Origin of the sequence: Acinetobacter sp. UBA801 (assembly GCA_002296655.1) — a bacterium.
In the GTDB taxonomy this organism is placed as follows: Bacteria; Pseudomonadota; Gammaproteobacteria; order Pseudomonadales; family Moraxellaceae; genus Acinetobacter.
Genome location: DBIN01000017.1, coordinates 1 through 57,671, shown reverse-complemented (window position 1 = coordinate 57,671; position 57,671 = coordinate 1). Strand labels below are relative to the sequence as shown.

Sequence of the window (57,671 nt, the reverse complement as noted above, 5' to 3'; positions counted from 1 at the left end):
TCCCTGAGCAAGAAAGCAGGCGAGGAGGAATTTTCTACTTTTCCCCTTAATCACCTTTAAGATTCAATCTTTAACTCTTGAATCAAGGCTTTAAAATCATCCCCTAATTTTGGATGATCCACCCCATAATGCAACACTGCTTTTAAGTAACCCAATTTGCTGCCACAGTCAAAAGTCTGACCTTGCATACGGTAAGCTTCCACCACACTATTTTGCTGCAACATGGCAATCGCATCGGTCAATTGAATTTCATTGCCTGCCCCTTTAGGGGTGTTTTCAAGTAAAGTCATAATTTCTGCAGGCAAGACATAACGCCCCACTACCGATAAATTAGAAGGTGCCGTGCCTACTGCAGGCTTTTCTACAATGCCCTGCATCACGGTACTTTCACCTTCTGCGGGTGTAGTCGCAACATCCACAATACCGTATTGATCGACCAGATGATTTGGCACTGCTTCGACCATAATCTGAGCGGCATGGCTCTGCTCAAAACGCTGAATCATGCGTGCCAAGTCATTTTGTGCAGCATCATCTTTAACCAATACATCGGGTAGCAATACCGCAAAGGCTTCATTGCCCACCACAGATTTAGCACATAAAACCGCATGCCCTAAGCCTAAAGGTTGTGGCTGACGTACACTCACCACACTGACATGCGCAGGTAAAATTTCGGTAATGTCTTTGAGCAAATCCAGTTTTTGTTTTTGTGCTAATGTGGTTTCTAACTCAAAGTTACGGTCAAAGTAGTTTTCAATGGAGGCTTTAGAGGAATGGGTCACCAAAATAATTTGCTCAATCCCTGCTGCAACTGCCTCGCGCACTACATATTCAATCGCTGGGCGGTCAACCACGGTGACCATTTCTTTGGGAATGGCTTTACTGGCAGGCAGAAAACGGGTGCCTAAACCTGCAACGGGTAAAATCGCTTTCTTAATCATATGTCTTAACCTGATCTCGATATTTTAATTTACTTTGACTTCTTTACCACGTTGATAACCATCCACATAGTGTTCAAGCTGTGCCAAAGCCCAGTCAATATCGCTTTGAATTGCTGTTAAGTCATGCATACGCTCAAACACCATCAGCAATTCATCCAACGGATACATTTTTTCATAAGAACGCAAAATCCGGCTGTGTTGTGTCACTTCGGTATTATCGGCATCAATCAACAATTCTTCGTAGAGTTTTTCGCCTGGGCGTAAGCCTGAATATTGAATTTCAATATCCCCTTCCTGACTGCCTGTTTCTCGTACTTTTAAACCACTCAGTGCAATCATTTGACGGGCCAAGTCCTGAATGCGTACAGGTTCCCCCATATCCAGCAGGAATACATCGCCTCCCTGACCCAAAGCACCCGCCTGAATCACCAATTGCGAAGCTTCTGGAATGGTCATAAAGTAACGGGTTACTTCAGGATGGGTCACGGTAATTGGCCCACCTTTGGCAATTTGCTGTTTAAACAACGGCACCACCGAACCCGATGAACCTAAAACATTCCCAAAGCGGACAATGCTAATTTGGGTCTGATCTTGCGCTTCTGCCATCGCCTGACAATACAATTCTGCCATACGTTTAGACGCCCCCATGATATTGGTCGGACGCACGGCTTTATCGGTAGAAATAAGTACAAAGGTTTCTACACCTGTTTTGACCGCTGCATTTAAGCTAAATGACGTCCCAATCGCATTGTTTTTCAGACCTGCCAATGGGTTACATTCTACCAAAGGCACGTGTTTGTAGGCAGCGGCATGGTACACGGTTTGAATCGCATACTGTTCCATCACCCGCTCTAGTTTAGCCTGATCTAGCACTGAACCTAAAATCGGGATAATCGTGACATCGCTATTTAAGCGTAATTCTTTGTCAATGCTATACAACGCAAATTCGGTCAGTTCATAAATCACCAAGGCTTTGGGTTTATTTTTAACAATTTGGCGACACAGTTCAGAACCAATGGAACCACCCGCGCCTGTGACCAAGACCATTTTGTCTTGAATATTTTTAGCCAACAGTTCGGGTACAGGCGGCACAGGGTCACGCCCGAGCAAGTCAATAATATCGACTTCCTGAATATCCGATACGCGAATTTCACCATCGACCAGTTTGGTCAGTCCTGGAATTTCGGTAATTTTAATATGTGCAGGTTCTAAAAATTTGACGATCTCGCTTTTACGCATGCGTCCAACTGAAGGCAGCGCAATCAGAATTTCATCAATATGCTTTTTCGGCATGACTTTTAATGCTGTTTCTGCATCATAGACTTTTAAACGGCCCAACTGTTGCCCAGTGAGGGACGGATCATCATCAATAAACAACACAGGTAAGTGCTCATCTGAACTATATAAAGCCGCCGCAATTTGCTGCCCTGCATTGCCCGCGCCATAAATCGCGATGCGTTTTTTTTGTATATCGGCCTGTAAATAAGAACGTACGATAAAGCGGATAAAGCCACGGCTAAACCAGACCCAAGCGAACATGAGAAAGCCGAACATGAGTGGAATAGAGGTGGGAATAAAGGCTTCGGTAAAGTAAGCCAAGCCATATAGCCCTGCCACAGTCAAAGCAGTACCCAATCCCAATTTGACCATAAACAGTTCGCTGTAGGTGCGCACAATAAAGCGATACACCCCAAAAATAAACAGCGATACAACGGCTATGACACTTGTCCATACCGAACCAAAAGCCAAGTTGGGCACCACTTCTGCGCCTAGGTCAAACTGGCGGATGGCGTAACATAGCCACAGCAAGACAGGAAATACACAAAAGTCCAGCACTATTAAAAATGCGAGTTTGACTAAGCGGGGGGATTCTACAGCAGGTTCGATAATGGATTTCATAAATATACAATTATTAATATTTGAATTTTAAAACACCGTATTACTTTAATGCAGAATACAGGTTCCAACCTCTAAAAATGAATGTGCAGTGATGGTTTGACCACCTGCGACTTTTACCCCCACGCTTAAATGGGCAAATTCCTGAATGACAACATCATGATCTAATAATGTACCAATATTTAAAATTACACCATCGTTGATCACAGTTTTACGACTAATTACACACCCTGCCATCACACTCACCCCTAGACCTATGTCAGCTGTTGGACTCACAACTGTTTTAGGATGAATCACCGAAGTCAATTCTATACCCAAGGCTCGCAAGGTCTGTTGCCATTGCTGCCGTAATGTATTATTGCCTACTGCCACAATCGCTTGAAGCTGCGTATTCTTCAACTGATTTAAATTGGCAATATTTGTCACAATGTTATAGTCCGCCACATGCTGTATTGCAGGCCAACGGTCATCAGCAAACATAATCTCTTGCCATTGTCCACTCAGTTCTGCAGCTTCTGCAACAGCCAAACCGTATCCTCCTGCACCTAAAATTAACAAGCCGGGTTTAAGCATCTGGATGACCTGCCTTGAATTTTATAGCCACAATTAACAATGGTATATAGGCAATTAATACCGCCAATTCAGGGTACGCCCATGCTTGTGTTACCGTCATATAAGCGATAGGAAATAACCAGAGTAGGTTAATTGCGGCAACCGCCAACGTCACGGGGGTATGACTCCCGCATTTACGCGATAAAACTTGATAGCTATGGCTTCGATGTGCATCATACATTTTATAGCCACTCAACACGCGTTTTATCAGGGTATAAGTCGCATCGACCACAAATACACCTAGACAAATGATCCACGCACAAAACAGTGCCAAGTTTTCTTTTAGAGCGATAAGCGCCAAAATACCCAAAGTGAGACCGAGAAATCCGCTACAGGCATCGCCCATAAAAATTTTAGCCTTGGGAAAGTTCCACAGTAAAAAGCCAAATACACAGGCTGCCAATAACCACAATATGTCGGAGTTTAATGTGGTATTCAGTACATAATACAAAATGCCCATACTAACGAGAGTAGTAATGGCTTCGACACTGGCAATGCCGTTAATGCCATCCATAAAGTTGTATAGATTCAACAACCATACCAAAAATAATACTGCAATAATATTGGCGATAAAGCCAAGTTGCAGACCATTAAAAGCGGTAACTTCGCTAAAGCCACCCAAGCTGATCACCACGCCAATGGCCACCAAAAAATGTATGGCTAAACGCAGCATGGAGTTAATATGTCCATGGTCATCTAAAAAACCAAGTAAAGCGATGACAAAACCCGCTGCTATCAGGGTGAAACCAATATGTACAGTCAATTGTTGGCTGTATATCAGCACAGCCAGCGCCAACAAATAGGTACCCACCACCGCAACACCACCTCCACGTGGCGTAGGTACATTATGGGAACTACGTTCATTGGGGTTGTCTATTATATTTTTCTTGATGGCATAATGACGCATGTAGCCTGTGAATAGTAATGTCAGTATAAAAAATACGATGCTCAGTGCAAAAATTGACATGCTTAAATTACTCTTTCATTTTTAAATAATTTTGACCCACTTGCAGCATCGCTTGCTGTGTACTCAATGGTGCTGTCCAACCCAACAACTTCTGAGCTTTGGTCGTATCGACCTCTAGTGACTCAAATAACTGCTCATAGAGTTTGGATTTGCCAATACATATTGCCCCTAGTTTCATAAGCGATTGCGGAATATAAATAAAACGTACAGATTTTCCCATGCCCTGTTTTAAATATTGCACTAGCTCACGTGTAGAAATAGGAGTTTGATCTGCGACTAGAAATGTTTGATTGGCTGCATTTGGATGTTGGATACAGGTTTGAATAAAGTCTACCAAATTTTCAAGCGCAACAAAGCTACGTTTATTGTTTGTTCCTGCAAAAGGTAAAGGTAAATTGCTCGCAACTAGTTTGAGTAACCGAGCAAAGTTACCAGGCGCATGAGCGGCATAAACTAAAGGTGGACGAATAATAACTAATTCTGTGTCTGATCCCGCAAATAGTTTTTTAAGTTCATATTCGGCTTCGAGTTTAGAAACCGCATAATCTGCATGAGGTTGTGGTATAGCATCTTCTGTAAATGGCTGCTGTAATGTTACTGAACCATTCACACCTATAGAGCTCATAAATATAAAGCGTTTTACTTTTTTTTCTAAAGCCTGGCGCGCTAATTGCAAAGTACCTTCTACATTCACTTTGCGAAATTCGCTCAATGGATCTGTTGTTTGTTCATTTAGAATATGGGCGCGGCCTGCTAAATGAATAATGACGTCTATATTTTCAGGTAAGTCTGCTGCAAAAATATTAGCAGCGATGAGTTGTTCAACAAATTTCTGATCCTCTTGGAATGATCTGACCAAAGAAATAATTTGATAAGAATTTTTTTTTAATAGATTAAGAGTCAAAGCCTGACCTACAAAGCCACTACCACCTGTGATTAATATCCTACTCATTATCTAATCTCAGAATATTTACGAACTTCTCAAGTAAAACATCTTGATGATAATATTTTTCTAAAATAATTCGTGATGAAACTACATTTTTCAATAATGCCTGCGCACAAATATCATCTATTAATTGTGCCAATAGTTGTGGCTGATTTGATGAATCCACCCAACCAATTTGATGCTCTTTCACCATGCATGCAACTTCTGTATTTTTATCCATAATCGCCAAAATAGGTCGATTTGCAGCCATACTAAAATAAGCTTTACTTGGCACACCTAACCCAAACATACCATCAGCTAAAGTCACTATAGCAATATCACAAGAACTCAAACCTAGACTACGTTTATTGCTTGGTAGTTCATTTATATAAGCAACATTATTGAGTTTTTTATCACTCTCAATATAGGATTTTACTAATTCAACAGCACTCCCTCCCCCAACGAATAAAAACTTTGCTTGAGGATGTCTGACTAACTGGATTGCTTTGATCAAATGATCAATTCCTTGTACACGCCCAATATTTCCAAAAAATTGAAATACGATATCATTTTCCCAGTTTAGCTGCTTTATCAGCTCTGAATCATTTTTATCCCGTAATTCTATTTCTCTAAAATCAACCCAATTAGGAATAACCGTAATGTCTTTTTTATATTTCTTTTGACGTAATACCATTTCCATATCACGACCAATCACAATAATCTGATCTGCTTGAGCATAGATAAGATTAAAAGTCATATCTAAAAATTTAAAAAAAATAGATTGTTTATTTAAGATTCCTGCAGGCACAAGATTCTGAGGAAAAACATCATGTACCAAAAGACACCATTTAAAAGGTTTAAATATTTTTAATAAAGCAATCAATACCATTAAAAATAATGGATTTGTACCAGAAACAACCTGTGTATTACTCTCCAAATTACCTTTAATTTTTTTATAGAAAGCATGTGTTTGTTTTATTTGCCCCCAAACTCTAGAGATCAGACTATTTTTGTTGTAAGTAGGTGAATCAAATAGATTCAATTCAACCTTCTTATCAAAATGATCTGGAATATATTGCTCATCCGCTGGTGCAATTACAGATATATGATCTGTAATTGCACTTTGCGCCATTTTTTGAATAATCTTATGCCAGAAGTAACCTGTCGAGTTTTGTTCAGGCAAAATAAATTCAGAAACGATGATAATTTTTTTCACGATATGAGCCTTAATACTTCTTCCATACCACACGGTTAACATAGTCGGTATAGCTTAAAATTATACGCGCCACCTTTTCACTCACGTTTGGCATACTGTAGTCAGCAACTAAGCGCAATAATCGTTCTTCGCCACGTGGTTGATGATCTAAAATCTCTAAACCTTGTAAAATCCGCTCTGCAGTTAAACCCACCATCATCACCGCAGCTTCTTCCATACCTTCAGGACGTTCATGCGCCTGACGCAAGTTCAAAGCAGGAAAATTCAGAATAGAAGATTCTTCATTAATGGTGCCACTGTCCGACAATGTTGCTTTTGCAGAAAGCTGCAACTTGTTGTAATCACTAAAACCAAGAGGTTTTAATAACTGAATAAGTGGATGAAATTCAATATTTAGCTCTTCAATACGCTTACGGGTACGAGGGTGCGTTGAAACAATCACAGGATATTGATATTTCTCAGCCACTGCATTCAGCATCTTAACCAGATCTAAAAAGTTTTGATCAGAGTTAATATTTTCTTCACGATGCGCACTGACAATAAAATATTGATGTTCGTTTAAGCCTAAACGCTCTAATACATCTGATGCTTCAATTTTAGCCTTATAGTGATTTAACACTTCAAACATTGGGCTACCTGTTTTAATCACCTGATCTGCAGGTAGGCCTTCTGCTAACAAGTAATCTCGTGCAATCGTACTATAAGTTAAATTAATGTCAGCAGTATGATCGACAATGCGACGATTAATTTCTTCTGGCACTCGCATATCAAAACAACGGTTCCCAGCTTCCATATGGAAAGTTGGAATCTTACGACGCTTAGCAGGAATAACCGCCATACAGCTATTAGTATCGCCCAACACAAGTAATGCTTCTGGTTGCACTTCTTCTAATACTTTATCTACAGCAATAATCACATTACCAATCGTTTCTGCACCTGTTGCACCAGCAGCATTTAAAAAATGGTCAGGTTTACGAATACCCAAATCGGTAAAGAAAATTTCATTGAGTTCATAATCATAGTTTTGGCCTGTATGTACCAGAACATGATCAAAATATTGATCACACGCAGACATAATACGTGATAAACGAATAATTTCAGGACGCGTTCCAACAACGGTCATTAATTTTAATTTCTTCACAATCTTAACTCTTAATGTGTTAGTGGCATGGCATAAGTATCTGGTTTTTCACGGTCAAATATTTCATTTGCCCAAAGCATCACTACCATTTCATCTTCACCAATATTGGTAATATCATGGGTCCAGCCTGGTACAGTTTCTACAATTCGTGGTTCATCACCACAAGTTTCAAGCTCATAGAACTCACCTGTAACCACATGCTTAAACTTAAATAATGCCTTACCTTTAATCACCAAAAATTTTTCTGTTTTGGTGTGATGATAATGTCCACCACGCGTAATTCCCGGATGTGCAGTAAAGTAGGAGAACTGCCCTGCATCCGGTGTTTTCAGCATTTCAACAAATACTCCACGCTGGTCCCCATACTTAGGTACGCTATAGTCAAACTGTTCGGGCTTTAAAAAACTTAAATAGGTTGAATACAATGCACGGGTTAAACCAGTACCCACTCGATCTGTAATCAAGCTTTCACGTGACTGTTTAAAACCTGCCAGCATTTTAGCCAACTCACCTACGCTGATTTGATATTCAGGTTGTATGACAAAAACTTGTTCTACTTGTTGTGTACCCTGAATAATATTCCAAAATGATTCCACCACATCATCTACATAAACTAGACGAATCATTGCATTTTCATCATGAATTTGAATAGGCAAATCATGTGCCGTGTTGTAACAGAAGGTTGCCACAGCTGAGTTATAATTTGGGCGTGACCACTTACCAAATACATTCGCTAAACGGCAAATATATACAAGGTTGCCTTGCTGTTGATGAAGGTCTAATAAAGCCTGTTCACCACCCAATTTACTCTTTCCATAAACATTGTCATGCTCCGCCTGAATAGACGAAGAAAGAATAATAGGAGTCTGCTTTTTTGCTCGCTTAAGAATATTTGCAATTTTTTGCGTCAGCGTAATATTTCCCTCAATAAACTCTTGCTCATTTAAAGGGCGGTTTATTCCCGCTAAATGTACAATCCAGTCCGCAGCAAGTACAGATTGCTCTAACTCTTCTAAACTAGAATCTCGGTTAAATTTTAAAACTTCGATTTCTGATTCTTCAGACAGGAATTGAATGAAATTTTTTGCAATAAAACCGTTGGAACCTGTGACTAAAATTTTCATGTTTAAGCCTCTGGATCTATATATTGACCTTGAGTTAAAGCACGCACAAATTCAAGTTTTAACAATAACTTTTTCATACCTTCAACATCTAAACGCTCGGTATTATGTGAATTATAATCTTCGTATTGAGTAATTTTTAAATCACCATCTTCTACATATTTTTCATAGTTCAGGTCGCGTTGATCTGCCGGTACTCGGAAGTAATATCCTTGGTCTATTGCAACTACCATTTCTTCACGGCTAAGTAAGGCTTCATATGCTTTTTCACCATGACGCGTGCCCATAATTGAAACAGGATGATCTTCTACATTGAGCAATTCTTTTAATGCTTGAGCTAACACTTCAATCGTTGCTGCTGGAGCCTTTTGTACGAAAATATCTCCATTTTCACCATGTTCGAAAGCATACAAAACCAGATCAACTGCATCCTCTAATGTCATCATGAAACGGGTCATGTTTGGGTCAGTAATGGTAAGTGGTTTACCTTGACGCATCTGATCTACAAATAATGGAATCACAGAGCCACGAGAGGCCATAACATTACCGTAGCGCGTACCACAAATTACCGTTTCCAATTCTTCTAAGTTACGTGACTTCGCCACCATGACTTTTTCCATCATGGCTTTAGAAATACCCATAGCATTGATTGGATAAACTGCTTTGTCAGTACTTAAACATACCACACGTTTTACACGGTTCTGAATAGCCGCCTCTAAAACATTTTCGGTGCCCAGCACATTAGTTTTAACTGCTTCCATTGGGTGGAATTCACATGAAGGTACTTGTTTAAGTGCAGCCGCATGATAAATATAATCTACGCCACGCGTGGCATTTAAAACACTATTATAGTCACGTACATCACCGATATAAAATTTCAGTTTAGATGAATGGTATTTTTTACGCATATCATCTTGCTTTTTTTCATCGCGGCTAAAAATACGAATTTCTTTAATATCTGTTTCTAAAAAGCGTTTTAGAACTGCATTACCAAATGAGCCTGTGCCGCCTGTGATCAATAATGTTTTTTCTTTAAACATATTATTTATCTACCTTATTCAAACAATTTTCAATAATCTGTGTATATTTAACTGCACGCTGTCGTGCTGTCGAGAAATTTTCAGCATGTTTTTGTGCAGCTGTTAATTGAATATCTAATTCATTATTATTTTTGTTTTCGATAAAATCATTAATCATAGCTGCAGCAGAGTCTGGATTCATTGGCTCAAAATAAAATGCGAAGTTTAAGCAAACATCTTTTATAAAACCCCTATCTGAAGCAAATAACGGTTTTTTCATTATCATAGCTTCTAAAGGAGTTGCCGAAAAACATTCTAGAAGACTAGGAAATATAATCGCATCCATTTCTTTATAAAAACTTGGACACTCATTTACTTTTAATGGACCTATATTAATAATGTTCTCCCGAAAATAAGAAGATTTATCAACCCATTCCTGTTCATTAAAAGTTACATAAAAATCAACATCTTTTTGATATTTGGTTTTCAGAAGTTCTTTTACTTTGGGCAAAATATTAGTATTTTTATGAAAATAATCTCGACTAATTAAACCAATCTTCATTTTATTAGAAGGCATAATCTTAATTTTTTCCCACTTTTGAGGAGAAAAATAAACATTTGAGACAGTATTATAAACAACCTCAACATGACTATCTTTAAAAATATTTAGTTCAATTAGGCGTTGCTTGACATGTTCTAGCTCAACAACACAGAAATCTGAATTTTTGAAGAACTTTTTCTGCAAGAAGAACTTTAGTTTAAACTTTAATTTTTCTACACTTGATAGCATGCTATAGCATTCATTACTAGGATAAATAATCCATGGCTGAGCAAAACCAACTAAATTTATTCCTTTGATTGGATGATAGCAAGGACCAAATATTGTAAAAACGAGATCATAAGCATCAAATAAATTTATATTATTTTTATAATTTTTTAAACCAAAGATATTATGAACTTTATAATTTTTAAAAAAACTTTTAGCAGATTGATTAATATTTTTATCTACTTCAGATGAAACAATAATATCAAAGTATTGAGTAATATTATTTGAGACAAATGGCAACTCATTAATAAATGAGCTAGCCACCTGTACTCCACCACCACTATGCAAATTTGCCGCATTAATCAATATTTTCAAAACAAAATACCTCAATTATTTCTATTACATAATATTTAACTTAACAATGTAAGAATTATCTAATACGAATAAAATCATATATAAATAACAATAACAGCATAAGGACAAAGCTACCAGAGTTAAAAACATAGCCATTATGTGCCATCATAAAAAAATAGTGTGATAAATAAAATAAAAAAGCAATAAAAAAACTATTTTTATAATCTTTCATTAAACCTAGAATAAAAGAAAACATAAAGAAAATAAACCCCACTAATATAGCACCACCATCAGCATAAATTGGCATAAGCGCAGTATAAACATTAAATGTAGGATTTATTAAGGAGTTATTATCATATACAAACTGACAATTGGAATTTAATAGAGGAACCGAATGTAAACACTGTGCAGTATAAACAGGTGCAATACGTACAAAATTCTCAAAACCATAGAAAAAATAATTAAATAGCTCTTCAAAACTAATACTATATATTCCGGAACGAAGAGCATTAATTCCAAAAAAGATTACCAGAAAAGAAAAAAAAGCTTTTAATAGAATTGATATATTTATTTTACCATATAGAATAAAAAAACTAGAGAAAATGAATATATAATTTAAAAGTGTACTTTTCCAACCTGTTAATACAGTTAGAATAAATAAAACAAAAATCATTAACTTAATAAAAAAACTTAGCTTTTCCTTTAAAACAAAGTAAACATAACTACTCAAAAAAAGAGATAACATCGATGAAAAGGTAAAAATATTCCACAAAATTCCTTGCTGAATATCAGCCCTTAAACTATTATTTAAAAGAGGGATTCCGTGTTTAAGTAATTGAAAAAAAATACTTAATATAGCAACAGAAAGCAATATATTAATAATAAAAAAATATTTTTTAGAAGAAAAATCAATAAGTTTAAATTTGATCTTTTTTGATAAGAAAATACCAAGAATAAATCCAAAAAAAGTAAAAAATAAAGAAACTTGTATTGCGAAAAAAGAAGATTCATAAAATCTTATTTTAGACAAATTAGTTAAATATAAATAAATTAGAGCAGGAAGCACATATAAAGATATTGCAACAATATTAAATCTTATCTTCATAGAGATAATTCCTTAATAGATATTTTTTTTATAAAAAAAATAAAAAGTATATATCCCAAAAAAACCAGCCAGCCAGTCGCTAATTTTGCGTAAAGATAGTACTTAAGAGTAAGATTCTGACTGACAAGTATTGGATATAAATAATACACTAGCAACAATAAACAAACTAAAAAATTTGTTATTGTTAGCGCTCTCCTAAGATCAAGCCCATTCATTACATGATGATATATTGCAGTCAACGCAAAAGGGAGAACAGCCCAAGTAACTAACTGCATTTCCTCCACTAAAAACCCATAGGAAGTAAAATTTTCCACAAAGTATGACATTACTAAGTTCGTAAATATAATACCTAAGATTGTGATCCCTAAAAGTATACTAACCTCTTTTATAAAAATAACTTTTCCAGACTCACAGCTTTCACTAATTACTTTTACAAACAACAATTCAGCACAAGTCGCTGGTATTATCATTAAGGCAGTAAAAGCAAATATAATTATACTATAATAGCCGAGTTGTTCACGGCCTAAAGAATAATCTATAAAAAATCGATCCATCACTAAATAAGCAAATACAAAAATTGAATTCATAAACAACCAAAGTGAAGGTTTTAGTATGCCTCTAAAAATTTGCTTAAACTTATTCCAACTAAAAAATTTAAAAAGCTCTAACTCTTTATATAGCAAATTAATTATAAAAAACAAATAACTTATAAGTAGAGCTACCAAGTATAACCTAAAATTATACGACCATATATAAATTAATAGTGAGATCAATAAGGGCAATACCTGATTATAAAAAACCAGCTTTAACATCTTGTTAATGGCATTGGTAGCTCTATAATATGCTTTTAAAATATTAGAGATTGCAATAAAAACTCCAGAAACAGTAAGTATAGTAATAACTATATCTACTTGATTTACTAGAATTGCAATCAAACATACTATAATAGAGCTAATAATAGTTGAAATAAGAACAGTTACTACTAAATATTTTTTTTCTATTTCTTCTGCGGTAGGAATATAGCGATCCAGTGAAAACCTCGTACCCAGATGAGAGTAATCTACAAATTGCTGCCAAACACGAGCAAGCGTAAGACTACCCAACTGACTCGCACTCAGATATTTCATAAAGACTAAGTTAAGTACAATATTCAGAAATTGAATTGAATAATTTAGAATAATATACAAGAATCCTTTTTTAAGCATGACTATTCACAATATCTCGTTTTATTTCTTCATAGAACTCATCTTTCATAGGCACGCCGTTTTCTAAATTATCTATAACTTCTTTATATTTATCTAAATAAACCTCAGAGTAAATTTCACCTGGCATGATATGGCTTTTTGGTAAGATTTTAGAATGACGTCTACTTTGGGCAACCATATAAAGCAAGACTAATGCTCTATTTATCGTTTCGCTATCTAGTTTATTAATTTTGGTAATATTATCTAATATACTATAATACTCTTCTACGGTATCTGGTTCTTTAGTAATACCAAATCCATAATAATAGCCTTTACCAGCAGTTACTGCAGGTATACCAAGACAACTAAACTCTAAACCGGCTGTGCCTTTTGCGGTAACAATATAATCTGCAAAACTGACAATTGAATTCGTATTTAAGTTGTTTGGTAAAATATAAATATTATCCAATTGATGCTTTTCTAAAAGCTCTTCTACTGCTCCCTTTTCGTTCCACATATATGAACTAGGGTGAGCTTTGATAAAAGTGTTGACTTCTTTATTTTCATTTAAATGAATTAGAGTTTTAACTAAAAAATCATAATAATCGTTAAACAATAAACCCTCTCCGACATGCGGCGCATCAGAAAAAGCATGAGACATTACTACAATATTTTTTTTATTCTTATCTACTTTTGGAAATATCTCTTTTAACTCATCTAAGCTATAAGTTTTTTTATTTAAAAATGCATTTTTGACATCTATTTGGTCAATATTTCCATTAAATCTATTTTCAACATAAGCTCTAGCTTCTTCCAAATATTCAGGTGATGATAATTTTTTATTAAAAAGCTCTATCGAAGGCTTAAGGAAATGTTCTTTTATATTTACAGATGAGTTGTAGCATTTATACGCATAAATATCTTTTAAAAAGATAACATTTGTATTATTTGCTTTTTTTAACTGTCTAGGCAACATTCCAAATTCAGCATACACATTATGACTTGTAACTAAATACTTTGGTTTATATTTTCTAATTAAGTATTCATTATTATAAAAGGTCAAGAATGCTCGAAATATTAACCTATAGTGCGTAAATTTAATTTTATTAATAGTGTAAGTGTTTGGTTTAAATCGTATTAACGTATCATAAATAAGCTCACCTACCTCAACGCCCTTATGTTTAAGATTAGCTAATTTATTACCATCTTTATATAAAACAACCGTTTTAAATGTTGCGAATAAGGCAGGAATAAAAACTAAAGGATTTAAGAAACCTTTCCACCACATATAAAAATCATTTATATTAAATGATTTATATATGTGAGCTACATCGCTACCGTCTTCATGAAAGCCTCTTAAAAAGACAACAGGCTTAGCCCCTGTAACTTCTTGAACCGCCTTACCTATTCGTGCTTTATCCATGATACTTGCTGGACAGGTAATCTGACCCTCTATTAGGCAATAGCTATTTTCTGCAACAGATGAAACAGATGAGTCTTCTTTTTTCCAATATTGATTATTGAGTTGAGTAAACTCTTGCTCAATTGGGCTTGGTTTATAGGGCTTAGCATAACTTATAATTCTTTTCAACCTACTAATCATAAAATATATCCTTACTTCTAAACCATTTATAAGCTAAAGCCATCATTATTCATACTTCAATAAAATAGATCAGGAATAATTAATTACTGATTTCTCTTATTACCTTCTAATAGTCTATGTTTTAGTATAGTTTCAGCTACTAAAAAATCTAATCCTGTATCTATATCTACAGCTGTCTCTAAAGATGTTTGAAAACCATACACATTTTCATTAAAAAATATTTTGGATTGTTCTAATAAAGATAAAGTTTCATAGATATAGATTGAACCATTCAAACGGAAAAACGTAGGTAAATCCTGACTTCGCTTACCCTGTACTTCTGGGCGAATAAAATCTGACATACAACCATCTTCTGGCAATGTATTTGACCACATTGGACTATGCTCAGTTTCAGAAATTGATACAACACCTTTTGCATTTTTCTGAACAAAAAACTCTAAAGCCGTATCAATCTCCGATACTAAACGCAAAGGAGATGTAGGTTGAAGTAACACAATGAGTTCATTTGACTTACTTAAAGTTAAAAAATCAATAGCATGCTTTATTACATCGAAGCTTGATGCATGATCATTTGACAAATGTTCTGGACGCAAAAATGGTACTTCTGCTCCATACTGTTCAGAAATTCTTTTAATTTCCTCATCATCAGTGGACACAATCACTCGATCTACATATTTACATGCTTTAGCAACTTCTATTGACCATGCGATTAAAGGTTTATCAACCAATAATTTTATATTTTTACGCGGTAAACGTTTACTGCCACCACGTGCAGGAATCAAAGCTGTAACTCGATACTGCCCTATCATTAGAACTTACCAAAATCTAAATTAATAATATCTTTTTGCGCACGGTTATAGTCTTCCATATGACCGATGTCGAGCCAATATTCATGTAAAGGATAACTTAAGACTTTATTTTTCTTTTCCATTTGCTGTTCTAAAATGGTTGGCATACCAATAAATTGAGCTTCTACCTGAGCTAGCAACTCAGGAGAAATAACATAAATACCTGTATTAATATCAAAGAAATAACTTGGTTTTTCAGTCATGCTTTGTATTACATTATCTTCAGAGTTAACTACGCCATAAGGAATTTGATATTGGAACTCTCGCACGCACATCGTGGCAATAGCTTCACGCTTTTCATGAAAGTCCAATAGTTTTTCAAAATTCATATTTGTGAGTACATCACCATTAATTACAATAAATGGCAAGGTAATATCTGATGCTGGCAATAAACTCAATGCACCACCTGTCCCAAGCGGATCAGTTTCATGTACATATTGAATTTGTACATCTAGCTTTTCACCATTACCAAAATGCTCATTAATCACTTCTGGTAAATAGTGGGTAGAAATATAAAATTTGTAAAAGCCTTGATTTTTAAAGCTTGAAATAATGGTTTCTAGTAAAGGCTTACCACCAACAGGTAACATCGGTTTCGGGCATGTATCTGTGAGTGGGCGCAAACGCGTACCAAAGCCACCAGCCATAATGAAAACTGGGTTTTCTTTACGTTTTTTACGAATCAAGTCATCAAGCGTAATAATATTAACTAGTTGATTATTTTTAATTACAGGTAATGCCAGATAACTTTTTTCACGCATGATCTCAAAAATCTGACGATTGTTTAAGCTACCTTCCTCAATACTATAAGGATTCGTATGCATGATTGTTTCAACAGCTGCATGCACATCTTGGCCTTTTAAGAGACCTCTACGAATATCACCGTCTGTAATACTTCCGATCAATTGATTATGATCATCAACCACCAAAACAATTCTTAAAGCATATAAATCAAGTAACTCTAATGCTTTCAGAATTGAATCATTTTTATGCAAAATTATTTTATTAACATCTCTAGTCACGACTTAATTCCTTAGCAGGTGATCCAATATAGACCTTATTCGGTTCCGTATGTTTCACAACCACAGCACCCGCACCTATAACGGAGTTTTCACCTAAATATTTCAATTGCTCTGGGCTTTTGCCTGGCAAAATAGCAGCATTTGTTCCAATGTATGTGCCTTGCTTCAAGTGAATACAACCAGACACATTAACACCTGGCATGACAGAAACGTAGTTTTCAAGAATACAGTCATGCCCAATTGTGCTATTAAAACTTACGATAATAAAATGACCAAAACGACATGAATTTGTAATTCGCGCTCCAGCCGCAATTACCACACCTCTACTATGTTCTAGCAACTCTCGAATGCCATAGCCAAGTGATGATTGAGAATGAATCAAATTGGGATAAGGTAAATCGGGATAAGCTTCATATATTCTTTTACGAATCTTCGGATCAGCAACCCCTATCGCATATACCGTATCCGTTAATGTCGGTATTACTGATTCAGGCAAAATGGGGAAACCAAGTAAGGTGTCACCATCTTTGGCATTTCTTTCTAAAAAAAATATATGGCGGTAGCCTTGATCTATTGCTAAATCTACTAGCTCTTTTGCAAAGCCACCTGAACCAAAAATTGCCAGCTTTTTCATTTAAATTTCAATAAAGTCGTTCTTTTTAAAGCTACGTTTTGCTTTTGTACCAACTACATCCCAATACTTATTTGGTTCTAAACAAACGCGACCTGCTCGTTTTGTTGTGACATTGTCAGAGGTTAAAAGCTCCCCTTCCGCAATATCTGTTTTAGCCACAATACTACGACGCACTAGGTAATAGTTATCGCTCTCTTGCTCTAGCATAAATTTAATACCATCGCCCAAAGCTGCATATGTTTTATGCAAAATTTCGACATAATGCTTAAATTCATCTGGTTCCATTGATGCTGCATGGTCTGGGCCAGCCATCGTTTTATCTAATGTAATATGCTTCTCGAAAATGCGGGCACCAAGACTTACACCAATAACCGCCGCGTATTCATCAAGCGTATGATCAGAAAACCCTGTTGCCAAATCAAATACATTTTTTAAAGTTGAAATGGCTTTAAGATTACTTTCTTCAAATAATGCTGGATATTGAGTTACACAGTGTAAGATAGAAACCTGTTCTTTCAACTGTTTACGTACTGAAATTTTAGAATAAGCTTCTCTAAATAACTGCTGAGATGGTCGAACTTCCGTTCCCTTATCGATAACAAAAGCAAATACTGATAATGCTTGTTCAATATCACCTAGGCTAGCTGTTCCTGTAGATAAAATGACATGCTTTTTTGAACATGCAATTTCATAGAGAAACGGTAAATTTGAAATATCAGCAGATGATACTTTCAAGTAAGGTACATCGATCTCATTCACCAAGAACTTCAAACTATCAGAGTCAAATGGCGTTGAAATAAAAGTAATTTGATGCTCATCACAAAATTTCTGTATTTCTTCTGTCTGCTCATAAGTAAGCTCTAAACTTTTTACAAGCTCTAATTGGCTTTGACTAGAACCAGTATTTTCTTTTTGATATGCAGCCATTTCAGTTTGATCAGATAATAAACTATCTGCTTTAAATGTTTGAAATTTGACAGCATTCGCACCGCATTCTTTGGCTTTTAAAATAAGCTCTTTTGCTAACTCTACAGAGCCATTATGATTTACACCAATTTCTGCAATGACATAAATTTCGTCTTGATTAAAGATCATAAAATGGTGCCTTCTTTTTAAAATCCGTCGTTTTAATAAGTTCAATTATTTTCTGAGAAGTATTGCCTAACCCTAATGGTGGAACAACTTTACTCAATTCATCGTCTGGGAAATTAATTGCTTTTTGCAATGCTTCTAAAATTTCACTTTCGTCTAATCTAACATCAAGTATAGACTCACAACGTAAGCGTCCTTTTTGACGATCACCAATATTTACGGTTGGAACCTGTAACGCTGGAGCTTCTGATAATCCACTTGATGAGTTACCTACCATAGCTAAAGCATTTTTCAAAACACTTAAATAATTTTGAATACCAAAACTTTTTACAAGCAATACGCGATCTGGCAACTGTGCTTTTAAATCAAGCATTGCTTTCACGATATTAGTATTACCATTATCTGCATTTGGATAACTAAAAATAAAGTTGACATCTTTTATTTGCTTAAGTGCATCAAATAGCGGTGCAACATTTTCTTCTAATAAATTAGTTTCAGGATGATAAGTAATCAGAAAATATGGTTTTGAAAAATCAAAATCATATAATTCGCTTAATTCTGCAATATTTTTAAATGTTGTACGTTGGATATGATCTAAACCTAATGCGCCAACATTAAATACCTTGTCTGGTTGCTCACCTAACTGAATAATTCGTTTCTTATATTCCTCTGCTGCGGCAAAATGAATATTAGACATTTTTGTGATCGCATGACGAATTGATTCATCATAAGCACCTTCAGTGATTTCACCACCATGCAAATGTGCAACAGGTACATGCATGATTAAAGCAGCTTGCGTTACTGCTAAAGCCTCAAAACGATCACCCAAAACAACTAATAAATCAGGTTGCATTCGTTTCAATGCATCTGCAAATCCAAGTAAGCCAACGCCCATGGATTTCACAACAGCAGACGAAGTATCAGATGACAGTAGCATTTCTACTGATTCAGTAATTTCGAAACCATCTTGAACAATAGTTTTCCAAGTTTCACCGTGCTCAGGTGAATAATGCATAGCCGTAGCTAGAATTTGTAACTCTAGCTCTGAATCTTGCTGAATATCTCGCATTAACCAATACAGCAAACCATATTCAGCTCGAGTTCCTGTAAAAACGGCTATTTTTTTCATTCTTATTACTCCAGAGGAACTGAACTTGGAATATTTACGACTCTTTCTTCCAGCCATAATGAGTTAGTTAAATCACCTTGTAATGCAGTTTGGTACATTGGCAATCTGGTCATTAAAGTCCAGATTGGGCGAGTCATCACCTTATTTGAATTGGTTTCATCCAAAATCAAATCTCGTTGTGCTTTATCTTTGCAAATAATGGCATTTAACCAATAGTTAGATCGGCAGTCTTCAGGTTCCACAACAAATGAAACATCACTATCTTTCAAGAAATCTTGATATTGCTGAGCTAAATCACGCTTTTTAGCCAGAAAACCTTCCAAGCCTTCCATTTGTGCACAACCTAAAGCAGCATTCAAATTCGGTAAACGGTAGTTAAAACCATTTTCATCATGATAAAATTCATACGGATGTGGTATTTTTGCAGTTGTCGTAATGTGCTTCGCTCTTATGCCAAGTTCTTCATCTTGACACAAGACCATGCCGCCGCCGCCAGTAGTGATAACCTTATTTCCATTAAAACTAAGTGCTGAAACTAAACCAAAGGTTCCAGTATGTTGATCTTTGTAGTAAGAACCTAAACTTTCAGCAGCATCTTCAACAAGTGCAATACGCCACTTGGTCGCTACCTGTTGTAGCTCATCAATTTCTACAGGATGGCCAAATGTATGCATTGGAACGATTGCAGAAATACGTTTATTCGTTGCTTTGTGTTTACATACACCTTGGCCATCAATAAAAGCATTGTCTTGCAAATAAACATCTAATGCCTTTGGACACAGACCAAGTGTCTTCAATGAAACATCAGTAAACAATGGTTCCGCACCGATATAAGACAAAGCATTACAGGTTGCGACAAAAGTCAAAGCTTGGGTAATTACGATATCGTCGCGCTTTACACCAGCGAGTAAAAGAGCAATATGTAATGCAGCTGTTCCATTCACAGTCGCAATGGCTTTAGCACAGCCTGTAAATTGTTGAACCTTGGCTTCAAAGTCGTTTACATATGAACCAACACTAGAGACAAAAGTACTATCAATCGTATCTAATACATATTTTTTTTCATTACCAAGAAAACGAGGTTCATGTAATGGAATAAAACTATTGGTACGATAAATGTCTCGTACAAACTGATTAAATTTGGAAGTATCCATTACATTTTCCCATCTAAATATAAACCTGTTTCTTTGTGTCCAAAGTTAGGCATCATATAGTTAAATAGATCAACAATTTCTTCTTTATTCCATTGCTTATTTAAAAGCATTGCATGAATTTTTTCTTCGAATACATGCAATTTATCTTCTTCAATATTTAGCTCGTTTTTAATAACACCTAAATTATTAAAACGTTGCATATCTAAAGTTTCATTATCGGTAAAGAACTCTTCGAAATCTTTCTCACCAGTCGTTGTACTTCCTGTAAATAAACAAGGCCATTTTCCTTGTTTTGGCAAGGTTTGAATTAAGCTACGCGCTTCATCTTCAGACTCACACAAATACGGCTCATATCCAAGGTTATTAAGATATTTCACAGCAATATCTGCAAAAGTAATGAGGTGTAAATGCTCGCTAAGTTTAGGGAAGAAAATATCTCTATTTTCCCCTAACAAACAAGACATGAGGCACAACTCACCTGATTCTTTTGGAGTAACGAAATAACGGCGAATATCATTTGGCGCAGCAATTGGCTGATTTTTCTGAATACGTTGATTAAAACCATGTAGTAAAGAACCATCTGAAAATGCAACATTCGCAAAACGGGCCGTGGAAATATCAATATGCTGACTTTGACGCATCAGGAACATTTCCATAATACGTTTTGAGCCACCCATCATATTTACAGGGTTAGCAGCTTTATCTGTCGAGACGCAGAAATACTTTTTTACACCTTTTTCGATAGACTGCTGAATCGTTTTTTCAGTATTTAAAATATTGACATGAATCATTCGCATTAATGTAAACGGATCTTTTTCACTACGCACATGTTTTAAAGCAGAAAGATTTAAAACATAGTCAAAGTCACCATCATTCCTGATATAAGCATCATATTCAGCAGAGCCAATATCCAATGCAAAAGTCTGGAAATCCCCATCAATATACCCAAATGAACTACGAATATCACGAACAACTTCTGTTAAGTTATTTTCAGAAATATCAACAACATGAAGCTTCTCTGGATTGCGTTTAAAAATCTCTTTGACAACAGCCTGCCCAATTGAACCAGCACCACCCAAAACTAAAAACTTTGAAGATTCAATGATATCTTTTAATTTTTTATTCCAAACTTGAATATCATTTGTAAAAAGCTCTTGTGAGCGACCAATTAAGTTCAACTGTATATCTAATGACATTATTAAAAATCCTATTTTTAAAGTCTAATATCTGAGTATTCTTTACTTAATATATATTTTAAATCAAACAATACATGCTTAGTTTTACCCAAAGCATGTATATCTGCTGCTGTCATTTGTTTAAACTGATCATGAGCAACTGCTAAAATAACCGCGTCATATTCATTATTCTGCAATGCACTGATTGGAGCCAAACCATATTCATGCTCCACTTCTTTTGGGTCCACCCACGGGTCATAAATATCTAAATCCAGCTCATACTCTTTTAAAGCCTGAACCATATCAATAATTTTTGTGTTGCGAATATCTGGACAGTTTTCTTTAAAACTCAAGCCCATCACTAAAATTTTTGAACCCACCACTTGTATACGCTGCTTCACCATCTCTTTAATCAATTGTGTTGCAACATATTCACCCATACGGTCATTTAAACGACGTGCCGCTAAAATAATTTCTGGATGCAAGCCTAAAGACTGTGCTTTATGGGTTAAATAATATGGATCTACCCCAATACAGTGCCCACCGACTAAACCAGGGCGGAAAGGTAAAAAATTCCACTTGGTTCCCGCAGCCTGTAAAACCGCTTCAGTATCAATACCCAACTTATTAAAGATCACGGCTAATTCATTAATTAAAGCAATGTTCACATCACGTTGGGTATTTTCAATGACCTTAGCTGCTTCAGCCACTTTTATACTGGGTGCTTTATGCGTACCTGCAGTAACAATCAATTGATAAACTGCATCTACAAAGTCTGCAACTTCTGGGGTAGAACCCGAAGTCACTTTTAAAATATTGGTCACACGGTGTAGCTTATCGCCTGGGTTAATCCGTTCTGGGCTATAGCCTGCAAAAAAATCCTGATTGAATTTTAATCCAGACACTTGTTCCAAAACTGGAATACAGGCTTCTTCGGTAGCACCGGGGTAAACGGTAGACTCATACACCACCACATCGCCTTTTTTAAGTACCTGGCCAATACTGGTCGAGGCTTTAACAAGGGGCGTTAAATCTGGCTGCTTAAACTCATCAATTGGAGTAGGCACAGTGACAATAAAAAAGTTGCAGCTATTTAAATCATCTAAATTAGCGGAATAAGTCAGTTGTGTTGCTTGTTTAAGTACTTCTGGCGACACTTCTAAAGTGTGATCTTGCCCATTTTGTAATTCTTGTATACGTTTTTGCTGAATATCAAAACCCACCACAGGCAGCTGCTTGCCAAATTCAACTGCTAAGGGTAAACCGACATAGCCTAAACCAATAATGGCAATTTTTAGGTCTGAGAGCTGTAGCATTTGAGCGCCTTTCAATTTATAACTGTATTTTATGAAGAATGAATCTTTCGGCAGGAATACTAGCAGAAATTCATGAAATTTCTATTATGATTTGTGCTCAAATTACTTGAAACAGATCACAGTGTATAGTTTTGGTGAATATTCACCTTTTATTTAGAATAGCGACCTAATTTTTACTTACTATCATTTTTTACTTGATGCTTCTGCCAAATATGCAAATTGAATACAAATTGCTATGTACCTATTTTATAAGTTCGGTAAAATGACAGTAATTTACTCAAAACGATTTTAAAAAATTTAATAATGGGATCTCGCGTGCGACACTTTCAATTGGCTGTTTTATTGGCATGTGGCATTGCCACCACAGGGTGCGCTGTCACTTCTGGTTTACAAACCTATGACCTACCTCGTGAAGGGGTTTACACCACTGACTTGGGCACAGCTGTCAATGTGATTAAACTCACGCAAGACTCTATGCTGGCTGTGCAACCTGCTGTACACAACATTCAACAAGACTATGCGCATCTGTTCAATACACCTCAACGCCAATACCGTTTAAGTTCAGGCGATATTTTATCTATATATTTATGGGCCTACCCTGAAATTACCCCACCAACCAATACCATTAGTAGTGAAAAAGCAGTCGAGTCCAATGGCTATCAAATTGACTCACAGGGGTATATTCAGTTTCCTATTATTGGCCGTTACAAAGCCGCAGGTAAGTCTTTAGCACAAGTCAACCGTGAGCTGCGCGGTCAATTGGCACGTTATTTAAAAACACCTGACGTGATTGTACGAGTCTTGTCTTACCAAGGTCAGCGTTATTCAGTACAAGGTAATGTGATGAAGGGCGGGCAATTCTATTTAAATGATCAACCTGTCAGTGTGTATACCGCTTTAGGCATGGCAGGCGGGGTCAATGCTCAACAAGGTGACAATGCTTCTATGACTTTAGTGCGTCAGGGGCGTAGCTATCAACTCAATACCGTAGAGCTGGAAAAAGCAGGCTTGTCATTGCACAACTTACTCATCCAGCCAAATGACACCTTGTATGTCAACAACCGTGAAAATCAAAAAATTTATGTGATGGGTGAATCGGGTAAAAATCAATCGCTCCCTATGCGTGATCAAGGCATGAGCTTAAGCGATGTATTGGGTGAAAGCCTAGGCTTAAACCCACTGTCTGCCAGCCGCAGTAAAATTTATGTGGTCCGTAGCCAGCCGAATGCAGCACATACCGAAGTCTATCACATGGATTTAACCAGCATTGCAGACTTTGGCTTGGCTAATCAGTTTAAAATGCGCAGCAATGATATTGTCTATGTCGATGCATCAGGCTTGGCCCGCTGGCAACGTGTGGTTAACCAAATTATTCCATTCTCAAATGCTTTATATAACCTAGATCGTTTGGGGAACTAATGAAAATTAATCACATTTTGGTGGTGTGTATTGGCAATATTTGCCGTAGCCCCATGGCAGAATACTTTTTAAAACAGCAGTACCCACACTTACAGATTGAATCTGCAGGTATTTCAGGCTTGGTGGGTCATGCAGCCGATGACAAAGCCCGTTTATGTATGCAACGTCACGGCATTGACATGAGTCCACACGTGGCAAAAAAACTCAATGCAGACTTAATTAAAAAAGCCGATCTGATTTTGGTGATGAGCCAAAATCAACAAAAGCATGTGGAACAAACCTGGCCCTTTGCCAAAGGCAAAACCTTTAGATTGGGGCACTGGCAAAGTAAAAATGTGGCCGACCCCTATCAGCACGATCAGGCCGTATTTGATGAGACCTGTGCGTTAATTCAAGCCTGCATTGCCGACTGGAAAAAATATATCTAGTTTATTGATATTATAGCTTTTTTAAAATTCTACTTTTTTGATATTTAAACTATGAGCCAAACCGCCAACACCGAAGATACCATTGATTTAAAGGAATTATTTTTTTCCTTAATCGCACAATGGAAAATGATTACCCTTTGCGTTCTACTCAGTATCGTCTGCGCTTTACTGTATTTAAGAACTACGCCAGACACCTATGCAGTAGATGCTTTGGTACAGGTCGAAGACAGCAAAGGGGCCTCTGCAGCGTTATTGGGTGATCTGTCCAGCATGATTGAGCAGAAATCACCTGCACAAGCTGAAATTGAAATTTTAAAATCACGTTTGGTGTTGGGCAGCGCGATTGATCATCTGAATTTAGATATTCGCGTTTCGGGTACAGAAGACAGTTTCTGGAATCGTTTAATTGCCAAGCATGAATATGACAGTGAATATTCATCTCAGTCAGTGCTGTTTAAAGACAATCAAAAAAGTTTTGATATTCGCCAGTTCGATATCCCGCAATATTTTCAAGATAAAAACTTAATTTTAAAATTTGCACAAGGCAAATACAGCCTAACCGATGCAGCAACCGAACAGGTGGTTTTTTCTGCACCTTTAAACCAAGCCAGTCAATTACAGTCTGAATTTGGGCTGTGGAAAGTCGCAATTTTTAGTCAAGACAGCTTTAACGCTGCCTATAACATCCAAAAGCAAAGCCTGCCTGCTGCCATGAAAAGCTTAACTGCCAACTATTCAGTAGCAGAAAGAGGTAAATTGACAGGTGTATTGGGACTAAATTACCAAGGACAAGACAAACAACACATTACCCAAGTACTGAATGCCATTTTAGCAGCGTATAGCCAACAAAATATTGAGCGTCGTAGCGCAGAAACAGCACAGACCTTAAAGTTTTTGGAAGACCAACTCCCAGAACTGAAACAACAATTAGATGTGGCAGAACGTGAATTTAACCGTTTCCGCCAACAGTTCAATACAGTCGATGTGACCAAAGAATCTGAGTTGTATTTAACCCAAAGTATTACTTTGGAAACCCAAAAAGCGCAGTTAGAGCAACAAGTGGCTGAAGCTGCGGCCAAGTACACCAACGAACACCCTGTGATGCAGCAAATGAATGCGCAATTGGGGGCAATTAACAAACGCATTGCAGAGTTAGACGGCACGCTCAAACGCTTGCCAGAATTACAACGCCAATATTTACAACTGTTCCGTGAAGTAGAAGTCAAACAACAGCTGTATACAGGCTTGCTTAACTCTTACCAACAACTGCGGATTGCTAAAGCAGGTGAAATTGGCAATGTGCGTATTGTAGATACTGCGGTAGAGCCGATTGAGCCAATTAAACCAAAGAAATTACAAATTCTGATTTTGTCAGTTTTCTTGGGTGGTTTTCTGGGTACATTGTTGGCCTTACTGCGTAATATGTTACGGTCAGGTATTAAAGACTCGAATCAAATTGAAAATGAATTGGATTTACCTGTTTATGCCACTGTGCCACATTCACCTGTGCAAGAAAGCCGTATTAAAATTCTGAAAAAGAAAAAGAATCTTCCTATTCTTGCGGTTAAAAATAGTGATGATATTGCCATTGAAAGCCTACGTAGCATGCGTACCGCTATTCACTTTGCCTTAAACAGTGCCAAAAACAATATCATTATGATTTCTGGCCCTGCACCAGAGTTGGGTAAATCGTTTATTTCAACCAACCTAGCCACAATTTTGGCGCAAAGTGATAAACGTGTATTACTGATTGACGCCGATTTACGTCGTGGTTATGTGCATAAATACTTTAATTACGACCCTAAGCCAGGCTTAACCGAATACCTGAATGGTCAGCAAGAGTTAGGCAATATTGTGCGTAGTACGGAAGTTGAAAATTTAAGCGTCATCAGTCGTGGTAAAAGCCCTGCCAATCCGTCAGAGTTGTTAAGCACGCAAAAATTTGCAGACATGCTCACGCACTTGTCGAGTCAGTTTGACCATATTCTGATTGATACCCCGCCAGTTCTTGCCGTCACCGATGGGATTATTATTTCACAATATGCGGGTGTGAATTTGGTTGTGGCACGTTATGCCAAGACGCAAATGAAAGAGCTTGAAATGACTGTTAACCGCTTTGAACAAGCTGGCGTGAAAGTCAACGGCTTTATTTTGAATGATATTCAACGTGAAGCGGGTGGTTATGGCTATGGTTATAACTATGCCTATGGCTATAAAGCCAATAAGGATGATGATTAATTTGAAATGATCGGTGGGCTGAAATAAGCCCACCACCCCAATATTCCCCACCTTTGAAAGGTGAGCAGTATATGCTTGTGCGACTTCCCCCTTTGAAAAAGGGGGATTGAGGGGGATTTAAAGAACCTGAAAAGGTGAACCATGCATGGCGTAAGGAGGGTAACTCAAAAAACAAACCACTTCATTTAAGAAATTATGAATAAAAAACATGCAACCTTATAATAAAAATTTAAAACATAACGCACGACAGTTAAGAAACAATATGACCGAAGCCGAGCAGAAACTCTGGTTACGACTGCGCCAAAAACAAATCTTAGGCTTACAGTTTTATCGGCAAAAGCCTATTTTGAATTTTATTGTAGATTTTTACTGTCCTGCGGCAAATTTAATTATTGAATGTGATGGCAGCCAACATTTAAATGAAAAAGGCTTAAAGTACGATCTATTGCGTGATCAGGTTTTGGCACAATTAAATTTAACTATTTTAAGATTCAATAATTTACAAATTTTACATGAACTCGATGCAGTCATCCAAATCATTGAAAATGTGATTTTAAGTCGACACGCTGATAATCCCTCCTAGCCTCCCTTTAAAAAGGGAGGAACTCCACCATTTACAGAAGAATTTTCTTTTAAATTTACAACAATACCTAACAACTCGCATTGCAAAAATCCACTCATAAACCTATCTTGTTTACAGTTTATAAACGCCGAGAATATATAAGCATGTTTGCACCCAAAGCGCTGCTGGCGACACTGGCATTAAGCTCATCCTTAACCTTTGCCCAAGGCATTGTCTTAAATGACCAAAACTTACGTACCGATTTAAACTGGCTAAATCAGCAAGGCGTTATTCAAATTAGTACGTCAACTTGGCCTATGAGTGGTGATGAAATTCAACGTGCACTTTCTCAAGCCAAAGTCAGCAACAACACTCAACAAAAAGTCATCGATGCAGTGGTGGCACATTTAAATGCCAATAACCAACTGCTCAAAGCCTCGCTTTTTGCAGAAACAGATCAAAAGCATATTCCACAAGCCTTTGGCGACCAACAAAAAGCCCAATATCAAGCAGGTTTGGAACTCAATGCAGGCAATCAATACTGGGATGCTAAAATTCGGGTCAATGCAGAAAAAGACCCACAAATTGATAACGATCAAGATGTCAATGTTGAAGGTTCCTATATTGCAGCCAAGCTTTGGAATCAATGGCTCATTGCAGGACAAATTTCAACCTACTGGGGGCCTGCACATGACGGCAGTTTAATTCGTGGCGATGCTAGCCGCCCTGTCTATGGTGTAACCATGCAGCGTGCCGAACAACAGGCATTTAACAATAAATGGCTGTCTTGGATTGGCCCATGGCAATACCAAGCTTTTGCAGGTCAGTTGCATGATTATGATGCTGTGCCCGATGCAAAACTGATAGGTTTACGTGTTACAGCACAACCACTACCTTATTTAGAACTTGGGGCATCACGCGCATTTCAATGGGGTGGTGAAGGTCGACCTGAAAGTTTTGATTCACTCTGGGATGCGGTTATTGGTAAAGATAATGTGTATGGTGATACCACCAATCCCTCTAACCAAGTGGCAGGATTTGATGCACGTTTGAACCTACAGCCCTTGGTACAAGTTCCAATGGGAATCTATGCACAATATGCAGGTGAAGATGAAGCAGGTGGCTTACCTTCAAAAAAAATGTATCTGGCTGGGGTAGACTATTCATCAAGCTATCAGAATATGCCGTTCCAACTCTATACCGAATGGGCTGACACCCGTACCAACGGTAAAGCACAAGGTATCACTTATAATCACAGTGTCTATAAAGGTGGTTTTTATCAACATGGCTACCCTTTAGCGCATGCCATGGGTGGTGATGGACAAATGATTTCAGTGGGTGGTGATATTCGTTTTGATCGTATGAACCGCGTGAATGCACGTATGTTGTTTGCCAAATTGAATGAATCCAATCGAAACACGAATTATGCTTTCCCAGAAAAAGATCAGTTAAAAGCTTTGGATTTGACTTGGACACACTATTTACGCCCAGATATTCCACTTAAACTGAATGGCTGGATTAGCGATTCAGATGTCCATGGCAATGATGGTGGTGCATCGATTGGCATTGAATTTCCTTTAGAAAAAGGGCTGTTTTCATATTAAGTCTACCCGCTAGACCGAAATACTTCGTGGATGAGATCGACACCGATTTCATCCATTTTTCTAAGATTAAAAATTCAGCGCAACTCAATTATTTAACGCAAAATTTCAGGCAACGCCTTATAACTACCGCTTTTGCTTAATTCAATTTTCATTTTTTGCAGCATTTGATACGGTTGCTGCTGCACAAACATATTCACAAAACTTAAAGGAATCGAGCCCTCAGGGTTAGCATAGCCATAGGTACTGACTTTGACTTTTTGATTGCCCAGTTTCTGAAAGGTCCAGTCGCCTTCGTAATCTTGAATACGCACATAATCTGGGTTCAAGGGATAGCCCCCCTCAATGGCTTTATTTTGAATACTGATAATACCTTGTGCATCTTTACTCATTTTGCCTTTGACCACTAAATCACGATCTTTTAGCGGAAAAGGAAAATCCAGCACCATATACAGCAAGAACTCACCTTTTTGGTCATCGCGTGACAAGACTTTGACACTGCCCACATAAGGCACCCATTTCACAGCATGATCAACATCTAAAATTAAGGCAGCGGCTTTTTCTAAAGGTACATTGAAGGTGGTTTCGGCCTTATACAAAAACACAGGGCTAGACTGCTGTTGAAAGGTCCAGACTTTAATATTGTTTTTATGAATACTGAGTTTGGCATGTTCAAGGCTTTGTGCATGCGTGATACAGCTACAGGCGATCATGCCAAGAATTGGCAGAATTTTTTTCATTGTCGTGTGCATCTTATTTTAGTTTTGTGTGGGGTCTGATGCGTCATCATCCATGACATCAGACCCTAGTTTTAGCGGCAGATTGAAAATTGTTCAAGTCATTTTATCTATTTCGTATTACTGCGCAGTTTTAAACCTGAATATCGTTAAATCCAAGTACATCTTTCATATCGTATTTACGCGCTTCGCGTCCCACCACCCACGCTGCAGCTCGGACTGCACCTGCAGCAAAGTTCATACGGTTGGTGGCTTTGTGGGTAATTTCCACGCGTTCGCCATCGGCAATAAACATTGCGGTATGTTCACCCACAATGTCGCCACCACGAATGGTTTGGAAACCGATGCTTTTACGTTCACGTGGCCCTGTGTGTCCTTCACGGCAGTAAACGCCATCGTGTTTTAAATCACGACCTAAGGTTGCTGCAATGGCCTCGCCCATCATCAATGCCGTGCCTGATGGTGCATCGACTTTATGACGATGATGCGCTTCAATCACTTCAATATCTACACTATCACCAAAGACTTTGGCTGCCAGTTCCAACAGTTTAATAGATACGTTTACCCCAACTGAATAGTTGGCGGCATACACCACTGGCGTCTGTTGAGCCGATTCTTCTAAAAGCGCTTTTTGTTCATCATTCATGCCTGTGGTGCCAATCACAATCGCTACGCCTGCTTCACGGCAAAGCTTTAAGTGCTGTGCAGTAGCAACTGGTGCGGTAAAGTCGATCACGACATCACAGTCAGCCAATACTTGTTCTAGGCTGCCCACAACTTTCACACCGAGTGTACCCACACCTGCCAACTCTCCTGCATCTGCCCCCAAGAGACTGCTTTCTGGGCGTTCGACTGCGGCTGCCAATTGGTAGCCTGCTTCTTGAACGGCTTGAATTAAGATGCGCCCCATACGGCCGCCTGCGCCTAATACACCAATGCGTGGAGTTGCTGACATAGCATATTCCTAAAATAGATTCTCAATTGTGCTTACTATAGCAAAACTCGCTGCCTAGACTAAGTTTGTCAGTCAAGTTTTTGGGTTTATTTTTATCCGAAAGCAAGCCGAGCTATACTGCTGATGGTCACTTTACACCCCTCAGGTAAGCTTTTAACGAAGCGATGCTAAAAATTTATCTGAAAATGCTCATCTTTTATTTTTATTTCACAAATTTGCAAACTTGTATGCGCAGACTAGCCTGCACGAATGATAACAACTGCACAAATTAAAGGGGATTTACATGCATTCGAAGAACATGGTATTGGCATTATTGTTAGGTATGAGTACAGCATCCGTATTTGCAGAGCCTGCACTTCAAGAAGGTGATACACTAGAAAGCCTGTCCAAAGTCCGTATTAGCGTGACACTACAAGAACCGTTAGCGGTTGATGTGGATGCACCTGAGCTTGAAACAGAAGCAGCGCAAACTGTAAATGTTGTAGCGCCTGAAAATACAGCTCAGCCACAAACTGCCGTTGAAACTGCAAGCTCAGAAAATGCAGATGTTTTAGAAATAGATGTGCCTGAAGTCGAATAAGCGTGCAGCAGATACAACAAAGGCGATCCTTCAGATCGCCTTTATTTTTTGAGTTTAGATCAGGTTGTGCTTCGACATACCTAATCTAAGTTTCCTTAATCAAACAAACGATCAAAGAAAGACTTTTTCTTTGGTGATGACTGACTGCCCTCACCTTCCATCGTCGTCTGTAATTCTTTTAACAGTTCACGCTGACGTGCAGTTAAATTCACAGGTGTTTCCACCACAATACGGCAGAGCAAATCGCCCTGCATACTGCTACGCACAGGTTTAACCCCTTTACCACGCAAACGGAACAATTTACCCGTCTGTGTTCCCTCAGGTACTTTCAGGCTCACGCGACCATCTAGGGTCGGAATTTCAATTTCCTTACCTAAAGCAGCATCGGCAATGTTGATAGGTACATCCATATATAGATCGGCACCATCACGCTGGAAGATTTCGTGCTCGCGCACCACCACTTCTACGTATAAATCACCCGATTGACCATCACGAATCGCCTCACCTTTACCCGTTAAGCGTACGCGGTCGCCATTGTCCACCCCTGCAGGAATGGTCACCTCAAGGGTTTGCTGACGATCTGACACACCCGAACCATGACATTTTTTACATGGATTCTTGATGATTTTGCCCTGACCACGACAAGTGCTACAGGTTTGCTGTACCGAGAAGAAACCTTGCTGCATGCGTACTTGACCCGCACCATGACAGGTTGGACAGGTTTCAACATCATTTGGATTTTCTGAGCCTTTACCATCACAAGCGTCACAAGGCGCAGGTGCTGTAAAGGTGATGGTTTTCTTGACGCCTTTGACTGCTTCTTCAAGCGTGAGTTCCAGCACATAGCGTAAGTCTGAACCACGACGTGCACGTTGCTGACCACGACCACCGCCACCGAATGCACCACCGAAAATATCACCGAACTGGCTAAAGATGTCTTCTGCACTAAAACCACCACTAAAGCCACCGCCGCCGCCCATACCGCCTTCAAAGGCATTCTGCCCCATGCGGTCATACATGCTGCGTTTTTCGGCATCCGATAAAACTTCATAAGCTTCCGCAGCTTCTTTAAATTTCTCTTCAGCTTCTGTGTTGTCTGGGTTACGGTCCGGATGATATTTCATCGCCAACTTACGGTAGGCTTTTTTTATTTCATCATCACTAGCTGTTTTGGCGACACCCAAAACCTCATAATAATCACGTTTAGCCATGTCTGGCGATGCTCCTCACGGAATTCTAATTAAAACTGAACTGATGTATAAAATGGGGGTAAAACTGGGTTTTACAAGGGAAGACTGCTAAAAATTTTAGCTGTATGCTGAATACAAGCGAAAAGCCCTTAGAATACGGCTTTATTTTTCAAAAATTTGGATAGCCCTTTAATCCAAGCATTGATTAAAAACAAGAAGGCAATCACGGCAAAGACTACACCTGCCACGGTGCAAGCTTTGACCCATAAAAAGGCATCCCAAGGAAAGAAGACCAATGGAATAAACCACAGTGCAGCAAACAGTGCCAATACTGTATAAATCAACACATTGCGCATGACCCATAAGGCCTGCGCCTGTAACCAGACTTCGGTGCTATCGACCACAATCACTTTACGGGCATACCAATATGCCAACGCGCCACTCACCACAGTAAATAAAGCAAAAAACATAAACACGTAAGAGATCGCAATGGAACGGCGAAACTTTAACAAGTTATCTTGCTTCATAATGTGATTTAACCCCATCTGTGCCATACTTTATTTTTTAATCTGGCGCATGCTGTAACGTATGCAAAGGCTGAAAAATATAAGGTGCTACTATATTGAAATTTTCCAAGTTTCGCACCCGTTATTATGTCACTTTTACAGATTATGTGGATTTTTTTTCACTTTAAACCACTGGGCGTATAACGCTGGTAAAAAGAACAAAGTTAATAAGGTCGCGACAATTAATCCGCCCATAATCGCCACAGCCATCGGGCCAAAGAAAATACTGCGAGAAAGTGGAATCATGGCCAAAACAGCCGCTAATGCTGTGAGTACAATTGGACGACAACGGCGTACTGTGGCGTTAATAATCGCATCCCACTGCGACTCTCCTGCCCGAATATCCTGCTCAATCTGATCAATTAAAATCAGGGAATTGCGCATGATCATACCCGATAAGGCAATCGTGCCAAGCATCGCCACAAAACCAAAGGGTTTGTTAAACAGCAACAAGAACAATACCACACCAATAATGCCGAGCGGTGCAGTCAAAAATACAATGAGCGCACGTGACATGCTACGCAGCTGAATCATTAACAAGGTCATCACCACCGCAAGGAAAAATGGCATGCCTGCATTGACTGACTTTTGCCCACGTGCCGACTCTTCAACTGTACCGCCGACTTCAATTAAATAGCCACTTGGCAATTTTTCACGCAAGGCTGCCATCGGCTCAGACAATTCTGCCACCACCGTTGCAGGTTGCAGATTGCTACGAATATCGCCACGTACGGTAATGGTCGGCAAGCGGTTACGATGCCAAATTAAACCCTCTTCAAAACGGTATTCAATGTGTGCAATTTGCGCCAACGGTACCGATGTTCCACGTGAAGTCGGTACAGCCAAACTGCTTAAAGATGCGACATCTAAGCGCTCAGTTTGATTGCCACGTAAACGGATTTCAATCAGTTCACGTTTTTCACGATACTGGTTGATTGCCGCGCCACTGATAGAACTATTGAGGAAGTTAGCCAAATCTAGACTCGACACTCCCATTTGACGGGCACGGTCTTGATCAATCTGCAATTGAATGACTTTGCTCGGCTCGCCCCAATCTAAATGCACATTGGTACTGTTTGGATTGGCACTGATGGTGGCTGCGACTTGCTGCGCCCATTGTCGCACTTGCGCCAAGTCTTCGCCTGACACACGGAATTGCAATGGATAACCCACAGGCGGGCCATTTTCCAATAACGACACGCGAGTACGCACCTCTGGCAATAACAAGCGAATTTGCTCAGATAAATTACGACGAATTTCATTGCGGTCTTCTAAGGAAGATGCCAACACCACAAATTGGGCAAAACTGGCTTGCGGCAATTGCTGATCTAAGGGTAAATAGAAACGCGGTGAACCTGTGCCAACATAGGCCACATAATTGTCGATACCTTGTTGTTGCGCCAAAAACTTTTCAACTTTTTTAACGGCTGCTTCTGTGGCTGTTAAGGATGCACCCTCTTCAAGTTTTAAATCGACTAAAATTTCTGCCCGATTGGAAGGCGGAAAGAATTGCTGCGGTACCAATTTAAACATGGCAATGGATAGTACAAATATAGCAACTGTGCTTGCAATGACGGTTTTACGATAGCGCACACAGGTATTGACCCAACCACGAAACACTTGATAAAAACGGGTTTGATATGGGTCGTGTAATTCACCTGCGTGCTGTAGCACAGGCTGCGGCTCAGCTTGTTTGCGTAAACGCGCCCAAAGACGTTGATACCACGGCGCTCGCTGTGCATGACGCTGAAAATCTGGCAATAATTTATCGCCCAGATAAGGCACAAACAGCACGGCAGCAAACCATGACACCACCAAAGCAATGGTCACCACTTGGAAAATTGAACGGGTGTATTCCCCTGTACTTGAGGCTGCTGTGGCAATGGGTAAAAAACCTGCTGCGGTAATTAATGTCCCAGTTAGCATGGGAAAAGCAGTCGTTCGCCACGCATGGCCTGCCGCTTGCAAGCGGCTATAACCCTGCTCCATCTTAATTGCCATCATTTCAATGGCGATAATGGCATCATCCACCAACAATCCGAGCGCTAGAATAAGCGCACCGAGTGAAATTTTGTGCAGTCCGACATCAAACAAATGCATACCAGCAAACGTCATCGCCAAAACCAGTGGAATGGAAAATGCCACCACCAAGCCAGTACGAAAACCCAGTGAAAAGAAGCTGACCAAAAGCACGATAATCACCGCCTCAGCCAACACTTTCATAAATTCATTGACGCTGTGTTTTACCGCTACAGGTTGATCAGACACTTTTTGCAGTTGCATGCCTAAAGGCAAGGTTTTTTGCAAACGGGCAAATTCTGTTTCCAGATTTTCACCCAAAGCTAGAATATCCCCGCCTTTACGCATCGACACCGCAATGCCAATCCCGTTTTCGCCCATAAAGCGCATACGTGGTTGGGCAGGTTCGCTAAACCCACGATAGACCTCAGCAACATCGCCCAGTTGAATGGTGGTGTCATTCACCAACAGTGGCATTTGTTTCAGCTCATCAACACTGTGCAGTGCACCACTCACACGAACCTGAATACGGTCTGAATGGGTTTCAAAAAAACCTGCGCTTGCCATGCTGTTTTGTTGTTGTAAGGCTTGTTGAATCGCGCTAACAGGAATACCGAGTTGCGCGGCTTTGGTATTAGATAACTCAATCCAGATTTTTTGATCTTGTAAACCCACCAAATTGACTTTGGCCACATCTTTGACCCGCTGCAATTGTAGTTGCAAACGGTCGGCATATTCTTTGAGGGTGGCATAGTCATAGTCTGCGCCTGTCAGCACATAAATATTGCCAAAAGTGTCGCCAAATTCATCATTAAAAAATGGGCCTTGTACGCCTTGCGGCAGTTCATGGCGGATGTCATTGACCTTTTTACGCACCTTGTACCAAACATCTGGAATTTGGCTGGAACGCATGGAATCTTTGGCAATAAAAGTCACCATGGACTCGCCCGGACGCGAATAGGCCATGATACGTTCATAATCGCCCGTGCTCATCAATTCTTTTTCAATACGGTCCGTGACTTGTAAGGATACCTCTTTGGCACTCGCTCCTGGCCAATAGGTTTGAATCACCATCACTTTAAAGGTAAACGGCGGATCTTCACTTTGTGCCAATTTAGAATAGGAAAAAAAGCCGACAATGCCCAACAACAGCATCAAGTAGACCACTAAACCTTTATTTTTTAACGCCCATTCGGATAAGTTAAAATTCATATTTTAACGCTCCGTCTGTGTAGCAGCAGGAGCTGCCTGAGCTGTTGGATTGACCGCCTGTACAGCTTGATTGTCACGGTTAATTGGGCGGATTTTTTGTCGATCACGCAGTAAATGTACCCCACCCATTACCACATAATCTTGCGCCTGCAAGCCACTGAGTACAGGCACGCTGTCCCGTCCATAAGCGCCCAAGGTAACAGGAGTTTGGCGAACGGTTGAATCGGCCTGCAAGACCAAAACAAAAGCTTGTTGCCCAGTTGCCGATACGCTAGATAAAGGCACATATAAACCCTGATTGGCTTGGCGAGTCAGAAATACCCGCGCACTTTGTCCCAATTGAATCTGTGCATTGCCTTCGCGTAAAGCCACTTTGACTTTAAAAGTACGTGACTGATCTGCCGCAGGGGAAATTTCTCGAACCGTACCAGTAAAACGGCTATCAGGTTGTGACCATAAACTGACCGTTGCCTCTTGCCCGACCCGAATTTCAGCCACTGCTTGTTCAGGCACACCAATCACGACTTCACGTTCTCCATCAATCGCCAATTGATAAGCGACCTGCCCTGCCGCTAAAACCTGCCCAACTTCAATATTGCGTTCAGTAATCACGCCATTTTTTGTGGCACGTAACTGGTTATAATCGGTTTGATTACTGCTAACCGCATAATTAGACTGCGCCTGTTTCAACTGCGCCATGGCATGTTGATACTGGTTTTTGACTGCATCATATTGCGAGCGGCTGACTGCGTTCATGGGTAACAATTGCTGAAAACGCTGCAATTCATCACTGGCAATTTTTGCAGCAGATTGTGCACTTTCCAGTTGCGCACGCGCGGCATTGAGCTGCAATGCTGCATCTTGCACATCCAGTGTTGCTAAGACTTGCCCAACCTTGACCCGATCTCCGACATCGGCAAAACGCTGTGTAACTTGCCCTGCAACCCGAAATGCCAAAGCGGTTTGCTGACGTGCTTGCACCTCGCCTGCATAGCTTTTTTGCTCAAGATGTAAACTGCTGGGCTGGGTCACCATCACCAAAGGGACTTCCTGTTCAACCTCGGTTTTTTGCTTGCTGCATCCCATTAGGGTGATACAGCACAACAGCATCAGGCTGCCAATGAGATTCTGAGTCGTGTTCATCTAGCGTGCTCTTATTTAAACGTTTTTATTAGGGCAGAATACGCAGTATATTAAATTGATTATTTTTTAATTAATATACCACTAGGTACATTAATTAAAACTGAAGCGTCATTTTCCAGTTGTACTGATGCAAATTAGGAGGAGCGTGTGCAGATTCATGTCGGACGACCCAAAGATTTAGAAAAACGCCAACGCATTTTAATGTCGGCAAAACACTTGTTTTTAAAGTTGGGCTTTCATGGTTCGAGTATGAATCAGATTGCACGTGAAGCAGGCGTGACCAAATTAACGGTGTATAATCATTTTCAAGACAAAGCCACGTTATTTTCCTGTGCCATTGAAGAAACCTGTGAAAGTCTGCTTAAGGCACAACCTTTGGACTTGACTGCACATAGCAATTTTAAGCAGGCTTTATACCAAGCCTGTGAACTGTCCTTGAACTTGGCCAACATGCCTGAAGCGATTAAATTAGAACACTTGCTGATGGAACTGGCCTCGGAGCAAAATCCGTTGGCATTGCAGTTTTACAATGCCTCACATGCCAAACTTCGCGCGATGTGGGAAAGCTTCTTTCGCAAAGCAGCAGAACTAAAATTTATTCAGGCAGATGAACCTAAAACACAAACTGAATTGATCGTTTCTTTACTACATGGTTTACGTCACCATGAAGTTTTACTCGGTGTACGTGCCGTGCCTGATGCTGCACAATCTCAAAAGATTATTGAAGATGCGATGGGTATTTTTATGCTACGTTATGGCTGAACAGGCTAATAAAGGTTGATCTAAATCGGAATTTTTTTACCAAATCGCATGCCACTCTGCCCTGTATTTCTCTGCGAAATACTGCCGCTTGGCACTATAACTTCAGATGCGCAAAATCCATGCAACTTTTGTAGATAGCCCGCTTGGATTGTGTCTAAATCGGGGTATAGTCTTAACAGAGTAAAAAACACAGAACATGGAGAACAACGAATGATTCAACAAATTGATGCTCCTCTACGCGATGACGTACGCCTACTTGGCAACTTATTGGGTGAGACCCTCAAGTTACACGCAGGACAAGATTTGTTTAATCAGGTCGAACAAATTCGTGCTTTATCTAAAGGCGCGCGCGATGGACAAGCCGAAGCTGAAAAACAACTCGAACAACTGTTTTTAAGTCTGGAAGATGACGAGATCTTACCACTCACCCGTGCCTTTACCCACTTTTTGAACTTTGCCAACATCGCCGAGCAATATCATGTGGTGCGGAGTCGTCGCCAAAGCGAATTTGATGAACATGCTGTTTCTCCAAACCCACTCGATCACTTATTCCTCAAGTTTAAAGACAACCAAATTTCTGCAGAAACACTCTATCAACAAGTCTGCGAACTGAAAATTGAATTGGTTTTAACTGCACATCCGACTGAAGTCAGCCGTCGTACCCTCATTCAAAAATATGACGATATTAATGACTGCCTGTCTAAAATGGATCAACAAAAACTGACGCCACGTGAACGTCAGGCAGTTTTGGCAGATTTAAAACAGCTCATCAGCTCGGCTTGGCAAACCGATGAAATTCGCCAACATCGCCCAACTCCTGTCGATGAAGCCAAATGGGGCTTTACCACCATCGAACAAACCCTGTGGAATGCAGTGCCTAAATTCATGCGTGAGTTAGACAGCATTGTGCAGGAACACTGTGGGCAAAGTCTGCCGCTGAATATTGCGCCTGTGCGTTTCGCCTCTTGGATGGGCGGTGACCGTGATGGTAACCCCAATGTCACCCATAAAGTGACTCAAGAGGTGTTGTGGTTATCGCGCTGGAAAGCAGCAGAACTGTATTTACGTGATATTGAAAACTTGCGTTGGGAACTTTCCATTCAGCAATGCAGCCCAGAATTGGCAGATGCTTTGGGACATTCCCATGCAGAGCCGTACCGTGAATATTTACGCGACACCCGTGAACGCCTAAAAGCCACCCGCAACTGGTTAGCAGCGAAATTACAAGGCAAAGATGCTGATGACAGTTTGGTGATTAAAAACAAAGACGAGTTGTTACAGCCTTTACTGCTGTGTTATCGCTCGCTGACGGCTTGCCAATTGTCAGACATTGCGAACGGCAAATTGCTGGATTTAATACATCGTGTGAATTGTTTTGGTATTGAATTGCTAAAACTGGATATTCGCCAAGAGTCAGGACGTCATCGCCAAGCCATTTCTGCCATTACCGAATATTTAGGTTTGGGCAATTTTGAAACTTGGACTGAACAAGCGCGTCAGAACTTCTTACTTCAAGAACTGCAAAGCAAACGTCCGTTATTGCCAAAATTCATGCAGGAACCTGCACAAAGCCTGATTCAACATCCCGATGTGCAAGAAGTGTTTGCTACCATGCGCACGTTGGCTGAGCAACCGCAGGAAAGCTTGGGCGCGTATATTATTTCCATGGCGGAATATCCAAGTGATGTGTTAGCGGTGTTATTGCTGCAAAAAGAAGCAGGCATTCAGCATCCTTTACGTGTGGTGCCGCTGTTTGAAACCCTGAAAGACTTGGATGGGGCTGCCCAGACCATGAATACCCTATTTAATATGCATTGGTACAAACAGCATATTCAGGGCAAACATGAGGTCATGATTGGCTACTCGGACTCCGCCAAAGATGCAGGGTTCATGTCGGCCAACTGGGCACAGTACCGCGCTCAGGAAGAACTGACTGCGGTAGCGCAGCAACATGCTGTGCAGCTAACCTTATTCCATGGTCGTGGTGGTTCTATCAGCCGTGGTGGCGCACCGACTCAACAAGCGCTGTTCTCACAGCCACCAGGTTCTATTTCAGGTGCAATTCGCGTTACCGAACAAGGCGAAATGATTCGTTTTAAATTTGGACTTGAAGGGGTTGCATTGCAAAATCTGGAAGTCTATACCGCTGCCACCTTAGAAGCGACGCTAATGCCACCACCTGTGCCAAAGGCAGAATGGCGCGAGGTCATGCATAACATGACCGAGCTTTCGGTACAGGTCTACCGTCAAACTGTGCGTGAAAATCCACATTTTGTGAAATATTTACGCACCGTTACGCCAGAACTAGAATTGCAGATGTTGCCGCTCGGTTCTCGTCCTGCAAAACGTAAAGTCAGCGGCGGAATTGAATCCTTACGTGCCATCCCGTGGGTATTTGCATGGACGCAAATCCGTTTGATGCTGCCTGCTTGGTTAGGTACAGGCGCAGCAATTAACCAAACAATCGATCAGGGACAAAAAGCCACTTTAGATGAAATGCTCAGCGATTGGCCTTACTTCCAGACTTTAATTGATATGTTAGAAATGGTGTTGTCTAAAGCCGACAGCAATATTGCATTGTATTATGAGTCACACCTGACCGATGACGAAGACTTGAAACAACTCGGTGAGCAACTGCGTCAACGCCTGCGTGATGCCGTAACAACGTTACTGACCCTCAAAGGTGAATCACAATTGCTCAGCAGCAATGATGTGCTAGATCAATCAATGCGGGTGCGTAAACCGTATTTATTGCCACTGCATTTGCTACAGGCAGAGTTGATGAAACGTCGTCGCCGGTATTTGGCAGAACAACATGCCGAACATACCCCTGTCGATCATGCCCTCATGGTAAGCATTGCAGGGATTGCAGCAGGCTTACGCAATACAGGTTAAGCCTCTACGAATAGTACAACAAGCAGAGTCATGTACTCTGCTTGTGGTTTATTCACTCACTTGGAAATGGCTTGGGCAGATTGCTGTTAAAAGGGTCACTAAAAAAATCATATAAACCATGAAAACTGGCATTTTTTATAATTTCTGTATTACCTTGTTTGAATTATGCTTATGATTAAATATCAGATAAAAAAAGATGAACATTGACTATTTTCTGGGTCAAATGACGGTACTCACAGATGTGTTTATCATTGGCTCCATGTTTTACAGGCTTATTGCTGTTTAAACGCATTATATCTTTGAGGGCACCCTTCCCTGCTGAGTGGTCTTTTACGGTGTTCTTTGCTGACCTTGCTCATTAATCATCCACTGTGCGCCCATTTTTTAGCTCTATACGTTGCGTGGCGAAAAACTAGCCTAAATTATGTGCAATTAAATTTATTCTTCGTCTACTTTCATCCCATTGATGCAGCAAAACATTCTTTAAATTTATAAATAAAATTACTTATTTATATTAAATGTAATTTTTAACAAATAGTAAAATTTAATTCTAAAAATAAGCAGCTGGTCAGTTTCTTCGCAAAATTTTTAAAAAATTTATGCAATACAAGGGTATGATGTGCTCAATTTAGCTTTTGAGTGCTCACTTTATGTCCAATTGGTTTCCCAAATGGCGCCCTTATGAAGGCAGCATTGATGCGCGTCCTGTAGGGACCAATGAGTATCTACCGCCTGCACAAACCGTTGTATTGGGGATACAACACGCGTTTGCCATGTTTGGTGCTACGGTACTTGCACCTTTCTTAATGGGCTTTGACCCGAACCTTGCCATTTTAATGTCAGGGATTTGTACCATCCTATTCTTTTTCATGACAGGTGGGCGCGTTCCAAGTTATTTAGGTTCGAGCTTTGCCTTTATTGGGGTAGTGATTGCTGCCACAGGCTATGCAGGTGCAGCAGGTGGTTTAAATGCCAATATTGGGGTCGCGGCAGGCGGGATTATTGCCTGCGGTATTTTATATGCCCTGATTGGCTTTTTGGTGATGGCCACAGGCACCCGTTGGATTGAAAAATTGATGCCACCTGTGGTGACAGGTGCAGTGGTGATGATCATTGGTTTAAACCTTGCCCCAGTCACGGTCAAAGCCGTTGCAGGCAATCCATTTAATATGTGGATGGCATTGGTGACTGTGCTGTGTATGGGCATGATTGCCGTATTTACCAAAGGTTTACTTCAACGCCTCTTGCTTTTAATTGGCTTACTCATGTCATATCTGATCTATTTTGTGGTCACCAATGTCATGGGTTGGGGTACGCCAATTAACTTCGCACCAATTCAGCAAGCCGCGTGGTTTGGTGTTCCAGACTTTCACGCGCCTGTATTTGATCTGAATGCCATGCTGATTATTGCCCCAATTGCGTTCATTTTGGTGGCAGAGAACTTGGGACACATTAAAGCAGTAGGTGCCATGACAGGTGAAAACCTTGATCCACACATTGGTAAAGCCTTTGTGGCAGATGGTGTTGCCACAACACTCGCAGGTGGTGTCGGTGCACCAGGTATGACCACTTATGGTGAAAATATTGGGGTCATGGCTGTTACCCGCGTGTATTCCACAATTATTTTTGTGGTGGCGGGGGTCTTTGCAATTTTCCTTGGGCTTTCACCCAAATTTGGCGCGATTATTCACACCATTCCTACCGCCATTTTAACGGGTGCTTCTATTGTGGTCTTTGGCTTGATTACCATTGCTGGCGCAAAAATCTGGATTGAAAACAAAGTCGATTTTTCTAAAAACAAAAACTTGATGGTGGCTGCCGTGACCATTATTTTAGGAACGGGCGACTTTGCGCTGCAACTAGCCAGCTTTAACTTGGGCGGGATTGGTACAGCAACTTTTGCGGCCTTGTTCCTAAACTGGTTCTTTAGTTTGCGTGATCCATCCTAATCAGAACCTGCTGTCATCTGCTGTAACCTAAGCAGATGCCAAAGCAATGCAAAAAGACCGAACAACAATGATTGTTCGGTCTTTTTTAGCTCAAACGGTCTGTCTAGAATAAACCGCTTTTAAGAGATCATGCTTTTGCTGTGGCTTATTTCTGTTTTTTAAGCTCTTGCTTAAGTTGCTTCAATTTGCCTTTATGTTTTGAAATCTTTTTCAAACGTGCTTTGATTTTTTGCTTCAAAGATTTAACTTGCTTAGCCATGGTATTACTCCTTAGTAAGGCTATTCGTTGCCATTGTGTTGTTTCACAAAACTACGAATAAATTTTCTTAATTCACGAGCAGCACTAGTATCAAGTTCTTCACATAAACGAATAAATTCATCACGTTCAGTACTATTAATACGAATTAAAAGTTGTCCATCTTTCTTGCCTGTCTTTATTTTTTTGATTTGCTCGTTCATTGCTGATCTCTCCAAAATAAAGACTGCTTTGCAAAAGATGTATATACAATATATATACTTTTTAAAATAAAGCAAACTTACATCGTTAAAAAATGTAATAAATTCATATTCTTTTTTTTACCAAAACTTTATAAAAAGCTGGCAAAGTCAAGACAGGCAAGGCTTTTCGCTTAAAGCTGCAAGCAAAAAAAATAGGCAAATTATTTTTAAAAATTATGCTTTAAACACCATGATGGCATACAAATACGCAGTATTGCCGCGTAAATATAAAGTTTGGGCTGCGTTTGAAGCATCACCCAAACATATGGAGAAGACCCGTTAAGGACGAAATTCTTTTAATTCACGCTGAATAAAATGATGAATCATATCGTGATATAAACGCTCGACCATGTCTGGATCGACTGCATGTTGCACAGCCAAAGCACGGACTTTTTCAATCACTTCTTTCACGCGCTGTGGCGACTGTACATCTTCCAAAGTCTGTTTATGGCGCAAGGCCTGATCGACATAAAACTGACGCGATGCAATCAATTCGATTAAATCCACATCAATTTGGTCTATTTTTTCACGTGCTTGTTGTAATGATTTTACTTTTTCATTGTTCATGGGCTTGGGCTACACTTTCAGTTTCGGTTTCAATCTTATACTTTTCTTCTAACACATTACTGAAAATACTTTCAATCATCCATACCCGATATAAGCTATTAAACACGTAGCTTTGCCCATCTATACGCAATTCCAACACAGGAAAATCGGGCTGAGATTTCATTTCACACAGCATATCATTTTCTTTGAGCAACTCAGTCACATCCGCTGTGGTCAGTTGATCTAACTCGAGTTCACGCTGCATACGCTCAAAATGCGCTTTAAAGGATAAATCCTGTCCCCTTGTCCATACCGCCTGCAAAATACGATATATGGCATCGACACGCTGTTCTTCAGGCACACTGTAATACAGTTGTGCCATTTGATAGGTCGCTTGCTCGGTGGGTCGGCAAAACGGCGTAAACGCAACATCGGTACGTTTAGATAAACGTGTTGCCAAACTCCAGTCAAAATAGTCACGCCCATGATAGGACAATGGATACACATTCAAATGAATATTGTAATAGGCGGCCAATTCTTCTTTGATATACGCCAATAACAACCAAGAAATCGGGTCTTCCAGTGCGATGTATAAGTCCAATTCAGGGTCAAGCGCCTGAATTTCATTGAGTTCTTCGGCATCACTAATTAAATGTTCACACCATTCAATATGATTGATCAAGAAAATAGGATTATCGGTCAGTAATTTTTGTTGTTTTAAACGGCGGGTCAGACGCAATAAATCATCGACTGCATGATATTTACGTCCACCAAACTCAAAATAACTGGCCAATACAGGTGCATCATTAAAAACCCGTTCAGGAAAATCCTGAATTTGATGATGACGGCTGGCCATGGCATATAAGGTGCGTAATTTACCCGACTGCTTTTGCCATAGCATGTGGAACACATCTTCGAGTAAATACAAGAAATCCTGACCACGTAACGGCGTATGCCGCAAAATGGTTTCTGCCTGCATTAAAGCTTCTGCAGTCGGTGGTTCAGGGGTATCATGAAAACTAAAACGGTGTTGTTTGGCAAGAATTTTTGCATCTTGAATACAGTAATTTTGCCATTCTGCAGCCGACATTTGGTTCGGTGCATCGCCACTTTGCCGCGAAATCACTACGGTTAAAGGTTTTAACTCATCGGCCAGAATATCTTCTAATTGCGGTAACTGCTGTACCGCCAAATAGCTATATACATCATCTAGACGTAAATACACACTCAGTCCGTGTTCCGTGGACAACACCGATTGCCGAGATGGTTTTTGATAAAACCAACTCGATCGGATCGGATCGAACCAACGGCGTAACAGTGACATGAGATCAGCCTCTAAAAGAAAATCCTTGTGGTTTAGGGACAAGCCACATGCAAATCATGTGCGCTCGTCTTTCAATAGTACACATGGATTTATATCAATTCATATAAAAATGAGCAATTAGACCTCTAAATTCAGATCAGTCACTGCACCTTTTTCTGCACCCGATGCCAATTTAGCAAATTTCGCCAATGCACCGTGGGTATAGTTTGGCTTTGGTTTGACCCATGCCGCTTTACGTGCTGCCATTTCCTCTTCTGACACATGCCAAGTCATTTCGCGGGTTTCAGCATTAATCGAAATTTTATCACCATTTTTCACCAGACCAATTGGCCCGCCTTCATATGCTTCTGGGGTCACATGCCCAATCACAAAACCATGACTACCGCCCGAAAAACGTCCATCGGTAATTAACGCTACTGAGTTACCCAAGCCCTTGCCAATAATTGCAGAAGTTGGTTTCAGCATTTCTGGCATACCTGGGCCACCTTTAGGGCCTTCACCGCGAATCACCACCACTTCACCTTCTTGCACTTCGCCATCTAAAATGCCGCGCATCGCACCAATTTCACCTTCAAAGACGCGTGCAGGCCCTTCAAAATACAAGCCTTCTTTGCCTGTAATTTTTGCCACTGCACCCGTAGGCGATAAATTGCCTTTTAACACCACCAAGTGTGAATCTTTTTTGATTGGCGCATCAAACGGTAAAATAATTTGCTGACCTTCAGGATAATCGGCAACATCGGCCAAGTTTTCTGCCAAAGTTTTACCTGTAACCGTTAAACAAGAACCATCGAGCATGCCTGCATCTAGCATGCGCTTCATCAACGGCTGAATTCCGCCAATGGCAATCAGCTCCGACATTAAATACTTGCCCGATGGACGTACATCGGCCACCACTGGGGTTTCCTGACCAATACGCACGAAATCATCGAGTGTGAGTTCAACCCCTGCAGAATGCGCCATGGCAATTAAATGCAACACACCATTGGTCGACCCACCCAAAGCAATCAATACTTTAATGGCATTTTCAAAGGCAGATTTGGTCATAATGTCACGTGGTTTAATATCCAGACGTAACAGATTCATGACTGCTTCGCCTGCACGTTGGCAATCATCCATTTTGTCTTGAGAAACCGCTTCTTGTGCCGAAGACCCTGGTAAACTCATGCCCAATGCTTCAATGGCCGATGCCATAGAGTTCGCGGTGTACATGCCACCACACGAACCTGCACCCGGCAAAGCCACTTCTTCAATCTGTTTGACCTGAATTTCGTTAATTTCCCCTTTGGCATGCTGACCCACGGCTTCAAACACCGAAATAATATCGGTATGTCCTGCACCCGGTTTAATGGTGCCGCCATAAACAAACAAGCCCGGACGATTTAAACGCGCCAGTCCCATAATGCAACCCGGCATGTTTTTATCACAGCCACCAATGGCAATCACACCATCATAGGCCTGACAACCCACCACGGCTTCAATTGAGTCGGCAATGATTTCACGTGAAACCAGTGAATATTTCATGCCTTCGGTGCCGTTTGAAATACCGTCTGAAATGGTGATGGTATTGAAAATAATGCCTTTACCACCCGCTTGATTCACGCCTGTTTCCGCTTCACGCGCCAAGCCATCAATATGCATATTACATGGTGTGACATTGGCCCAAGTCGATGCAATGCCAATAAATGGACGAGTAAAATCTTCATCCTTAAAACCCACCGCACGCATCATGGAGCGTGCAGGTGCATTTTCAATGCCTTCATAGACTTCGGCTGAATGTTCGCGGATATTCTGTTTACTCATAGCTGATTCCTTAGCAAGATGGGTGAAATGACGTGCTCATCATGACGATTTATTTTATTTTCATTGTATCGAAAGCAGGCAGGATGTAAACGAAAATGCCTGCCTAATTTTATTGCTCAAATTTGTTGCAACACTGACATTACTCATTGCAAACACATAAAAAAGCACCCCAATTTCGGAGTGCTTTTTGTGGCAGCTTAAATTGCTAAGTACTGCTTAGATTTCACGTACCGCACCTTTTGCCGCACTGGTGGTGTGCATGGCATAGGCTTTCAACGCTTTGGAAATTTTACGTGGACGTTCTTCTGCAGGATGCCAACCTTTGGCTTCTTGCGCTTCACGACGTGCTGCCATCGTTGCGTCATCTACCGCCAAGTGAATGCTACGGTTTGGAATATCAATTTCGATACGGTCACCATCTTCAACCAAACCAATCGCACCACCTTCAGCTGCTTCTGGAGAAACGTGACCAATTGAAAGACCTGAAGAACCACCCGAGAAACGACCATCGGTCAGTAAGGCACATTCTTTGCCTAAACCTTTCGATTTTAAATAGCTGGTTGGGTATAGCATTTCTTGCATACCTGGGCCACCACGTGGGCCTTCGTAGCGAATCACCACCACATCCCCCGCTGTAATTTTACCGCCCAAAATCGCGTCTACGGCAGCATCCTGACTTTCAAAAACACGAGCTGTGCCGTTGAATTTTAAAATGGAATCATCCACCCCTGCAGTTTTGACAATACAGCCATCCAAAGCGATGTTGCCGTAAAGTACCGCCAAACCACCATCTTTAGAGAAGGCGTGTTCTGCATTACGAATTACACCATTGTCACGGTCACCATCTAAACGTGAATAGTAACGGTCTTGTGAGAATGCAGTCTGGGTTGGTACGCCGCCCGGTGCAGAGCGGAAGAACTGGTAAACGTCTTCATTTTCGGTACGAATAATGTCCCATTTATCTAAAGCATCTTTTAATGTTGCTTCGTGAACCGTACCTACAGAAGTGTCCAATAAACCTGCACGATCCAGCTCACCTAAAATAGACATAATGCCGCCCGCACGGTGTACATCTTCCATGTGAACGTCTTGTTTTGCAGGTGCAACTTTACACAATACAGGTACTTTGCGTGATAGACGGTCAATATCATCCATGGTGAAATCCACACCTGCTTCATTGGCAGCCGCCAACAAGTGCAATACGGTGTTGGTTGAACCACCCATGGCAATATCCAATGTCATGGCATTTTCATAAGATGCTTTGGTTGCAATTGAACGTGGCAATACGCTGTAGTCGTCTTGTTCATAATGGCGTTTAGCCAATTCCACAATCAACTGACCTGCTTTATCAAACAGTTTTTTACGGTTGGCATGGGTTGCCACAATTGAGCCGTTGCCTGGTAAAGATAAACCTAGAGCTTCTGTTAAGCAGTTCATTGAATTCGCAGTGAACATCCCTGAGCATGAACCACAAGTTGGACATGCTGAGCGCTCATATTCAGCGACTTCTTCATCGGTATAGTTGTCATCTGCCGCCACAATCATCGCATCAATCAAGTCAATCGCGTGTTCCTTGCCACGAATTTTGACTTTACCTGCTTCCATAGGGCCGCCAGATACAAACACCACTGGAATGTTTAGGCGCATGGCAGCCATCAGCATCCCTGGGGTAATTTTGTCACAGTTGGAGATACACACCATAGCATCGGCACAGTGCGCGCTGACCATGTATTCTACCGAGTCGGCAATCAAGTCACGTGATGGCAATGAATACAACATGCCGTCATGGCCCATGGCAATCCCGTCATCTACAGCAATGGTGTTAAATTCTTTGGCAACACCACCTGCGGCCTGAATTTGCTCTGCCACCATTTGACCGAGGTCTTTTAAATGCACATGGCCAGGTACAAATTGGGTAAATGAGTTGACCACCGCAATAATCGGCTTACCGAAATCTTCATCTTTCATACCCGTTGCACGCCATAAGCCGCGTGCACCCGCCATATTTCTTCCGTGTGTCGATGTTTTTGAACGATAGTCAGGCATTATAAAGTTCCAACTTGGTTGTGCTGAAATGAATCTGAAATTCATTCTGGCGAAATAATACTGTTTGCAAGATCTGTATCACTGCAAAACAGTTTAAGAATCTTTCTATTTTACTACAGCTTGAGGTAGTAAGGCTGCTGCTTTACCGACTTTATGATGGATAAAAAGTGACGAAAACCCACAGCACCCTGTTGATCATACTGAATTCAATACAAAACTTTCATGAATAATTTTTAAATTTTGCATAACTCATTTTTATCATAATAATTTACAGCGCAGCACAGCGACAAGTTGGATTTGTTACAACCCGTTCCGACCTTTGGGCCGCAATTTGCTATAATTGGCGCGTCATCTAAAAATATGGGTTGATTTCCATTGAAAATCGTTTTTGCAGGTACGCCTGAATTTGCTGCAAGCGCTTTGGCAGCACTCCTGAACACCGAACATGAGATTGTCGCGGTTTACACTCAGCCTGATCGTAAAGCAGGACGCGGACAAAAACTCACAGCATCTGCGGTGAAGCAATTGGCACTACAACACGATCTTCCTGTCTATCAACCTTTGCATTTTAAATCATCTACTGAAGAAGGTCTGGCGGCCCAACAAGAATTGGCTGCATTGAAAGCCGATGTGATGGTGGTTGCAGCCTATGGTTTAATCTTGCCACAAGTGGTTTTAGATACGCCTAAATATGGCTGCTTGAATATTCACGGTTCTTTATTGCCACGTTGGCGCGGTGCAGCGCCGATTCAGCGTGCCATTGCCACAGGTGATACCGAAACAGGCATCACCATTATGAAAATGGCCGCAGGTTTAGATACGGGCGATATGTTGTATAAAACCTTGTGCCCAATTACTGCAGCAGACACTTCAGCCACCTTACATGACAAACTGGCGCAGCAAGGTGCCGAAGCGATTGTTGAAGTATTGGCTTCAGAACAAAAATTACAAGACTATTTGGCTAGGCGTGAAGTGCAAGATGAAGCCTTAACGGTGTATGCACACAAACTGACCAAAGCCGAAGCGCAAATTAACTGGTCACAAACTGCAGCCGAAATTGACCGTAATATCCGTGCCTTTAACCCGTGGCCTGTGGCATTTATCCCTTTAGATGACACTCAAAACTTACGCGTGTGGGGTTCAGCATTATCAGATGAATCTGCACAGGGCAAAGCTGCAGGGACAATTTTAAAACTGGACAAACAAGGCGTACACGTCGCTTGTGGCGATCAACAAGCAGTGTGCTTAAGTTCGTTGCAATGGCCAGGTGCTAAACCGCTGAATCCCGTGCAAATCATTCAAACTCAAAAACTTCAAACAGGACAAGTTCTCGCATGAGCCATTCTGAATCAGGCAATTCACATTTGAACTTGCGTGCCCAAGTCATCCGTACGCTATTAGCCGTACAACAAGGGCAATCATTGGCGAGCATTTTAACTGTACATTTAAGCAAAGTCGCAGAACGTGACCGTGCCTTGTTTCATGAGCTGGTTTTGGGCACCTTGCGTCAATGGTATGCCCTAAAAAGCATTACCTTGCCGTTGTTGGTGAAACCACTCAACAATGAAACTGTTGAAACCTGTTTATATGTTGGCTTATATCAAGTGCTTTGTACCCGTGTAGCCAGTCATGCCGCAATTTCTGAAACTGTAACTGCAGCCAAACAATTGGGCTATCAAGCACTCAGCGGTGTGGTGAATGCGATTCTGCGTCGTGTTTCACGTGAAACATCCGAATTTCAAACGGCTTTGGCGCAAGCGCATGGTTTGCCAAGTTGGTTGTATAAACGCCTGAAAAAAGATTGGCCTGAACAATTAGAACAACTGACGCACACTTTAAAGCAAACTGCGCCGCTAACCTTAAGAGTCAATACACGCCAAATTAGCCGTGATGGCTATTTAGAAATTTTGCAGGAACAAGAGATTGCTGCAGAAGCTTGTACCGTATCTGCAGTTGGTATTGTGATGCTGCAAAATGTGCACATTCCAGACTTGCCTGGTTTTGATGAAGGCGTATTTTCCGTACAGGACGAACATGCCCAACTGTGTGCGATGCTCTTGCCAAATTTAGATGGCAAAGTCGTGGTCGATGCCTGCGCAGCCCCTGGTGGTAAAACAGCACATCTGCTCGAAAAATTTCAGCCTAAAAAATTGATTGCCTTGGATCAGGATGCCCAACGTCTGTTACGTGTCAGCGAAAACCTAGAACGTCTGCAACTGAATCAAGAAGCGCAAGTCGAAATTTTGGCTGCCGATGCAACCACATGGAACGCTAGTGAAGCAGTGGACTGTATTGTATTGGATGCACCATGCTCTGCAATTGGGGTCTTGCGTCGTCATCCAGATATTCGTTTGCTGCGTCAATCTGGCGATATTCAGCAAACGGTAGCATTACAGCAACAGATTTTGCAGCAGATGTGGCAGCAACTCAAAGTTGGCGGCACCTTGCTTTACATTACCTGCTCGGTTTTAAAAGCCGAAAATGAACAGCAAATGCAGCAATTCTTTGCCGAACATCTTAATGCCAAAGAAGTCAAAATTGATGCAGATTGGGGCATTCCACAACTGTACGGACGCCAATTATTGCCACAAGAAGGACGCGGTGATGGTTTTTATTATTGTCGTATTGAAAAAACCGCCTAAGCTGTTTTTGTTTTAACGATTCTTCTCATTGAATAGCCGTTCCAATAAAATAACCCTTGAATCAATCAAGGGTTATTTAAACGGTGCAATCTCTTAAAGCTTCGCACTTGTTCAGCAAAACACTTAGTCTTCAAGTTCATCTGGGTTTTTGATCAGGTGAATCATCGCAAAAACCAAACCACCCCAAAGTACCACTGTTGAAATAATCAACATCACCAATGCAGATGTATTCATGTTATTTCTCCGCTGCGTCTTGATCTTTTAAGCGGCTAAGCAATACCGCACCAATAATAAAGAGCGCCACGGTACCACCACCCACGGTAAGTAAAATGTGTAATGGATAACCCCCATAGCCTTCTGCAAAAATAGATTTTAGGGTTAAACCTAAAGCCACGAGCAATGAAAGTGGTGTCACGATGGTTAATAGGAAATTCCAGCCCCAACCCAATTTAATACTTGAGTATTGGTTAACGTGTTGCTGCAATTCTTTGAGCAATGGACGTCGGAACCAAGTCACCAAAATAATCGACAATAAACCACCACCGACAATACCAATGTTGTTGGCAAAGTAGTCAATGATGTCGACAAAAGTAATCGCACTGTGGGTAGAGAATAAAATGGTTGAAACTATAGCTGAACCACCCGCAATGATGGTTACTGCACGCTTACGCGACCAACCCAGTTTGTCTTGGAACGCAGCAATCGGCACTTGCAGAATACTCACCATTGAGGTCACTCCTGCAACCGTCAATGAAGCGAAGAATAAGAAGCCAAATAAATCGCCACCTGCACCCAAGCTAGAAATGATTTTTGGGAATGCAATAAAGGCTAAACCAATACCACCCGAAACCACTTCATCTACCGATGAACCTGCGCTGTACGCCATAAAACCAAGCGCAGCAAAAATACCAATACCCGCTAAAATTTCAAAAGATGAGTTTGCGAGTGCAACCACCAAGCCTGAACCAGTCAAGTTAGTTTTACGTTTTAGGTATGATGAGTAGGTCAACATAATCCCGAACCCGACTGAAAGCGAGAAGAAGATATGACCAAAGGCAGCTAACCATACTTTATAGTTCGTCATCGCTTCCCAGTTAGGCGTAAAGAAGGCATTTAAGCCATCGACTGCACCAGGCAAACGTAAAGCTTGAACCACGAGAATAGAGAATAAAATCAGCAAAAGTGGTATAAAAATTTTATTTGACAGCTCAACCCCTTTTTTCACACCACCATATAAAATGAACATCACTACCGCCCACACGATGACTAAGCCAATAAATAAGGTGGGTACAAAACCCAAGGCTAAACCTTCACCATTTTGTAAGTAGCTTGTGAAAAAGAATTTTTCAGTGTCTGTTCCCCATTGCTGACCAATGGAATAGAACATATAACTGCCTGCCCAAGACAATACGCTGGCATAGTAAATACCAATCAGCAAAGTCACCATCACCTGCCACCAACCCAATGCTTCACTGTTCATGAGCTTTTTATAAGCGGTTGGTGGTGCTTTACGGTATTTATGCCCAACTGCATAGTCCAAAAACAGCAATGGCAAACCTGCGGCAAAGATCGCAATTAAATAAGGGATTAAAAATGCGCCGCCGCCATTTTCATAGGCAACATAAGGGAAACGCCAAATATTACCCAACCCGACCGCAGAACCAATAGCTGCGATAATAAAGCCTGATCGTGCGGACCAACTCTCACGAGAATCTGTCATAGAACACCTAAACTTCAGGTTATTTTTTGTTGCTTGTTTTTTAATTCTGACCTTTTATATAAATAATTTGCTTTTTCATTAGCTTAAATTTACTTTATATAACGGTAATTTAGCGCACTCAAAAAATATCCTGCAAAAAAATGAAAATCTGGGTGTTTGCTTTAGAGTCACACCTTTTGAGCATCAAATTCTAAAGGTCAAACAGCGAAATATTCGGAAAATCTTGCTTAAAGTCTTTGCCCAATATTGCGCTTTTGTATGGCTTAACAATACTCATTTTTGAAAAATTTTTCTGTAAATTCTGCTCGGAAAGATGTTTTTTGTATGCATTTTTTAATCAAGCGTTCAAATTCCACTCCATTTTGACTTGATTTTTTGGTTATAAGTCATATAACTATTTGGAATACAATTTTGATGCTATTTGAGTTATTTTACTTTTCATCTATTTTACACTAACGCTGTAGCTTATAATTCACTGAACTACAGCGCTGTAGTGAATCATCCCAAAATTCAGAGTTAACTCATTTTCTGTCTCTGATGATGACGATACATGATCAGATCAAATACTTAACGCTTAATCACCAACAAACGCTCTTCCTGCATATCCCGAATGGCAGATTGAATCCCCTCACGCCCTAAACCCGAATCTTTCACACCACCATAAGGCATATTATCCACGCGGAAAGATGGGATATCATTAATAATTACCCCACCGACCTGTAACTGATCCCATGCGTAAAGCATTTTTTCCAAGCTTTGTGTATAAATACCCGCCTGTAAACCAAAACGACTTTGGTTAATACGTGCAATCCCTTGCTCAAAAGATGAATATTTTTCCAAAATGGCAACAGGGCCAAAAACTTCATCTTTATAAACCTCCAAGTTTGGATCGACCTGTTCCAATAAAGTCGGCTCAAACATCACACCTTTCAGCTCGCCACCTACCAATATTTTTGTGCCTTTTTTCACCGCTTTATCAATCCACTTTTTCAAGCGCTGTGCTTCAGCTTCCTTAATCATTGGCCCGACCAAAGTGCTGTCCAAATTAGGATCTGCTGCTTTAATTTGCTTGAGCTGACTCACAAGTTTCTTTTTCAGTTCAGCATATACGTCGGCATGCACAAAAATACGTTGCACACTAATACACACCTGCCCTGCATGATTATACGCCCCACCAATTAAGCGATGAATCAATGCATCATTCAGTTCAGTATCGGGTTCAATCATCACCGCTGCATTGCCGCCCAACTCTAGCGTTACTTTTTTACGTCCTGCGCGGGCTTTCATATCCCAACCCACCACATCTGAACCAGTAAAACTGAGCAGTTTAAAGCGGTCATCGGTCACTAAAACATCTGCTTGTTCACGCTCACAAGGCAATACCGAAAACGCACCTTTAGGTAAATCTGTTTCAGCCAACACTTCTGCTATTTTTAATGCTGAAATAGGCGTGGCGCTAGCAGGTTTTAATACAAAAGGACAACCTGCAGCAATCGCGGGCGCAATTTTATGTGCGGTTAAATTCAATGGGAAATTAAAAGGACTAATTAAAGACACGGCACCAATGGGTACATGCTTAACCATCCCTTGATAATTCGCAGCAGCAGCCGTCACCGCCAACGGTAAAATACGTCCTTCATCTAGTTGCGACACCGCATCTGCCGCAATTTGAAAGGTATTGATTAAACGCTCGACTTCTGCCATCGCGGCCAGACGAGGCTTTCCACCTTCAGCAATTAAAATTTCAACCAATTCTTCGCGCATCTCTTGGAAACGCTGCACACATTGCAGCAGAATTTTTTGTTTCTGAAATGGCTGTAATTTTGCCATTTCGGCTTCTGCTTTGACGGCTGCAAGAATAGCTTTTTCAATACTTTTTGCATCGGCAAGTGCGACACGTGCATATAATTTTTGAGAATATTTATGCTGAACGGCTAACCATTGCCCTGTTTCTACTGCTTTATTGGCAAGATAGAGCGGGTAATCGACAGGTGGATGGACATTTTGCATACTGAAATCCTCTTTTTTGGCGCGAATTAGGCTATATTTTTACAAGAATTTGATTCTAGAAAATGTATGATGCGCTAAGTTAGACAATATTTCACATGATTTTTGTCACGAGAACATACAACACCACACCATTCATCCCAAATGATGATGACAAAATACTAGGGTTTATATGCTTACATTACAACGTTTTGCTTTAGCATGCAGTTTAATTGGTTGTTCAGCGGTGCATGCCGATATTATTGGGGTAAAAGCCAGCGTGGATTATTGGAAATATAGTGCAGACTGGAATCAGGCTCAGTTATCGCCAAACTTAGATGATGATTTTGCCATACCCTTCAGTTTGGCAGTAGAACATCCAGTACCATTTTTACCCAATGCCAAAATTAAACATGCCAATTTGCAGACCGAAAGCGAGCAAAACGCTGCTGGTGTCAAAATCAATCAACTAGATTTAGATTACTCAGACTTCATTTTATATTATGAAATTTTAGATAACATTGTTGCCGCAGATGTTGGATTTGGTGCCAAAGTACTTGAAGGCGACTTAAGATCGAATTTATTTTCGACACAAGACGTCAGTGAAACTTTACCTATGCTATATGCAGAAGCAGCAGTCAAATTACCATTTACGGGTTTAAGTGCCAAAGCCGAAGCCAACTATGCCAAAAATAGCGATAATGAAGTTAGTGATGCTCAGGCAGAAATTAAATATAACTTTATAGATTCCATTTTAGTCGATGTTGGTTTAAAAGCAGGCTATCGCATTTTAGATATTAAGCTCAATCAAGATTCCAGTCAGGAAACTCAATTAGAGTTTAAAGGTCCATATTTAGGCTTAGAAGCACATTTCTAAGTATTTGATATTGATATAAGTTTAAAAGACTTAAATTATGTTTAAGGCTTTTTACTCTTCTTAATATTATCTTTCCCCATAAAAAAACACCCTCAACGATTGTTGAGGGTGTTTGAATAATGAGCTGGCGATGACTTACTCTCACATGGGTAATCCCACACTACCATCAGCGCGAAGAGGTTTCACTTCTGAGTTCGGGAAGGGATCAGGTGGTTCACTCTTGCTATGGTCGCCAGCACAACTGTTATGGACTTGTTCGGGTCTTAGTTACATTGCTTTTGCTTGATGCTTTTGCATGTAATGCCTTACTTGGTTCCAAATGAGTTATTAACAGGTTGGCTATTGGGTCTGAAGTTTATTGTTTAGCGTTCACTAAATCAAGTTTTTGTTTGATCGTTAGATCAATATGAAATCGATTGATCCTCACTTCTTTCGAAGTTCGTACAACAACTGCTTGGGTGTTGTATAGTCAAGCCTCACGAGCAATTAGTATTGGTCAGCTTCACATATCGCTATGCTTCCACATCCAACCTATCAACTTCGTAGTCTTCAACGGCTCTTTAGGAGGCATAAAGCCTCGGGGAAATCTTATCTTGAGGTAGGCTTCCCGCTTAGATGCTTTCATCGGTTATCCCTTCCGAACATAGCTACCCGGCGATGCGACTGGCGTCACAACCGGTACACCAGAGGTTCGTCCACTCTGGTCCTCTCGTACTAGGAGCAGATCCTCTCAAATTTCCAGCGCCCACGGTAGAT

47 protein-coding genes and 2 rRNA genes are annotated in these 57,671 nt (G+C 40.3%); 12 read left to right on the top strand and 37 right to left on the bottom strand.

The features are described 5' to 3' along the window. Window positions 1–56: 56 nt before the first annotated feature. The 21 genes from galU to tviB form a co-directional block, all read right to left on the bottom strand. Window positions 57–938, bottom strand: coding sequence for a UTP--glucose-1-phosphate uridylyltransferase GalU (gene galU / locus B2W49_RS02645; RefSeq protein ID WP_291334240.1), 882 nt, complete (start codon window positions 936–938; stop codon window positions 57–59). A gap of 24 nt (window positions 939–962) precedes the next feature. After that, the gene (locus B2W49_RS02640; RefSeq protein WP_291334239.1) at window positions 963–2,837 is read right to left on the bottom strand and encodes a nucleoside-diphosphate sugar epimerase/dehydratase; all 1,875 of its coding nucleotides are present in this window, start codon (window positions 2,835–2,837) and stop codon (window positions 963–965) included. Window positions 2,838–2,882: 45 nt separating this feature from the next. After that, window positions 2,883–3,407, bottom strand: a complete 525-nt coding sequence (locus tag B2W49_RS02635; RefSeq protein WP_291334238.1) for an acetyltransferase — start codon at window positions 3,405–3,407, stop codon at window positions 2,883–2,885. Further along, a complete protein-coding gene (locus B2W49_RS02630) occupies window positions 3,400–4,413 on the bottom strand; it encodes an MraY family glycosyltransferase (protein WP_291334237.1) in 1,014 nt (337 codons plus the stop codon). Before B2W49_RS02630 ends, B2W49_RS02635 begins: the two co-directional genes overlap by 8 nt. 7 nt (window positions 4,414–4,420) lie before the next feature. Further along, window positions 4,421–5,365: an NAD-dependent epimerase/dehydratase family protein gene (locus B2W49_RS02625; RefSeq protein WP_291334236.1), complete on the bottom strand. Its 945-nt coding sequence runs from the start codon at window positions 5,363–5,365 to the stop codon at window positions 4,421–4,423. Continuing rightward, window positions 5,358–6,554: a glycosyltransferase family 4 protein gene (locus tag B2W49_RS02620; protein WP_291334235.1), complete on the bottom strand. Its 1,197-nt coding sequence runs from the start codon at window positions 6,552–6,554 to the stop codon at window positions 5,358–5,360. The genes B2W49_RS02625 and B2W49_RS02620 overlap by 8 nt, the downstream gene beginning before the upstream one ends. Window positions 6,555–6,564: 10 nt before the next feature. Beyond that, a complete protein-coding gene (wecB, locus tag B2W49_RS02615; RefSeq protein ID WP_291334234.1) occupies window positions 6,565–7,695 on the bottom strand; it encodes a non-hydrolyzing UDP-N-acetylglucosamine 2-epimerase in 1,131 nt (376 codons plus the stop codon). Window positions 7,696–7,706: 11 nt separating this feature from the next. Then, complete coding sequence (gene wbjC, locus B2W49_RS02610) at window positions 7,707–8,819, bottom strand: UDP-2-acetamido-2,6-beta-L-arabino-hexul-4-ose reductase (protein WP_291334233.1); 1,113 nt, start codon at window positions 8,817–8,819, stop codon at window positions 7,707–7,709. A 2-nt stretch (window positions 8,820–8,821) separates the two neighbouring features. Beyond that, entirely contained in the window at window positions 8,822–9,856 is a 1,035-nt protein-coding gene (locus B2W49_RS02605) for a polysaccharide biosynthesis protein (protein ID WP_291334232.1), read from the bottom strand. 1 nt (window position 9,857) lies between these two features. Beyond that, window positions 9,858–10,976, bottom strand: a complete 1,119-nt coding sequence (locus tag B2W49_RS02600) for a glycosyltransferase family 4 protein (protein WP_291334231.1) — start codon at window positions 10,974–10,976, stop codon at window positions 9,858–9,860. A 55-nt stretch (window positions 10,977–11,031) separates the two neighbouring features. Continuing rightward, window positions 11,032–12,060, bottom strand: coding sequence for an O-antigen polymerase (locus B2W49_RS02595; RefSeq protein WP_291334230.1), 1,029 nt, complete (start codon window positions 12,058–12,060; stop codon window positions 11,032–11,034). After that, entirely contained in the window at window positions 12,057–13,265 is a 1,209-nt protein-coding gene (locus tag B2W49_RS02590) for a polysaccharide biosynthesis protein (protein ID WP_291334229.1), read from the bottom strand. The genes B2W49_RS02595 and B2W49_RS02590 overlap by 4 nt, the downstream gene beginning before the upstream one ends. After that, entirely contained in the window at window positions 13,258–14,847 is a 1,590-nt protein-coding gene (locus B2W49_RS02585; RefSeq protein WP_291334228.1) for a hypothetical protein, read from the bottom strand. Before B2W49_RS02585 ends, B2W49_RS02590 begins: the two co-directional genes overlap by 8 nt. A gap of 83 nt (window positions 14,848–14,930) precedes the next feature. Beyond that, on the bottom strand, window positions 14,931–15,656 hold the full coding sequence (locus tag B2W49_RS02580; protein ID WP_291334227.1) for a cytidylyltransferase domain-containing protein: 726 nt from the start codon (window positions 15,654–15,656) through the stop codon (window positions 14,931–14,933). After that, window positions 15,656–16,717: a nucleotidyltransferase family protein gene (locus B2W49_RS02575; RefSeq protein ID WP_291334226.1), complete on the bottom strand. Its 1,062-nt coding sequence runs from the start codon at window positions 16,715–16,717 to the stop codon at window positions 15,656–15,658. Before B2W49_RS02575 ends, B2W49_RS02580 begins: the two co-directional genes overlap by 1 nt. Beyond that, the gene (locus B2W49_RS02570) at window positions 16,710–17,351 is read right to left on the bottom strand and encodes a sugar O-acyltransferase (protein WP_291334225.1); all 642 of its coding nucleotides are present in this window, start codon (window positions 17,349–17,351) and stop codon (window positions 16,710–16,712) included. Before B2W49_RS02570 ends, B2W49_RS02575 begins: the two co-directional genes overlap by 8 nt. After that, window positions 17,352–18,446, bottom strand: coding sequence for an N-acetylneuraminate synthase family protein (locus tag B2W49_RS02565; RefSeq protein ID WP_057073989.1), 1,095 nt, complete (start codon window positions 18,444–18,446; stop codon window positions 17,352–17,354). Further along, on the bottom strand, window positions 18,436–19,572 hold the full coding sequence (gene neuC, locus B2W49_RS02560) for a UDP-N-acetylglucosamine 2-epimerase (protein WP_291334224.1): 1,137 nt from the start codon (window positions 19,570–19,572) through the stop codon (window positions 18,436–18,438). The genes B2W49_RS02565 and neuC overlap by 11 nt, the downstream gene beginning before the upstream one ends. 5 nt (window positions 19,573–19,577) lie before the next feature. Continuing rightward, complete coding sequence (locus tag B2W49_RS02555) at window positions 19,578–20,726, bottom strand: LegC family aminotransferase (protein ID WP_291334223.1); 1,149 nt, start codon at window positions 20,724–20,726, stop codon at window positions 19,578–19,580. Beyond that, window positions 20,726–21,922 (bottom strand): UDP-N-acetylglucosamine 4,6-dehydratase, encoded by a 1,197-nt coding sequence (locus B2W49_RS02550; RefSeq protein ID WP_291334222.1) that lies wholly within the window; start codon window positions 21,920–21,922, stop codon window positions 20,726–20,728. The genes B2W49_RS02555 and B2W49_RS02550 overlap by 1 nt, the downstream gene beginning before the upstream one ends. 17 nt (window positions 21,923–21,939) lie before the next feature. After that, window positions 21,940–23,217: a Vi polysaccharide biosynthesis UDP-N-acetylglucosamine C-6 dehydrogenase TviB gene (tviB, locus tag B2W49_RS02545; RefSeq protein WP_291334221.1), complete on the bottom strand. Its 1,278-nt coding sequence runs from the start codon at window positions 23,215–23,217 to the stop codon at window positions 21,940–21,942. Between the two features lie 315 nt (window positions 23,218–23,532). Here tviB and B2W49_RS02540 point away from each other — a divergent pair, with 315 nt between their 5' ends. The 5 genes from B2W49_RS02540 (at window position 23,533) to B2W49_RS02520 (ending at window position 29,468) form a co-directional block, all read left to right on the top strand. After that, window positions 23,533–24,636 (top strand): polysaccharide biosynthesis/export family protein, encoded by a 1,104-nt coding sequence (locus B2W49_RS02540; RefSeq protein ID WP_291334220.1) that lies wholly within the window; start codon window positions 23,533–23,535, stop codon window positions 24,634–24,636. Then, on the top strand, window positions 24,636–25,064 hold the full coding sequence (locus tag B2W49_RS02535; protein ID WP_019837353.1) for a low molecular weight protein-tyrosine-phosphatase: 429 nt from the start codon (window positions 24,636–24,638) through the stop codon (window positions 25,062–25,064). The genes B2W49_RS02540 and B2W49_RS02535 overlap by 1 nt, the downstream gene beginning before the upstream one ends. Before the next feature lie 51 nt (window positions 25,065–25,115). Beyond that, on the top strand, window positions 25,116–27,302 hold the full coding sequence (locus B2W49_RS02530) for a polysaccharide biosynthesis tyrosine autokinase (protein WP_291334219.1): 2,187 nt from the start codon (window positions 25,116–25,118) through the stop codon (window positions 27,300–27,302). A 208-nt stretch (window positions 27,303–27,510) separates the two neighbouring features. Next, window positions 27,511–27,885: an endonuclease domain-containing protein gene (locus tag B2W49_RS02525; protein WP_291334218.1), complete on the top strand. Its 375-nt coding sequence runs from the start codon at window positions 27,511–27,513 to the stop codon at window positions 27,883–27,885. A 143-nt stretch (window positions 27,886–28,028) separates the two neighbouring features. After that, the gene (locus tag B2W49_RS02520) at window positions 28,029–29,468 is read left to right on the top strand and encodes a capsule assembly Wzi family protein (protein WP_291334217.1); all 1,440 of its coding nucleotides are present in this window, start codon (window positions 28,029–28,031) and stop codon (window positions 29,466–29,468) included. Between the two features lie 92 nt (window positions 29,469–29,560). Here the strand turns inward: B2W49_RS02520 and B2W49_RS02515 are convergent, their stop codons facing one another. Both B2W49_RS02515 and dapB read right to left on the bottom strand, forming a co-directional pair. Continuing rightward, the gene (locus tag B2W49_RS02515; RefSeq protein WP_414630572.1) at window positions 29,561–30,178 is read right to left on the bottom strand and encodes an START domain-containing protein; all 618 of its coding nucleotides are present in this window, start codon (window positions 30,176–30,178) and stop codon (window positions 29,561–29,563) included. Between the two features lie 157 nt (window positions 30,179–30,335). Beyond that, window positions 30,336–31,157: a 4-hydroxy-tetrahydrodipicolinate reductase gene (gene dapB, locus B2W49_RS02510; protein WP_291334215.1), complete on the bottom strand. Its 822-nt coding sequence runs from the start codon at window positions 31,155–31,157 to the stop codon at window positions 30,336–30,338. A 283-nt stretch (window positions 31,158–31,440) separates the two neighbouring features. On the opposite strand from dapB, the gene B2W49_RS02505 reads away from it, so the two are divergent. Next, on the top strand, window positions 31,441–31,737 hold the full coding sequence (locus B2W49_RS02505; RefSeq protein WP_291334214.1) for a hypothetical protein: 297 nt from the start codon (window positions 31,441–31,443) through the stop codon (window positions 31,735–31,737). Between the two features lie 95 nt (window positions 31,738–31,832). Here the strand turns inward: B2W49_RS02505 and dnaJ are convergent, their stop codons facing one another. The 4 genes from dnaJ to B2W49_RS02485 form a co-directional block, all read right to left on the bottom strand. After that, entirely contained in the window at window positions 31,833–32,948 is a 1,116-nt protein-coding gene (gene dnaJ / locus B2W49_RS02500; RefSeq protein WP_291334213.1) for a molecular chaperone DnaJ, read from the bottom strand. A gap of 128 nt (window positions 32,949–33,076) precedes the next feature. Then, complete coding sequence (locus B2W49_RS02495; protein WP_291334212.1) at window positions 33,077–33,454, bottom strand: hypothetical protein; 378 nt, start codon at window positions 33,452–33,454, stop codon at window positions 33,077–33,079. Between the two features lie 135 nt (window positions 33,455–33,589). Beyond that, the gene (locus tag B2W49_RS02490) at window positions 33,590–36,724 is read right to left on the bottom strand and encodes an efflux RND transporter permease subunit (protein ID WP_291334211.1); all 3,135 of its coding nucleotides are present in this window, start codon (window positions 36,722–36,724) and stop codon (window positions 33,590–33,592) included. A 3-nt stretch (window positions 36,725–36,727) separates the two neighbouring features. Further along, complete coding sequence (locus tag B2W49_RS02485; protein ID WP_291334210.1) at window positions 36,728–37,867, bottom strand: efflux RND transporter periplasmic adaptor subunit; 1,140 nt, start codon at window positions 37,865–37,867, stop codon at window positions 36,728–36,730. A 147-nt stretch (window positions 37,868–38,014) separates the two neighbouring features. On the opposite strand from B2W49_RS02485, the gene B2W49_RS02480 reads away from it, so the two are divergent. The 3 genes from B2W49_RS02480 to B2W49_RS02470 all read left to right on the top strand — a co-directional run bounded on the left by B2W49_RS02480 (window position 38,015) and on the right by B2W49_RS02470 (window position 43,473). Further along, on the top strand, window positions 38,015–38,629 hold the full coding sequence (locus tag B2W49_RS02480; protein ID WP_291334209.1) for a TetR/AcrR family transcriptional regulator: 615 nt from the start codon (window positions 38,015–38,017) through the stop codon (window positions 38,627–38,629). Window positions 38,630–38,839: 210 nt separating this feature from the next. Then, window positions 38,840–41,524, top strand: coding sequence for a phosphoenolpyruvate carboxylase (gene ppc, locus B2W49_RS02475; RefSeq protein ID WP_291334208.1), 2,685 nt, complete (start codon window positions 38,840–38,842; stop codon window positions 41,522–41,524). A gap of 650 nt (window positions 41,525–42,174) precedes the next feature. Then, a complete protein-coding gene (locus B2W49_RS02470) occupies window positions 42,175–43,473 on the top strand; it encodes a solute carrier family 23 protein (protein WP_291334207.1) in 1,299 nt (432 codons plus the stop codon). Between the two features lie 279 nt (window positions 43,474–43,752). Here B2W49_RS02470 and B2W49_RS02465 read toward each other — a convergent pair whose 3' ends face one another. The 5 genes from B2W49_RS02465 to ilvD (B2W49_RS02445) all read right to left on the bottom strand — a co-directional run bounded on the left by B2W49_RS02465 (window position 43,753) and on the right by ilvD (B2W49_RS02445) (window position 49,690). Further along, window positions 43,753–43,932 (bottom strand): hypothetical protein, encoded by a 180-nt coding sequence (locus B2W49_RS02465; protein ID WP_004970356.1) that lies wholly within the window; start codon window positions 43,930–43,932, stop codon window positions 43,753–43,755. Between the two features lie 318 nt (window positions 43,933–44,250). Continuing rightward, window positions 44,251–44,538, bottom strand: a complete 288-nt coding sequence (locus B2W49_RS02460; RefSeq protein WP_291334206.1) for a chorismate mutase — start codon at window positions 44,536–44,538, stop codon at window positions 44,251–44,253. After that, window positions 44,528–45,841, bottom strand: coding sequence for a hypothetical protein (locus tag B2W49_RS02455; RefSeq protein WP_291334205.1), 1,314 nt, complete (start codon window positions 45,839–45,841; stop codon window positions 44,528–44,530). Before B2W49_RS02455 ends, B2W49_RS02460 begins: the two co-directional genes overlap by 11 nt. A gap of 117 nt (window positions 45,842–45,958) precedes the next feature. Then, window positions 45,959–47,644, bottom strand: a complete 1,686-nt coding sequence (gene ilvD, locus B2W49_RS02450) for a dihydroxy-acid dehydratase (RefSeq protein WP_004970362.1) — start codon at window positions 47,642–47,644, stop codon at window positions 45,959–45,961. A 216-nt stretch (window positions 47,645–47,860) separates the two neighbouring features. Then, window positions 47,861–49,690 carry a dihydroxy-acid dehydratase gene (gene ilvD, locus B2W49_RS02445; protein ID WP_291334204.1) on the bottom strand — a complete coding sequence of 610 codons (1,830 nt, stop codon included), beginning with the start codon at window positions 49,688–49,690 and terminating at the stop codon, window positions 47,861–47,863. 375 nt (window positions 49,691–50,065) lie between these two features. Between ilvD (B2W49_RS02445) and fmt the strand changes: the two genes are divergently transcribed. Both fmt and rsmB read left to right on the top strand, forming a co-directional pair. Continuing rightward, window positions 50,066–51,028 (top strand): methionyl-tRNA formyltransferase, encoded by a 963-nt coding sequence (gene fmt / locus B2W49_RS02440; RefSeq protein ID WP_291334203.1) that lies wholly within the window; start codon window positions 50,066–50,068, stop codon window positions 51,026–51,028. Beyond that, entirely contained in the window at window positions 51,025–52,332 is a 1,308-nt protein-coding gene (gene rsmB, locus B2W49_RS02435) for a 16S rRNA (cytosine(967)-C(5))-methyltransferase RsmB (RefSeq protein WP_291334202.1), read from the top strand. Before fmt ends, rsmB begins: the two co-directional genes overlap by 4 nt. A gap of 123 nt (window positions 52,333–52,455) precedes the next feature. Here rsmB and B2W49_RS02430 read toward each other — a convergent pair whose 3' ends face one another. The 3 genes from B2W49_RS02430 to B2W49_RS02420 all read right to left on the bottom strand — a co-directional run bounded on the left by B2W49_RS02430 (window position 52,456) and on the right by B2W49_RS02420 (window position 56,062). After that, window positions 52,456–52,566, bottom strand: a complete 111-nt coding sequence (locus B2W49_RS02430; RefSeq protein WP_096902374.1) for a methionine/alanine import family NSS transporter small subunit — start codon at window positions 52,564–52,566, stop codon at window positions 52,456–52,458. Window position 52,567: 1 nt separating this feature from the next. Next, the gene (locus B2W49_RS02425) at window positions 52,568–54,052 is read right to left on the bottom strand and encodes a sodium-dependent transporter (RefSeq protein ID WP_096902375.1); all 1,485 of its coding nucleotides are present in this window, start codon (window positions 54,050–54,052) and stop codon (window positions 52,568–52,570) included. A gap of 567 nt (window positions 54,053–54,619) precedes the next feature. Continuing rightward, window positions 54,620–56,062, bottom strand: coding sequence for an aldehyde dehydrogenase family protein (locus B2W49_RS02420; protein WP_096902376.1), 1,443 nt, complete (start codon window positions 56,060–56,062; stop codon window positions 54,620–54,622). Between the two features lie 169 nt (window positions 56,063–56,231). Here B2W49_RS02420 and B2W49_RS02415 point away from each other — a divergent pair, with 169 nt between their 5' ends. Beyond that, entirely contained in the window at window positions 56,232–56,915 is a 684-nt protein-coding gene (locus B2W49_RS02415) for a TIGR04219 family outer membrane beta-barrel protein (RefSeq protein WP_291334201.1), read from the top strand. A 122-nt stretch (window positions 56,916–57,037) separates the two neighbouring features. Here the strand turns inward: B2W49_RS02415 and rrf are convergent. Both rrf and B2W49_RS02405 read right to left on the bottom strand, forming a co-directional pair. Next, a 5S ribosomal RNA gene (gene rrf / locus B2W49_RS02410) occupies window positions 57,038–57,152 on the bottom strand. Between the two features lie 228 nt (window positions 57,153–57,380). Beyond that, window positions 57,381–57,671, bottom strand: a 23S ribosomal RNA gene (locus B2W49_RS02405); the annotation flags it as partial.

Bases quoted from the DNA above. Each gene is read 5' to 3' on its own strand.
- B2W49_RS02425 (WP_096902375.1), bottom strand. From the start codon at position 54,052: ATGACAGATTCTCGTGAGAGTTGGTCCGCACGATCAGGCTTTATTATC.
- B2W49_RS02635 (WP_291334238.1), bottom strand. From the start codon at position 3,407: ATGCTTAAACCCGGCTTGTTAATTTTAGGTGCAGGAGGATACGGTTTG.
- B2W49_RS02585 (WP_291334228.1), bottom strand. From the start codon at position 14,847: ATGATTAGTAGGTTGAAAAGAATTATAAGTTATGCTAAGCCCTATAAA.
- B2W49_RS02525 (WP_291334218.1), top strand. From the start codon at position 27,511: ATGCAACCTTATAATAAAAATTTAAAACATAACGCACGACAGTTAAGA.
- dapB (WP_291334215.1), bottom strand. From the start codon at position 31,157: ATGTCAGCAACTCCACGCATTGGTGTATTAGGCGCAGGCGGCCGTATG.
- galU (WP_291334240.1), bottom strand. From the start codon at position 938: ATGATTAAGAAAGCGATTTTACCCGTTGCAGGTTTAGGCACCCGTTTT.
- B2W49_RS02485 (WP_291334210.1), bottom strand. From the start codon at position 37,867: ATGAACACGACTCAGAATCTCATTGGCAGCCTGATGCTGTTGTGCTGT.
- B2W49_RS02565 (WP_057073989.1), bottom strand. From the start codon at position 18,446: ATGATCTTTAATCAAGACGAAATTTATGTCATTGCAGAAATTGGTGTA.
- B2W49_RS02640 (WP_291334239.1), bottom strand. From the start codon at position 2,837: ATGAAATCCATTATCGAACCTGCTGTAGAATCCCCCCGCTTAGTCAAA.
- B2W49_RS02430 (WP_096902374.1), bottom strand. From the start codon at position 52,566: ATGAATACATCTGCATTGGTGATGTTGATTATTTCAACAGTGGTACTT.
- B2W49_RS02495 (WP_291334212.1), bottom strand. From the start codon at position 33,454: ATGAAGCAAGATAACTTGTTAAAGTTTCGCCGTTCCATTGCGATCTCT.
- B2W49_RS02465 (WP_004970356.1), bottom strand. From the start codon at position 43,932: ATGAACGAGCAAATCAAAAAAATAAAGACAGGCAAGAAAGATGGACAA.
- B2W49_RS02420 (WP_096902376.1), bottom strand. From the start codon at position 56,062: ATGCAAAATGTCCATCCACCTGTCGATTACCCGCTCTATCTTGCCAAT.
- B2W49_RS02460 (WP_291334206.1), bottom strand. From the start codon at position 44,538: ATGAACAATGAAAAAGTAAAATCATTACAACAAGCACGTGAAAAAATA.
- B2W49_RS02630 (WP_291334237.1), bottom strand. From the start codon at position 4,413: ATGTCAATTTTTGCACTGAGCATCGTATTTTTTATACTGACATTACTA.
- B2W49_RS02605 (WP_291334232.1), bottom strand. From the start codon at position 9,856: ATGTTTAAAGAAAAAACATTATTGATCACAGGCGGCACAGGCTCATTT.
- B2W49_RS02625 (WP_291334236.1), bottom strand. From the start codon at position 5,365: ATGAGTAGGATATTAATCACAGGTGGTAGTGGCTTTGTAGGTCAGGCT.
- B2W49_RS02530 (WP_291334219.1), top strand. From the start codon at position 25,116: ATGAGCCAAACCGCCAACACCGAAGATACCATTGATTTAAAGGAATTA.
- B2W49_RS02490 (WP_291334211.1), bottom strand. From the start codon at position 36,724: ATGAATTTTAACTTATCCGAATGGGCGTTAAAAAATAAAGGTTTAGTG.
- B2W49_RS02595 (WP_291334230.1), bottom strand. From the start codon at position 12,060: ATGAAGATAAGATTTAATATTGTTGCAATATCTTTATATGTGCTTCCT.
- B2W49_RS02470 (WP_291334207.1), top strand. From the start codon at position 42,175: ATGTCCAATTGGTTTCCCAAATGGCGCCCTTATGAAGGCAGCATTGAT.
- B2W49_RS02455 (WP_291334205.1), bottom strand. From the start codon at position 45,841: ATGTCACTGTTACGCCGTTGGTTCGATCCGATCCGATCGAGTTGGTTT.
- B2W49_RS02590 (WP_291334229.1), bottom strand. From the start codon at position 13,265: ATGCTTAAAAAAGGATTCTTGTATATTATTCTAAATTATTCAATTCAA.
- B2W49_RS02535 (WP_019837353.1), top strand. From the start codon at position 24,636: ATGAAAATTAATCACATTTTGGTGGTGTGTATTGGCAATATTTGCCGT.
- B2W49_RS02505 (WP_291334214.1), top strand. From the start codon at position 31,441: ATGCATTCGAAGAACATGGTATTGGCATTATTGTTAGGTATGAGTACA.
- B2W49_RS02580 (WP_291334227.1), bottom strand. From the start codon at position 15,656: ATGATAGGGCAGTATCGAGTTACAGCTTTGATTCCTGCACGTGGTGGC.
- tviB (WP_291334221.1), bottom strand. From the start codon at position 23,217: ATGCTACAGCTCTCAGACCTAAAAATTGCCATTATTGGTTTAGGCTAT.
- dnaJ (WP_291334213.1), bottom strand. From the start codon at position 32,948: ATGGCTAAACGTGATTATTATGAGGTTTTGGGTGTCGCCAAAACAGCT.
- B2W49_RS02515 (WP_414630572.1), bottom strand. From the start codon at position 30,178: ATGATCGCCTGTAGCTGTATCACGCATGCACAAAGCCTTGAACATGCC.
- ppc (WP_291334208.1), top strand. From the start codon at position 38,840: ATGATTCAACAAATTGATGCTCCTCTACGCGATGACGTACGCCTACTT.
- ilvD (WP_004970362.1), bottom strand. From the start codon at position 47,644: ATGAGTAAACAGAATATCCGCGAACATTCAGCCGAAGTCTATGAAGGC.
- B2W49_RS02555 (WP_291334223.1), bottom strand. From the start codon at position 20,726: ATGGATACTTCCAAATTTAATCAGTTTGTACGAGACATTTATCGTACC.
- wbjC (WP_291334233.1), bottom strand. From the start codon at position 8,819: ATGAAAATTTTAGTCACAGGTTCCAACGGTTTTATTGCAAAAAATTTC.
- B2W49_RS02550 (WP_291334222.1), bottom strand. From the start codon at position 21,922: ATGTCATTAGATATACAGTTGAACTTAATTGGTCGCTCACAAGAGCTT.
- ilvD (WP_291334204.1), bottom strand. From the start codon at position 49,690: ATGCCTGACTATCGTTCAAAAACATCGACACACGGAAGAAATATGGCG.
- B2W49_RS02520 (WP_291334217.1), top strand. From the start codon at position 28,029: ATGTTTGCACCCAAAGCGCTGCTGGCGACACTGGCATTAAGCTCATCC.
- B2W49_RS02415 (WP_291334201.1), top strand. From the start codon at position 56,232: ATGCTTACATTACAACGTTTTGCTTTAGCATGCAGTTTAATTGGTTGT.
- B2W49_RS02570 (WP_291334225.1), bottom strand. From the start codon at position 17,351: ATGAAAAAGCTGGCAATTTTTGGTTCAGGTGGCTTTGCAAAAGAGCTA.
- neuC (WP_291334224.1), bottom strand. From the start codon at position 19,572: ATGAAAAAAATAGCCGTTTTTACAGGAACTCGAGCTGAATATGGTTTG.
- rsmB (WP_291334202.1), top strand. From the start codon at position 51,025: ATGAGCCATTCTGAATCAGGCAATTCACATTTGAACTTGCGTGCCCAA.